The sequence below is a fragment of the Actinosynnema sp. NPDC053489 genome (assembly GCF_044544865.1).
In the GTDB taxonomy this organism is placed as follows: domain Bacteria; phylum Actinomycetota; class Actinomycetes; order Mycobacteriales; family Pseudonocardiaceae; genus Actinosynnema.
In genome coordinates this window covers 113676-171346 of sequence record NZ_JBITXT010000006.1, presented here as the reverse complement: position 1 = coordinate 171346, position 57671 = coordinate 113676, and the positions used below count along the sequence as shown (strand labels likewise).

Below are 57671 nucleotides of genomic sequence, written 5' to 3'. Positions count from 1 at the left end.
CGACTTAGGACACCCCTGGTTCGCTCACAGGCGGCCCGAAGTGAACGACGATGGGTGCCGACGGCCGTTCACGGGGTTGAAATGGGCTGATGAGCGCTCACCGCGCCACAGGATCGCCGCTGCGGCCCTGACGTCCCTCATCCATAGGTGTCACGTGGTCCGCGGCCCGGGACGTGCCTGGGGCCGTAACGCCAGCTCGGGGCCGCCGGACCCTGCACCTTCAGGCTCTTGACCACGCCGTCGCCGACGCCCGCCGCGATGCGCTTGAGCAGGTCGCGCTGGAGCAGGCGCAGCTGCGTGGCCCACGCCGTGGAGTCGGCCTGGACCGTCAGCTCGCCGTCGGCGAACGCCACCGGCTGCGCGTGCTCGGCGACCTCCTCGCCGACCAGCTTCGGCCAGCGCGCGAACACCTGGCCACCGGCCAGCCGCTCCACCCAGCCGCGGTCGGCGGCGATGCGGGCGGCGAGCCTGCCCAGCGGCTGCGGGTCGCGGTCGTCCGGGCCGGGACCGGACCACCGGCGCCGCCGCCTGCCGACGGCACCGGTCGCGCCGCGGCGCACGCCCCGCGCCCCGCGCTCCTTGGCGGAGGCGCGGGCGGCTTCGAGCGCGGCGCGGGCGAGGTCGGCACCCCGCAATCCACCCACAGGTGTGACTCCAGCTGTGGATATGTCCGGTTCTGGCGACGAGTTATCCACACCATCCACAGGGTTGTCCCCAGATGTGTGTCCACTCACACCCGTTCGGCGCAATTCGTCAGACACGCCGCACCTCCCCGTGGCGGACGTCGAACCGCAACCCGTCCAACTCCTCGGGCACGTCCTCCGCGACCGCCGCCGTGATCAGCACCTGCTCCGCGCCGGCCGCCACCTTCGCCAACTGGCGCCGCCGGCCGCGGTCCAGCTCGGCGAACACGTCGTCCAGCACGAGGACCGGCTCGGCGCCCTCGGCGCGCAGCAGCTCGTACCCGCCCAGCCGCAGCGCCAGCGCGAACGACCACGACTCGCCGTGGCTCGCGTAGCCCTTCGCGGGCAGGTCGCCCAGCGCCAGGTCCAAATCGTCGCGGTGCGGGCCGACCAGGCACACGCCCCGCTCGACCTCCTGCCCGCGCAGCCGCTGCAGCTCGGCGAGCAGCGCCTCCTCCAACGCGCCCCGGTCGTGCGTGCCGGGGAACGCCTCCCCCAGGCTCGACCGGTACGCGACCCGGGCCGGCCGCGACTCCGGCGCGACCTCCGCGTACGCCGCGGCCACGTGCGGCGCGATGTCCGCGACCAGGTCCAGCCGCGCGGCCAGCAGCTCCGCGCCGTGCCGGGCCAGGTGCCCGTCCCACACGTCGAGCGTGCCGACGTCGGCGTTGCGCGCCGCGCGCACGCTCTTGAGCAACGCGCCGCGCTGCTTGAGCACGCGCTCGTAGTCGCCCCGCACCCCGGCGTAGCGCGGGGCGCGGGTGGTCAGCAGCTCGTCCAGGAACCGCCGCCGCTCGCCGGGGTCACCGCGCACCAGCGCCAGGTCCTCCGGCGCGAACAGCACCGTGCGCAGGATGCCCAGCACGTCGCGCGGGCGGGGCACCGGGCCGCGGTTGATCCGCGCCCGGTTCGCCTTGCCCGCCGTGATCTCCAGCTCGACCAGCAGCTCGCGCCCCTCGTTGACCACCGCCGCGCGGACCACCGCCCGGGGCGCGCCGTGCCGGATCAGCGGCGCGTCCGCGGCCACCCGGTGCGAACCCAGGGTGGCCACGTAGCCCAGCGCCTCGACCAGGTTGGTCTTGCCCTGGCCGTTGCGCCCGACCAGCACGCTCACGCCCGGCTCGAACGCCAGGTCCGCGTGCTCCCACGACCTGAAGTCGGTGACCTGCAGGTGCCGGACGTACAACTCGGGTCAGCTCTGGGTCGAACCGGAACCGGAGGAAGGGCCCGCGGCCTGCACGGCGTGCCCGCCGAACTGGTTGCGCAGGGCCGCGACGGCGCGCATGGCGGGCGAGTCGTCCTGCCGCGAGGCGAACCGGGCGAACAGCGCCGCGGAGATCACCGGCGCGGGCACCGCGTGCTTGATCGCCTCCTCGACGGTCCACCGGCCCTCGCCGGAGTCCTCGACGTGGCCGCGCAGGTCGTCCAGCTCCGGGTCCGACTCCAGCGCGCGGACCAGCAGGTCCAGCAGCCACGAGCGGACCACGGTGCCGCGCTGCCACGCCTTGATGGTGGCGGGCACGTCGTCGACCAGCTCGGACGCCTCAAGCAGCTCGAAGCCCTCGGCGTAGGCCTGCATCAGGCCGTACTCGATGCCGTTGTGCACCATCTTGGCGAAGTGGCCGGCGCCGACGGAGCCCGCGTGCGCGAAGCCCTCCGCGCGCGGGCCCTCCGGGCGCAGCGCGTCGAAGATCGGCATGGCGCGCTCGACGTGCTCGGCGTCGCCGCCGACCATCAGGCCGTAGCCGTTCTCCAGGCCCCACACGCCGCCGGACACGCCGCAGTCCAGGTAGCCGACGCCCTTCTCGCCCAGCGCCTTGGCGTTCACCTCGTCGTCGGTGAAGCGCGAGTTGCCGCCGTCGATGACCAGGTCGCCCGGCTCCAGCAGCTCGCCGAGGTCGGCGATCGTGTTCCGGGTGATGTCACCGGCGGGCACCATGACCCACACCACGCGGGGTGCGGAGAGCCTGCCGACCATGTCGGCGAGCGAGTCGGTGTCCGAGACTTCCGGGTTGCGGTCGTAACCGACCACTTCGTGCCCCGCGCGGCGGATGCGCTCGCGCATGTTGAAGCCCATCTTGCCGAGGCCGACGAGTCCGAGCTGCACGGTCGTTCCTCTTCCCTACGTCTGTGGTCGTCGATCTTTGTCGATCAGCCGGGCAGGCGCACGGGCATCAGCAGGTAGAGGTAGCCCGGCGCCACGTTCCCATCCTCGTCCACCGGCTTGAGGAGCGCGGGTCGGCTGGGTGTGGTGAAGGACAAGTGCGCCCTCGGCGTGCGGACGGCCTGCAGGCCCTCCAGCAGGTAGGTGGGGTTGAACGCGATGGTCACCGGGTCGCCGGTGTACTCGACCGGCAGCTCCTCCTCGGCGCTGCCCTCGTCGTCACCGCCCGCGGACAGGCGCAGGCCGCCGTCCACGAACTCCAGCCGGACCTGCGTGCCGCGCTCGGCGACCAGCGACACGCGCTTGATCGCCTGCACCAGCGCGTCGACCTCGATGATCGCGGCGGCCGAGTGCTCGGTGGGCAGCAGCTGGCGGTACTTGGGGAAGTCGGCGTCGAGCAGGCGGGTGGTCGTGCGGCGGCCGGTGCCGGACAGGCCGAGCAGGCCGTCGTTCGCGGCGAGGGACAGCTCGATCCTCGCGCCGGACGCGCCGAGCGTCTTCGCCGAGTCGTTGAGCGTCTTGGCCGGGACGAGCACGGCGACCTCGCCGAGGGACTCGTTCGGCTCCCACGGGAACTCGCGCATGGCCAGCCGGAAGCGGTCGGTGGCCACCAGGGTCACCTTGCCCTCGCCGATCTCCAGCCGGACGCCGGTCAGCATCGGCAGCGTGTCGTCCTTGCCCGCCGCGACGGCGACCTGGGCGACGGCCTCGCCGAAGACCTCGCCCGGCAGCTCGCCGGCGAGCTGCGGCATGGTCGGCAGCTGCGGGTAGTCCTCCACCGGCATGGTCGGCAGGCTGAAGCGGGCGCTGCCGCAGGAGATCGTCATCCGGGAGCCGTCGACCGCGATCTCGACCGGGTGGTTGGGCAGGGCCTTGGTGATGTCGGCCAGCAGCCGCCCGCTCACCAGCGCCTTGCCGCCGTCGGCGATCGTGGCCGGGACACCGCACTGCGCGGACACCTCGTAGTCGAACCCGGACACGGTCAGCGCCTCGCCCGAACCGTCCTCCGCCCCGGCGTCGAGCAGGATCCCGCCGAGCACCGCGACGGGCGGCCTGGACGGCAGGCTGCGGGCGACCCAGGCGACGGCGTCGGCCAGGCCGTCGCGCTCGACGCGGATCTTCATGAGGCGTCCTTCCTCAAGTCGGCATGACCGACAACAGCATGCGTTGCGGTGGGGTTGGGGAGCCGCGGCCCTCGCCGGATCTTGCGACCCTCGGCGCGGAGGCTCCCCACCGTAGAGCGTCGGGGCGGAGTTCGTCACCTCGGGGCGGCACCCGGGGTCGGGCCCGACCGGGCGTCCGTCCCCGGGGGCGACCGCCGCCTGTTTTTTCTTTGTTCATCTCTTCAAGGGAAGACAACAGCAACAGCAGTAAGGGCTGTGGATTGTGTGGACAACCGTCGTTCTCGCAGGTCGCCCCGCGCCTGGAGGTGTGGACGGACACGGGGTGTCACCCGGGGACAAGTCGGCGCACCCGGGGAGAACTGCCGGGCTCCTCCGTTCGGTCCACAGGAAGGCCGAGTTGTCCCCGGGTTAATCCCCGGGTGTGGGCCGAGTTGTACCCGGGTGCTGCACAGGGTGATGGTGGCCCGAATCTCCCCCGACGGGGCACTCCCGGAGGGCTGTGGACAACTCGCGGCCCGCCGTTCACCAGCGCCGTCGAGGGGGCCGGGTCGTCGGGCGACCTCGGGAAACGCCCTGGACCCGGCCCCGGTGGGGCGGGGGTACCTCACACGGGTGACCCGAAACGACCCCCGCTGGTCCATACCCCCGCGCCCGGGTGTTCACGCCTGTGCGTCGCGGGTCGGCGGGGTGCGGCGGAGTGGGGGCGGGTGCGGCACCCGGGTGCCGGGGGCGGATCGGGACGGCACCCGGGTGCGGCGCGGGTCGTCCCCGGGTGCGACGGCGGCACCCGGGTGCGGACGGGGTGCCGGCGCGGCCGGGCGCGAGACGGCGCAGAGGGGCGGCGCAGAGGGGCGGCGCAGAGGGGCGGCGCAGAGGGGCGGCGCAGAGGGGCGGCCGGGCAGGGGTAGCCGGGAGAGGGCGGGTCAGGCAGGGGTGGCAGGGCAGAGGGCGGGTCGGCCAGAGAGCGGGTCGGCCAGAGGGGCGGTCGAGCAGAGGGCGGGCCGCGAGCGGGTACGGCGGTGAGCGGGCGCGGCGGTGAGCGAGTGGGTCGCGAGCGAGCGAGCGAGCGGGCGGACGGTCGGTCGGTCGGCGACGGCGGCCGGGGCCATGGCCGGGCGCCGGTGGGCTCGGGGCGGGTGCCCGGCCCGCCGTCGCGGCCGACCCGGTGGACCGGGTCGCGAGGACGACCGGTGGACGGCGAAGGCCGCTGTCGGGTGCGGTCCGCGTTGGTGCGCAGGAGCGCGGCGGGGCGACAAGAGGTGCGGGCAGCGGGTGGGACCGGCGCGGGGGTGCCGTCGGCCGGGGTGTTCGGCCGGCGCGGCGGGTCGGATGTGCGCGCGGGGGTCGGCAAGGGTGACCGAGAGCGCCTCAATCACCCGGAAGTGGGAGGCGCAAGCGTTTGCGCGATCAGGGGGTGTGGCGGGCCCGCTGCTTGATGCGCGAGGTCAGCTCCTGGACCTGCTCGTAGACGCGGCGGCGTTCGGCCATCTCCTTGCGGATCTTCTTGTCCGCGTGCATGACCGTCGTGTGGTCCCGGCCGCCGAACGTCTGGCCGATCTTCGGCAGCGACAGGTCGGTCAGCTCCCGGCACAGGTACATGGAGATCTGCCTCGCCTGCGCCAGCACCTTGGTCTTGCCCGGCCCGCACAGGTCGTCTATCGACACCGAGAAGAACTCCGCGGTGACCGCCATGATCGTCGGCGCGGTGATCTCCGGCGCGTGCGAGTCCGGGATGAGGTCGCGCAGCACTATCTCCGCCAGCTGCACGTCGACCGGCTGCCGGTTCAGCGAGGCGAACGCCGTCACCCGGATCAGCGCGCCCTCCAGCTCCCGGATGTTCCGCTCGATCCGCGCCGCGATGAACTCCAGCACCTCGGCGGGCGCGGCGAGGCGGTCCTGGGCGGCCTTCTTGCGCAGGATCGCGATCCGGGTCTCCAGCTCCGGCGGCTGGATGTCGGTGATCAGGCCCCACTCGAACCGCGTCCGCAGCCGGTCCTCCAGGGTCTCCAGCCGCTTGGGCGGCCGGTCGGAGGACACCACGATCTGCTTGTTCGCGTTGTGCAGGGTGTTGAAGGTGTGGAAGAACTCCTCCTGCGTGCCTTCCTTGCCCTCCAGGAACTGGATGTCGTCGACGAGCAGCACGTCGATGTCCCGGTAGCGGCGCTGGAAGGCGACCTTGCGGTCGTCGCGCAGGGAGTTGATGAAGTCGTTGGTGAACTCCTCCGTCGACACGTACCGCACGCGCATGCCGGGGAACAGCCGCTGCGCGTAGTGGCCGACGGCGTGCAGCAGGTGCGTCTTGCCGAGCCCGGACTCGCCCCAGATGAACAGGGGGTTGTACGCGCGGGCGGGCGCTTCGGCCACGGCCACGGCGGCGGCGTGGGCGAAGCGGTTCGACGCACCGATGACGAAGGTGTCGAAGTTGTACTTCTCGTTCAGCCGGGTCTGCGAGGACGCGGGGTTGGCCGGCCGGGTGTACGGCGTGCCGCTCGGCGCGGCGTGGCCGCCGCTGAACGTCGGCCAGATCTCGGTGACGGCGGCGAGCGCCTCGCCCTCCTCGTCGACCTCCTCGCCCTCGCCCTCGGCGTCACCGCCCTCGGTGTCGGCCTCCACGACCAGGCTGCCGTTGACCGGCACGACACCGGCGGGCACGCCCACGGGCACGGGCACCGGACCCGGCAGGGGCGGCGCGGCTCCGAGGACGGGCATCGGGGCGGTGCCGGGATCGGGCGAGTCGACCTTCACGGCCAGCGAGACGGCCCGGCCCAGCCGGCGGGACAGGGCGGCGGTGATCGGTTCGCGCAGCGCGCGCTCGATCGCCTCCTTGGCGAAGTCGCTCGGCGCGGCGAGCAGCGCGGTCCCGTCGAGCAGCCCGATGGGTCGGGTCACGCGCATCCACGCGCGCTGTTGCGGGGACAACGTGCTGGCGGCGAGCTCCTGCACGACCTGCTCCCACACGAGACCCAGATCGGCCTGGTGGTCGGACACCTCCGCGCTCCCCTCCCCTCGTGACGGCTCCGCGGTCAGTCCCCCGGGAACTTCCACGACGTGGACACGGAGAATAGAGGCATCCACAGAGTTATCCACAACTGTGCACGAACGGGGCCCGGAGCGCAGCGGATCCCCCGTTGCTCCCGAGCACCCGCGACCGGCGTGGCGGCGGCTGTCGTCCCTCGTGGGCCCGGCCCGATCCGCCCGCTTCCACCCGCGAAGGCAGCACGCTAACAAGGTGCGGGCCCTGCCACAAGGCGTGCGGTCGCGCAAGTGGTTTCCGCGCGCCGGGCGGGTGGTCGACCCGCCTCCCGCGCCCGGGGGCGACCCCGATTTGAACCGCGCCCCCGGGGCTGCGTACCCTCGTAACCGTCTCCCGCTTGCGTGGGGTGCTTTTCGCGCGCCTAAGGCTAGTTCGCTGGGGACAACCACAGACCTGCTTGGCAGTTAAGCACCGGGAGTCCGACCGTGAGCAAGGGTAAGCGCACCTTCCAGCCCAACAACCGCCGCCGTGCCAAGACGCACGGTTTCCGGCTGCGCATGCGCACCCGCGCCGGTCGCGCCATCCTGGCCGCGCGCCGTGGCAAGGGCCGCAAGCAGCTGTCCGCCTGATCGCCGCAGCGCCGTGCTGCCCGCGGCCAACCGGCTGACCCGGAGCCAGGACTTCGGCCTGGTGGTCCGCCGAGGCCGCCGGGCCGGCCGGTCCCGGCTGGTGGTGCACGTCCTGACGTCGGCGCAGCCCACCTTGGACCCGTCCAAGGTGGGCTTCGTCGTGAGCAAGGCCGTGGGCAACTCCGTGGTCCGGCACCGGGTGAGCCGCAGGCTCCGGCACCTGGTGCGGGACCGGATCGGGGGGTTGCCGCCCGGAACTTCGCTCGTCGTGCGCGCGTTGGCACCGTCAGCCGATGCGGACAGCGCCGAGCTCGGCCGAGACCTCGACGCGGCGCTGCGCAAGGTGCTGCGATGACGACGACCACCCGGGTGAGCCCCGTAGTCCGGGCGCTGCTGCTGCCGGTGCGCTTCTACCGGAAGTTCATCTCACCGGCGCTGCCCCCGACCTGCCGTTTCCACCCGAGTTGCAGTGCGTACGCGGTGGAGGCGTTGACCGTCCACGGTGCGCTGCGCGGTTCCTGGCTGACCCTGCGCCGGCTGGGCCGCTGCGGACCCTGGCACCCTGGTGGCCTGGACCCGGTTCCGCCGAGGCGAAACGCGGTCCCCGACCTTCCTGCCGAGGAGTAGCTAGTGCTCAACTTCATCTACTACCCGGTGTCCTTCATCCTGTGGTGTTGGCACTGGGTGTTCGGCCACATCTTCGGCGAGTCGAGCGGGTTCGCGTGGGCCCTGTCGGTGGTGTTCCTCGTCTTCACCCTGCGCGCGCTGCTGTTCAAGCCGTTCGTCGGCCAGGTCCGCTCGATGCGCAAGATGCAGGAGTTCGCGCCCGAGCTGCAGAAGATCAAGAAGAAGTACGCGAACGACAAGCAGCGCCAGGCCCAGGAGATGCAGAAGCTCCAGGCCGAGCACGGCGTGAACCCGCTCGGCGGCTGCCTGCCGATGCTGGTGCAGATCCCGGTGTTCATCGGCCTGTTCCACGTGCTGCGGTCGTTCAAGCCCGGCTGGGGCGAGGTCTACTTCTTCGACGCCAAGGGCGTGGAGTCGTTCGTCAACGCCAAGCTGTTCGGCGCGAACCTGTCGACGTTCATCACGATGCCGTACGACAACCCGGGCCAGCCGTCGCTGACGGACTTCGGGACCGAGCGCAGCTCGGTGCTGCTCGTCGCCATCCCGTTGATGATCATCGCGTCGATCGCGACCCACTTCACCGCGCGCCACTCGGTGGCCCGGCAGACGCAGGCGGCGACGGACAACCCGCAGACCGCGATCATGAACAAGCTGACGCTGTACATCTTCCCGCTGGGCGTGCTCGTCGGTGGCCTCTTCTTCCCCATCGCGATCCTGCTCTACTGGCTGAGCAACAACGCGTGGACGCTGGGTCAGCAGTACGTCGTCTACCACCGCATCGACCGCGAGGAAGAGGCGAAGAAGGTCGAGGCGACGGCGCAGCGGTCCGCGCTCGCCCCGAAGCCGGGCGTGAAGCCCGTGACGAAGCCGAAGCCCGGCCAGAAGCCGCAGACCGCCCGCAAGCCGGCGGGTGCCGCCGGCGCCGCGTCGGCGGGCGCGCAGCAGTCGACCACCCAGTCCGTCGACGGCACGGCCACGTCGGCGGCGACGGACGGCGACGGGTCCGCGTCGACCGCGAAGCCGTCCACCGAGGTTCCCGGTCTGAGCCCAGACCGATCCCCAGGCAAGAAGCAGGGCAACAAGAAGCGTCGTTGACCCTGGAGAGGAGACATCGTGTCGGAGACGTTGCAGGCGGCCGACGTGGACGCACCGGGGGCCGACGACGCCCCGCCGGCGCGGTCGGGGAGTTCGGAGGACCTGCTCGTCCAGGAGGGCGACATCGCCGGGGACTACCTGGAGCGACTGTTGGACCTGCTCGACTACGACGGCGACATCGACCTCGACGTCGAGGCGGGTCGGGCGATCGTGAGCATCGACGGCGGTGACGACCTGGAGAAGCTGGTCGGTCCCCGCGGCACGGTCCTGGAGTCGTTGCAGGAGCTGACCCGGCTCGCCGTGCAGCAGGAGACGGGCGTGCGCAGCCGCCTCATGCTGGACATCGCCGGCTGGCGCGCCGGGCGGCGCGCCGAGCTCGCCGACCTCGGCCGGACGACGGCGGAGAAGGTGCTGGCGACGGGCGAGAAGGTGCGGCTGCACCCGATGACGCCGTTCGAGCGGAAGGTCGTGCACGACGCCGTCGCCGCCGTGGCGGGCGTGCACAGCGAGAGCGAGGGCGAGGAGCCGCAGCGCCGCGTGGTGGTGCTGCCGAAGCCCTGATCGGTCCTCACCGGTTCGTGCCGACGACCCCGGTCCCCTGGTGGGGCCGGGGTCGTTTCACGTCCGGGGTCGGCGTCCTCTTTCCTTCGTCGTGTTTCACGTGAAACGGTCGTGGCATGAGTGGGAACATCCGCAACCTCCGCGTCGCCGCCTACGCCGTCATCATCGAGGACGGGCGGATGCTGCTGTCCCGGTGGCTCGGGCCGGACCGGCCGCGCTGGATCCTGCCCGGCGGTGGGCTCGACCACGGTGAGGACCCGTACGACGCCGTCGTGCGCGAGGTGTTCGAGGAGACCGGGTACCGGGCGGAGGTGGACCGGTTGCTCGGCATCCAGAACGTATACGGGCCGATGGTGCGGGACGGGATGGAGGTGGACTACCACCGCATCCGGATCATGTACGAGGCGCACGTGGTCGGCGGCGAGTTGACGTACGAGGTCGGCGGCAGCACGGACCAGGCGGCGTGGTTCCCGGTGGACGAGGTGCCGGGGTTGGATCACGTCGAGTCGGTCGACTACGCCTTGGAACTCCTCCGCGTGCAGCCGAAGGACGGTCGGATCACAAGTTTCACGTGAAACGCGCCGACATGGCGCTCGGATTTGGCGTGTCGGCGGGGTGATCCGTCATAGTGGGGACTGGCACATCTCGCGGGGCTCATCGCCTCCTCGGCGAGACGCCCAACCCCATCGCCCACGCTCGGTCGCCCCGGTGTCCGGTGTGGTTTCACGTGAAACGTCCCGGACGGAGACATGGCCGCAGAGGTGGAAGACCGCGCGAAGAAGGTCTTCGGTGACCACTACGACAAGGCGGTCGCCTTCACGGCACTGCTCACCGAGCACGGCGTCGAGCGCGGGCTCATCGGCCCGCGCGAGGTCGACCGCCTCTGGGAGCGGCACGTCCTGAACTCGGCCGTCGTGGCGGAGCTGTTCCCCGAAGGCGCACGGGTGGTCGACGTCGGCTCGGGGGCGGGGCTGCCGGGCATCCCGCTGGCCATCGCGCGTCCGGACCTCGACCTCACGCTGCTGGAGCCGATGGCCCGGCGGGTGGCGTGGTTGACCGAGTGCGTCGACGCGCTCGGGCTGGAGGTCACCGTCGTGCGCGGGCGGGCCGAGGAAGGGCCGGTGCGGGAGCGGCTGTCGGACAGCGACGTCGTGACGGCTCGCGCGGTGGCCCCGCTGGAGCGGTTGACGCGGTGGTGCCTGCCGCTGCTCCGGCCCGGCGGGCGCCTGGTGGCACTCAAGGGCGAGAGCGCCGCGGAAGAACTGGAACGCGATGCCGAGGCGGTGCGGCGAGCCGGGGGCGTCCGGCCGCGCGTCACCACCTGCGGTGGCGAGGTGCTCGACCCGCCGACGACGGTCGTGCTCGTGGAGCGCGACGAGCAGGCGAGCCGCCGTGACGGCACGCGTCGCAAGAGGAAGGATCGGTGAACGTGTACCCCGACCCCCTGCAACCTGTGTTCCAAGAGGCCGGTGTTCCACGTGAAACCGAGCCCGAAGGTGTGGTGGGCGGTGGCCGAGCGCCCCGCCCGACGGCTGACCCCAACTTGGCAAACAACGTGGAACCGGCAGGAGACACCAGCACCGTGTGGACCCCGATCGCGGAAGAAGCGGCACGCGCCACCCGCGTCCTGCACCCCGACTCCCTCCAACTCCCCCGTCCCGACCGCCGCCGGGTCATGGTGGTCGCCAACCAGAAGGGTGGCGTCGGCAAGACCACCAGCACGGTGAACCTGGCCGCGGCGCTGGCCATCCACGGGCTGAAGGTGCTCGTGATCGACCTCGACCCGCAGGGCAACGCCAGCACGGCGCTCGCGGTCGACCACCGCTCCGGCACGCCGTCGGTGTACGAGGTGCTGATCGGTGAGCTGTCCGTGGCGGAGGCCGCCCAGGTCAGCAACCAGTCCCCCAACCTCTACTGCGTGCCGGCCACGATCGACCTGGCGGGCGCGGAGATCGAGCTGGTGTCGATGGTCGCCCGCGAGTCGCGGCTGAAGGAGGCGCTGAGCCCGGAGGCGCTCGACCCGATCAAGCCGGACTACGTGTTCATCGACTGCCCGCCCTCGCTCGGCCTGCTGACCGTCAACGCGATGGTCGCCGCCCAGGAGGTGCTCATCCCCATCCAGTGCGAGTACTACGCGCTGGAAGGACTGGGCCAGCTCCTGCGCAACATCGAGCTGGTGCAGGCGCACCTGAACCCGACGCTGAACGTGTCCACGATCCTGCTGACGATGTACGACGGTCGCACGAAGCTCGCCGACCAGGTGACCAGCGAGGTGCGCGGCCACTTCGGCGACACGGTTCTCCGGACGGTGATCCCGCGGAGCGTGAAGGTCTCGGAGGCTCCGGGATACGGTCAGACGGTGCTCACCTACGATCCCGGCTCACGGGGCGCGATGAGCTACCTGGACGCGGCGCGGGAGATCGCCGAGTTCGGCGCGGAGATGAGGTCGGCATGACGGAACAGCGCAAGGGCGGCCTCGGTCGCGGGCTCGCGGCCCTGATCCCGAGCGGTCCGCCCTCCGGCACGCCGGCTCCCCCGCCGGTGCGGACCGCGGCCGGTGGGCCGGCCAACGGGTCAGCCGCCCCTGCGCCCGCGCCCGCCGCACCGACCGGTGAGGTGGCCGGCGCGGTGTACCAGGAGTTGCCGGTCACCTCGATCCGGACCAACCCGAAGCAGCCCCGGCAGGTGTTCGACGACGAGGCGCTGCGGGAGCTGGAGCACTCCATCCGCGAGTTCGGGCTGATGCAGCCGATCGTGGTGCGGGCGACCGGTGCGGACACCTACGAGCTCGTCATGGGCGAGCGGCGGTGGCGGGCCACCCAGCTCGCGGGGTTGAAGACCATCCCGGCCATCGTGCGGCAGACGGCCGACGACGTGATGCTGCGGGACGCGCTGCTGGAGAACATCCACCGCGTGCAGCTCAACCCGCTGGAAGAGGCGTCGGCCTACCAGCAGCTGCTGGAGGAGTTCGGCGTCACGCACGAGGAGCTGGCCGACCGGATCGGCCGCAGCCGGCCGGTCGTGACCAACACGATCCGGTTGCTGAAGCTGCCCCTGCCCGTGCAGCGCCGGGTCGCGGCCGGGGTGCTGTCGGCCGGGCACGCGCGGGCGCTGCTCGGGGTCGAGGACCCCGGGGTGCAGGAGGAGCTGGCCGCCCGGATCGTCGCCGAGGGGATGTCGGTCCGGGCCACCGAGGAAGCGGTGACGCTCGCCAAGGGCGCCGAGCCCGCCAAGGCCAAGGCCGCTCGCCGCAAGCCCGTCCAGGCACCCGGGTTGCAGGAGTTGGCGGAGCGGTTGTCCGACAACTTCGACACCCGGGTGAAGGTGGAGCTGGGGCAGCGGAAGGGGCGGATCGTGGTGGAGTTCGGGTCGGTGGACGACTTGGAGCGGATCATCCAGTTGATGTCGCCGGAGGCGGCGCAGCGGGTGCGCTCGGGGCCCGGTTCCGCGTAGCCGGGTGCCGGCGGGGCGGTGCTGCCGTCCGGCTCGGTTTGGCGTGGGGCACCCGAACCTGTGTCAAACCGGGCCGCCGCGGGCGGTTGCGGCGGTCATGGACGGGTTTGGGTGCCGTTCTCGCGGCGAGGTCGAGAAACGGACAAAAGGGATTCGTTCGAGGTGCAAGGGATCACCAAGGGGCCTTTTGTCACGGTGATGATTGCGGCCCGTGTCCTTGTGGACACGGGCCGTGGTGGGTGAGGGGTGGTCAGCGGGTGACGGCTCGCTCGACCAAGGCCGCGTAGATGTCCCCCAGTGACTGGCCGGCCGCTTCGACGGCCATCGGCAGGAGGGACGTCTCGGTGAGGCCTGGGGAGACGTTGACCTCCAGGAAGTGGACCGTGCCGTCCGGGGCGACGACGGCGTCCGTGCGGGAGACGTCGCGCAGGCCCAGGAGGCGGTGGGCGGCCACGGCGAGTTCGCCGACGGCCTGGGCGGCCTTCTCGTCCAGCCGGGCCGGGGCGTGGAAGTCCGTCAGGCCGGCGGTGTACCGGGCGGTGTAGTCGTAGATCCCGCTCTCCGGGACGATCTCCACCGCGGGGAGCGCGTAGGGACCGTCCGGGCCGTCGACGACGGACACGGCGACCTCGACGCCCTCCACGAAGCGCTCGGCCAGGACCGTGTCGCCGTAGGCCAGGCAGCCCACCATGGCGGCCGGCAGTTCGGCCGCGTCGCGCACCACCCGGGCGCCCAGGGCCGAGCCGCCCTGGTCCGGCTTCAGCATCAGCGGCAGGCCGAGGCGGTCGAGCATGGCGTCCAGGACCGGTTGCGCGCCCAGTTCCCGGAAGGACGCGTGCGGGAGGACGGCCCACTCCGGGGTGGCCAGGCCGGCCCGGGCCAGTTCCGCCTTGGCGGTCGGCTTGTCCCAGGCACGGCGGCAGGCCCGCGAGTCCGTGCCGACGAACGGCACGTCCAGCAGTTCCAGGATGGTCTGCACGGAGCCGTTCTCGCCCTCGCCGCCGTGGAGGGCGACCACGACGGCGTCCGGGCGGTGCTCCTTCAGGCGGGTGAGCAGGGTGCCGTCGGCGTCCCACTCCTCCACGACCAGGCCGGCCGAGCGGAGCGCGGCGGACAGCCTGCGACCGGATCGCAAGGACACCTCCCGCTCGTGCGAAAGGCCCCCGGACAGGACTGCGACCCAGCGGTTGGACAACGTCTACTCCTGATCAAGCGGTGTCGGGCGAGGGGTTGTGCGGGCCCGAGACGGCGCGGCCCACGGTCGGGCCGAACGTCTCGTGCAGCTCGATCTCGTCCTTGATGACGTTCGCGAGCCGGCGCACGCCCTCGCGGATGCGTTCCGGCGTCGGGTAGCAGTACGAGATGCGCAGTTGGCGGCTGCCCAGGCCGTCGGCGTAGAAGCCGGTGCCCGAGGCGTACGCCACGCGCTGGGTGATGGCGCGGGGCAGCATCGCCTTCGTGTCGATGCCCTCCGGCACGGTCACCCAGACGTAGAAGCCGCCGTTCGGCTTGTTCCACGTGGAACCAACCGGCATGTGCTGCTCGAGGGACGAGATCGCCGCGTCACGGCGCTCCCGGTACGCCTCGCGGTAGGTCTTGATCTGGCCCTTCCAGTCGTGCGTGGCCAGGTAGCGCGACACGATCAGCTGGTTCAGCGTCGGCGGGCACAGGGTGGCCGACTCCGCGGCCAGCACCAGCTTCTCCCGCACGGCGTGCGGGGCCAGGACCCAGCCCACGCGCAGGCCCGCGGCGAAGGTCTTGGAGAACGAGCCCAGGTAGACGACGTTGTCCGGGTCGGTCGAGCGCAGCGCCGGGTAGGTGACGCCGTCGAAGCCCAGCAGCCCGTACGGGTTGTCCTCCACCACGAGGATGCCGTGCGCGCGGCAGATGTCGAGCACCTCGGCGCGGCGCTGGACGGCCAGGGTGACGCCGGCGGGGTTGTGGAAGTTCGGGATCGTGTAGAGGAACTTCACCCGCCTGCCGGACCGCTCGACGGCGGCGACGGCCTCGCGCAGCGCCTCCGGCACGAGGCCGTCGGCGTCCATGCCCACGTGCACGACCTGGGCCTGGTAGGCGGCGAACGAGCCGAGCGCGCCGACGTACGACGGGCCCTCGGCCAGCACGACGTCACCGGGGTCGCAGAAGATCCGGGTGACCATGTCCAGGCCCATCTGGGAGCCGACGGTCACCACGACGTCGTCCGGGTGGGCGTTGATGCCCTCCAGCGCCATCACGTCGCAGATCTGCTCGCGCAGCTCGGGCACGCCCTGGGCGCTGCCGTACTGGAGCGCGACCAGGCCCTCCGTGGCGACGACGTCCGCCACCTCCGCGCTGAGGGACTCCAGCGGCAGCGCTGCCAGGTGGGGCATCCCTCCCGCCAGGGACACCACCTCAGGCCTGCTCGCCACCGCGAAGAGCGCCCGGATCTCCGACGCCGTCATGCCCGCCGTGCGCGCGGCGTACCGGCGCAGGTGGGGGTCGAGGCTTCTGGCTCCCTGCCTGGGAGGCTGTCCGGGTAGGTTCACGGGAAACTCCGTAGGTGGCTGTTACCGGCGGGTCGGTTCCCGCCCGAGTGTAACGGCCGTCCCGTTCGGGGTATCCGCCTTCCGGGCGGGGGTCCACTCCGCTTATCCTCGTGGGGGGATGCTTTCGGGGGCTTGGAGGTCGGGGTGTCGCGTCGTGTCGTGGGCGTCACCTTGGACAACCTGGAGCACCTCTCCAAGCACAGCCGGACGTGTGTGTTCTGGGAGCTCGCGCCGCACCTGAAGGAGCAGGCCGAGGAGTTCGGGGACACCGAGTTCGAGAAGGAGGCCTGGGTCTCCAGCGTGCTGCTGGAGTGGGGCTCCTGCGGCCGCATCATCTACCTGGACGGGATCCCCGCCGGTTCGGTGTTCTACGCGCCCCCCGCGGCCGTGCCGAGGTCGTTGGCCTTCCCCACCTCCCCCGCCAGCCCCGACGCGGTGCTGATGACCGGGCTGGAGGTGCTGCCGGAGTTCCGCGGCGGCGGTCTCGGGCGGGTGCTCGTGCAGACGGTCGCCAAGGACCTCACCCGTCGTGGCGTGAAGGCGATCGAGGCGTTCGGCGACAACCGGCCGGACGCGGACGGGCCCGGCTGCGTGACGCCCGCCGACTTCCTGCTCCAGGTCGGCTTCAAGACGGTCCGCCCGCACCCCCGGTGGCCGCGGTTGCGGCTGGAGCTGCGCAGCGCGTCCTCGTGGAAGGAAGACGTCGAGGCGGCGCTGGAGCGGCTGCTCGGCTCGGTGACGGTGTCGACCGCGGCGGAGCCCAGCTTCAAGCCCGTGTGAGGGCCGTCAGAAGCGGTCGACCTCGCAGTTCTCCAGCGTGCCGCCCTGGAGCAGGTCCAGCGCCTGCTCGCTCACCACGAGCTGCCCCTGGTCGGTGACGCCCAGGTCGTCCACGCCCGCCTGGCCGGTCACCTCCAGCCAGTGGAACGTGGGCAGCTCCTTGCCCTCCAGCATCTCCTGGGCCTCTTCGGAGAGCGTCACGGTGGCCCGGCGCACGCGGAAGGCGTCCAGGCCGCTGTCGACCAGCGTGTCGGCCAGGTCGTCGGTCACCAGGTAGACCGGGAACGCCTCCACCAGGTCGTCCCCGGCCCAGTCGGTGATCTCGTAGTGCACGGCTTCGATGCGCGGCGGCTGCGCCCCGAGGTCGATCACGGTGCCCTCGCCCAGCGCACCGGCGACCTCGGCTTCGAGGCGGTAGAACTCCATCGTGCTCCTCACCGGCAGCGTGGAGGGGTGGTGGTGGCCGCGGCTAGCGGAGCTTGCCCGTGGCCACCTCGTGCCGCAGCAGGTCGTCCATGGTGAACGTGCCGGTCGGCTGGTCGTCCTTGCCGAGCAGGTACAGGCGCTTGACCGCGACCAGGATGCCCTCGGCCACCACGTCGCGGAACGACGGGTTCGCCAGCCGCTGCCGGTCGCCCGGGTTGGTCAGGTAGCCCACCTCGACGCGGACGGCCGTGCAGCGGGTCATCCGGAGCATGTCCCAGGTCTTCGGGTGCGTGCGGCAGTCCAGCAGGCCCGTCCGGGCGACGATCTCGCGCTGGATGAACCCGGCCAGCGCCTCGCCGACCGTGGACGACGTGCCGTTGCCCGTGCCGAAGTGGAACGTCGCCACGCCCGCCGCCAGCGGCGAGGCGTTGCGGTCGGCGTGCAGCGACAGGATCAGGTCGGCGCCCGCCTCGTTGGCGAACCGCGCCCGCTCCCCCTCGTCCGGGTTGTGGTTCGGCCCGCGGGTGAGCAGGGCCTCCATGCCGGTCGCGGCCATCTTGCCCTCGAGCAGGCGGGCCAGGTCCAGCATCACGTCGGCCTCGGACACGCCGTCGACCACGACACCGCGGTCCTCGCCGCCGTGACCCGGGTCGATGATGATCCGCTTGCCCGACAGGCGCGGACCGGCCCGCCGGACGCGCTCCTGCTCGCGCAGGAACACCGGCCGGCCGCCGCGCACCTTGGGCTGGAGCTGGCGCAGCGCGCGGACCGTGTCCGGGCCGCACATGCCGTCCACGATGAGCCCGTAGTCGCGCTGGAAGCTCCGCAGCGCCTGCTCGGTCTGCTGGCCGAACTCGCCGTTGGGCCGCCCGGCGTCGTAGCCCAGCTCCAGCAGGCGCTCCTGGAGCGCGAACACGTCGTCTCCGGTGACCGGCTGCGCCATGAGGAACGCGAGCGGCCGGTCGCCGAGGCGGTAGGTGGCGTCGCGCAGCGCCCGGTAGGTGGCGGGGCCGACGACGCCGTCGGTGATGAGGCCCCGCTGCTGCTGGAACGCGCGCACCGCGTGCTCGACCGGCAGGTCGAACACCTGGGACGGTTGCGGGTCGGACAGCAGGCCGAGCTTCGTCAGCGTTGCCCTGACCTCGGCGACGTCCGGACCGAAGTCCCCGCGGCGGAGTAGCAGCATGCACCCCTCGCTCACTAAGGCGTCGACATCCATCGACGCGAACTTGACGCCCTATTGTGCCTTGCTCGCGCCGATGCCACGGATGGGGCTACTACGAGTGGTTACAGCTCCACAAAAGGGTGACCCGTCCGTCTTCGGTGGAGACGGACGGGTCACCCGGGAGGCTGAGCTCAGAGCACGTCGGACAGGTCCTTGAGCAGCGCGGCCTTCGGCTTGGCGCCGACGATCTGCTTCACCGGCCTGCCGCCCTGGAACAGGATCATGGTCGGCACCGACATGATCTGGTAGTCCCGCGCGATCGACGGGTTGGCGTCGATGTCGAGCTTCGCGATCGTGATCTTGTCGGGGTGCTCGGCGGCGATCTCCTCGAGCACCGGGGCGACCATCTTGCACGGGCCGCACCAGGTCGCCCAGAAGTCGACCAGGACCGGCTTGTCGCTGGTCAGCACGTCGTCGGTGAAGGTCTGGGCGGACGTGACCACGGGGGTGCCTGCCATGTCGTTTCTCTCCCTCTGCGAAAGGTGGTTCAGCTGGTGGTGACGGGCTCGCCGTAGCCGCCGCCCACGTGCTCGGCGGTGACGGCGGCCTCCGTGGTCCCGTGCTCGGCCAGCCAGCGCTCCGCGTCGATCGCGGCGGCGCAGCCCGAGCCCGCGGCGGTGATCGCCTGGCGGTAGGTGTGGTCGACGAGGTCGCCCGCGGCGAACACCCCGTCGACGTTCGTGTGGGTCGTGCGGCCGACCACCTGGACGTAACCCTCGCCGTCCAGCTCGACCTGGCCCTTGACCAGCTCGCTGCGCGGGTCGTGGCCGATGGCGACGAAGAAGCCGGTGAACGGGTGCTCGGTCACCTCGCCCGTGCGGGTGTCGCGGGTCCGGACGCCGGTCACGGTGCCGCCGCCCTGGCCCAGCACCTCGACGACCTCGGCGTTGAGCAGCCACTTGATCTTCTCGTTGGCCCGCGCGCGCTCCAGCATGATCTTGGAGGCGCGGAACTCCTCGCGGCGGTGGATGATCGTGACCGACCGGGCGAACTTCGTCAGGAAGGTCGCCTCCTCCATCGCCGAGTCGCCGCCGCCGATCACCGCGATGTCCTGGTCGCGGAAGAAGAAGCCGTCGCAGGTGGCGCAGGCCGACACGCCGCGGCCGAGCAGCTCCTGCTCACCGGGGACGTGCAGGTAGCGGGCCGCCGCGCCCATGGCGAGGATCACCGCGCGGGCGGCGTACCGCTTGCCGTGCGCGGTGACGTACTTGACCGGGCCGTCGAGCTCCACCGAGTCGACGTCCTCCGCGCGCAGCTCGGCGCCGAAGCGCTTGGCCTGCTCCCGCATCTGCGCCATGAGGTCGGGGCCCATGATGCCGTCGCGGAAACCGGGGTAGTTCTCGACTTCGGTCGTGGTCATCAGCGCGCCGCCGTACTGCGAGCCCTCGAACACCAGTGGATCGAGCTGGGCACGCGCCGCGTAGACCGCCGCGGTGTACCCGGCGGGCCCCGATCCCACGACGATCAGGTTCCGAACGTCCGACACCCTCGACCTCCGTTAGTCGCTCCCGGACCTGGATCACCCGGCCCGGCTCTTCGCTCAACGGATCGTAGGGTGCGGTAATTCCGCCCCTTCTCGGTGAGTTGGGCTACGCCCCCGGCTACGGCTGGATCGTGCTGTTCGCCAGTACGCCGTCCGGGTTGTCCGGCCCGCAGGTGCGCGGGTCCACCACCACGATCCGGTACGAGCCCGGGGTACCCCCGGGGAGGATCGCCATCACGGCCGGTTTGTCGTCCAGCGTGATCGGGCTCACCCCGAGGGGCTTGCCGGCGGTGATGTTCGCGCCGCGCAGGCAGTCGGCGAGCTGCTCCTGGTTCTCCAGCGGGCCGTAGTTCTGCGCCTTGAGCACGTCGCCGAACACCGGGCCGAAGTTCCGGCCGCGCACGGCGGGCATCCGGTCGCCACCGGGCGGGGCGGAGCTGCCGGTCACCGGCGTGGTGGAGGGGTCCGGCTGGGCGATGCCGCCGTCGCCCGCGGTGTTGTCGCGCGGGATGGCCACCACGGCGACGCCGACGGCGACCGCGGCCGCCGCGAGCAGCCCCGCGCCCCAGCCGAGGCGCTTGGCGCGACGGGCGCGAGCCCGGTCGAGGTCGACCACCGGTGCGGTGGGCCGGGCCTCCTCGGCCAGGGCCGCGTCGATCCGGTCGGCCACGTGGCGCGGCATGGGGATCGGCGGCAGGTCGCGCAGGTCCGCGAGCGTCGCGTCGAGCGCGGCGAGGATCTCGCGCGCCTCCGGGTCGTTCTCGACCAGCGGCCGCAGCTCGGCCTCGGTCTTGGGGTCCAGGGCGCCGGCGTGCAGGTCGGCCAGCAGGTCGACGGACCACGGCGGCCCTGAACGCCGCGCATTGCCGGTCATCGTTCCTCCAACTGACGTCCCTGTTGCACCTGCACATCGTTCACTGGGACGTTCGCATCTGCACCCTGGTTCCGGAGGTGCCCCAGAACTTTGGCGAGCTTGGCCCGCCCGCGGGCGCACCTCGACTTCACGGTGCCCTCCGCGATGCCCAGCAGCTGGGCCGTCTCGGCCACGGAGTAGCCCTCGACGTCCACCAGCACGATCGGGGCGCGCTGCTCCTCGGGCAGCTCGTTGAGGGCCGCCTGGACCACCAGGCGGGTCTCGCGCTCGGCCATCGCGTCGCGCGGCGACACCGGCTCGCCGGGGCCCGCCTCGGGCAGCGGCACGGTCGGCCTGGTTTGTCGCCTGCGCATCCGGTCCAGGCAGGCGTTGACGACTATTCGGTGCAGCCAGGTCGTGACCTGGGACTCCGCCCGGAAGCCGGCCGCCGCCCGGAAGGCCGAGATGAACGCCTCCTGCAACGCGTCCGCGGCCTCGTCGGGGTCGCGCAGCGTGCGCAGCGCGACGGCCCACATGCGATCTCGGTGCCTGCGCACGAGCTCGGAGAAGGCATGGGGGTCACCCGCGGCGTGCGCCGCGATGAGGTCTGCGTCCGAGCTGGCTGCGGCGGTCACGCGCGGGAGCCTATCCGGCCGCGGCAACCCGGCGGCCCACCGCCCGCGACTACCGCCCGCGGCTACTGCGCGCGGGTGTAGACCAGCTCCGCGATCTCCGAGCGGTTGTTCTTGCCGCTGCCCGCCAGCTTGGTGATCCACACCAGCACGTGCTGGGTCGGCTCGTGGTCGGCCAGCTGGACCTGGGTCTGCCCGGCCGACAGGGTCGCGGTCGCGATGACCTTCGTCTCCTGCAGCGGCACGCCGGGCGCGCTCGCGACGCGGATCTCCACCACCGTGCCCTCGCTGGGCGAGGTGATCGTCACCGACGACAGCTTCACCGGCTCGGCGAAGCCCGCCATCAGCCCGATGCCCGGCTTGAGCGCCGGGAACGGCTGGAAGTAGTTCTCCGTCTGCCACACCGTGGTCGGGTTGCCGTCGACCGCGCGGTTGGCCCGGTTGGCGTTGTCCGGCTGGTTGGTCACGTCGTACACGCCGACGGACGCGGGCTGCACGGGGCCGGCCGGCTGGGGCGCGGGCGGCGCGGGCTGGCCGCTCTGCCCGGCCGGGGTGGACTGGCCGATCACGACCGTCGGACCGCCGCCGCCGGTCGGCTCGTCGCTGAAGAAGCTGACGATCTGCACGCCGAGCCAGGTGATCACGGCCAGCGTCGCGACCGCGAGCACGGCCACGCTGATCATCAGCTTGCGCTTGTGCTCCTTGTCGCGGACCGGGCGCTGCGTGGTCCACACCGCGCCGTCGTCCGCCGCGTCGTCGGGCACCGGCCGGATCAGCGCCGTCTGCGCCTCGGACTGGGAGATCTGGTCGAGCACCTGGAGGATCGCCGCGCTGGTGCGGATGCCGCCGACGCTGGTGTCCTCCAGGCTGCGCACCGCCACCGACGACAGCTCGTGCGGCACGTACGGGTGCAGCACGCTCGGCGCCAGCACCGCGCCGTCCGGGCCGGTGGGCGCGACGGGCACGCCGTCCGGACCGTCGGGCAGCGCCCACTTCCCGGTCAGCAGCAGGTAGAGGATCGCGCCGAGGCCCTTGACGTCGTCGCGGGCGATCGCGTCCGGCCGGGGGCCGGGGAACGCCAGCCGCAGCCTGCCGTCGGTCGTCACGCGGATGCGCTGCGGGTGGTCCGCGCCGAGCACCAGGCCCGCGTGGTGGGCGCCCTCGATCGCCGCGCCCAGCGGTTCGAGCAGCCGCGTCGCGGCGCCGGCGGGCAGCGGGCCCTCGGTGACGAGGTCGAGCAGGTCGGTGCCCTGGGTCCACTCCGCGACGATCACCGCGAGGATGCCCTCGTCGAGCCGGATGCCCGCGCCGGGGGTCAGGACGTCGATCACCCGCGAAACACCCGGGTGGGTGAAGCTGGAGGCGTGCATCGCGCGTTCGGCGGTCCGCTTCGCGCGCGCCGCCGCGGCCTGGTCGGCCGGGTTGCCCACCAGCACGGTCAGCGCCACGTCGCGGTTGAGCTGCCCGTCCCGGGCCCGCCACAGGTGCGCGTCGCACCTGCGGTCCACCCCTGACCTGGCCAGCAGCCGGTAGCGGCCGTCGCCGATCACCCCGCCGGGCACCAGCGAGGTGTTCTGGATCGGACCGCTGCTCACGGGGCCGAGGGTACGGGACCGGGCCGGGTCGCAGGTGTCAACGGCGACCCACCAAACGACTGATCTTGGCCACGGCGGGTCGCACCTCGGGCACCCGGAACAGGGCCAGCAGCAGGAAGCTCAGCGGCAACCCGACCACCGCCTCGATCACCACCTCCACCCAGGCCGCCACGACCCGGGACTCGATTCCCACGAGGTGGACGGCGAGCCACGCGAGCCCGGTCGCCGCGCCGAACGCGATCGCGGACGCCACGACCGTGAGGCAGATCGTCCAGGCGGTGTAACCGGTGCGCAGGCGGCCCAGCCGCAGCCGCAGCCAGACCTGCCCGACGAGCGCGCCGACGACGAAGCTCAGCGACATCGCGATCGAGACGCCGACGGCCAGCTTGTCCTGCGGCACGATCGCCAGGAACCCGTACAGCAGGCCGACCCGCACCACGACGATGATCCCCTGGATGATCGTCGGCGTGCGGGCGTCCTTCATCGCGTAGAACACGCGCAGCTGCAGCAGCGTGATCGCGTACGGCACCAGGCCGAACGCCGACAGCGCGAGCGCCGTGCCGATCGCCTCGCCGCCGCCGACGCCGGACCGGCCGAACGAGAACAGCGCCAGGCCGATCGACACACCCGACACCGTCATCAGCGCGCTGAACGGCATCAGCAGGATCGACGACATCCGGTTGCCCAGCGCCAGGTCGCCGACCAGCCCGTCGGTGTCGTGGGCCGCCGCCGCGCGGCTCATCTTCGGCATCAGCGCCGTCAGCAGGGACACGCCGAGCACCCCGTACGGCACCTGGGCGATCAGCCACTGCATGTTGTAGACGGTGATCGCGCCCCGGTCGTGGGTGGCGACGTTGGTCAGCACGACCATGCTGACGAAGCCGAGCGCCACGTACAGCAGCACCCAGAACGCCAGGCCGCCGAACTCCGACAGCCGCCGGTCCCAGCCCCACCGCCAGCGGAACCGGAAGCCGGTCCGGCGCAGCGCCGGCACCAGCACGGACGCCTGCAGCGCCACGCCCAGCATCGTGCCCAGGCCCAGGACCAGCAGCTTCGGCTGGCCCATCCGCACCGGGTCGAGGGAGATCTCACCGGGCATCAGCCAGTAGACGACCAGCGTGGCGATCACCACGACGTTGTTCAGCACCGGCGCCCACGTGGGCAGGCCGAACACGTGCCGGGTGTTGAGGACCGCGCTCAGCAGCGCCGACAGCCCGTAGAAGACGATGCCCGGCAGCACCAGGTAGGCGAACGCCGTGACCAGCGCCGGGTTGGCGTTGGAGGAGTTGATGAACAGCGCCGTCAGCAGCGGCGCGCACGCGATGGCGATGACCGTGCCGATGCCCAGGACGACCGCCGACATGGTGATCATCCACTGCGCGTAGGACTCGCCGCCGTCGCCGTCCTCCTTCTCGGCGCGCACCAGCAGCGGGATGGCCACGCTGGTCAGCACGCCGCCGAGCAGCAGCTCGTTGATCATCGTGGGCAGCGTGGTGGCGACCTGGTAGGAGTCGTTGAGCACGTCCACGCCCACGACCGTGATCAGCAGCAGCTTGGACAGCAGCCCGGAGGCCCGGCTGACGATCGTGGCGACGGCCATCGAGCCGCTGGCGCGTGCCAGCGACGGGCCCTGCTGCTGCTCCTGCTGCTCCTGCGTCACCGTGCTCGTTCCGCTCAACTCGTGCTCGACCTCTCCGGCGGTTTGACCCCACGCGCGTCGTCCGGCACCTGCGCCGAGGCCGCCCGCGCGGCGCGCACCCGACGGTAGATGCGCCGCGCGGACAGCAGCACCAGCGCGGCGCCCGCCAGGCAGGTGATGACCACGGTGATCGTCCCGTACGCCGAGGACGACACCTCCAGCCGGGCCCGTTCGCCCAGCTCGACACCACTGGTGGTGACGAGGCGGACGTGCACCGGGAACCGCCCGGACCGCTGCACCTCCACCGGTACCCGCACGAGGCGGTCGCCACGCGCGGGCAGCTCGACGTCCGCCAGCTCCTTGGCCACGATGCCCGGTGTGTCCTCGATCACGATCCGGACCGTGATCCGGACGTCGAGCCGGTTCTTGATCGACAGCGGGATGGGGCTGTCGCCGGAGCCGAGCAGGATCGGGCTGTTCGGCTCGGTCACCGTGACCTGCGACTGCAACCCGTCGATCTGCTCCCGGCCGACCGACAGCGCGGCGCGCGCCCCGTCGTCGTCGTTGCGCCACGCGCCGGAGACCGCGCGCAGCAGCGTCAACCGGAGCGGGCCGATCAGCTCCCCCGGCTCGGCGGAGGCCGCGTCCGGCTGGCTCATCGACTCCGCGAGCCGGTGCAGCCGGCCCCACGACTCGGCGACCGCGGCGGTCACCGAGGGCGGCACCTCGCGGGCGCCCGCCTCGACCGGGTAGCTCAGCGCGGCGGTCCGCCCGGGCGGCGGCGCGAGCAGCGCCTCCATCCCGACCGGGGTGGCGAACCCGCCCGCGACCAGGGACTTCACCGTGCGCAGCAGCGTGTCGACCTCGCCCGTCGGCGCGTTCCACCGGCGCGGCGGCGCGAGCACCACGTTCTGGCCCGTGCTCTGGAACCCGGCCCGGAACGTGAGCGCGGCCAGCGCGTTCTGCACCGAGACGGGCCTGGTCTCGCTCGGCGTGGTCACGCCCGCGACCGGCCGCGCCGTCGCCGCGCCGTGCAGCGCGTCGGACACCATGCCGTCGACGCGCACGGCGGTGACCGGCTTCCCGGCCGCGTCGAGCCGCACGGGCTCGGTGCCGGGGGTGCCCGCGACGGCCGACTGGTCCACCACCAGGGACGTGACGCCCCGGGCGGTCAGGTTCGCCAGCGCCTGCTGGTCGACCACGCCGTCCTCGGGCCAGGCCAGGCCCTGCGTCGGCTGCACGCCCAGGACCGCGCGGACCACGTCCGCGCCGGCCAGGGACAGGTCGACCATGCCGGTCAGCTCGGCGCGGGACAGCGCGACGACGTCCGCGTCGGCGTCGGGCAGCGCGATCACGCACCGGCCCGCGGCCAGCAGGCGCAGCCGGTCCAGCCACAGCCCGGCGGCGCTCCTGCCCTTGCCCGCGCCCTGGCCGCGCACCTCGTAGCCCTGGGTCATCGCGTTGACCGTGCGCAGCAGGTCGGGGTCGACGGCCAGGCACACGCCGGTGGCCAGCGGGCCGGCCAGCGCCGACTCGTAGGCCATGAGCAGGCCGTACAGGCGCCCGCCCATGGCCAGGGAGCCGGCCAGCTCGTCGTCGGTGAGCACGAGGGGGCTCGCGGTGACCACGCGCGGCCGGTCGGCCAGCGGCCACAGCACGGTGAGCTTGGCGGGGTTCGCGGGCGGGGTCGGCGCCTGCCCGCCGGGCATCGCGAGCACCGGCAGCAGCGTGCTCAGCGCGGCCAGCCGGGCGCGACCGCCGTAGTCGGGGACGCCGTTGATGTTGGCCAGGATCGGGTAGATGCCCGGTTCGGTGATGCGCAGGGACGTCGGGTCCGCGCCCCGCAGCGGCACGGTCAGCCGGAACGGCTTGGACTCGTCCTGCTCGAGCCGGTCGGTGACCGGGGTGAAGCTCGGCTGGACGGACTCCGCGTCGGTCGGCTCGCGCAGCGCCTTGCGGACGTCCTCCTCGCTCGTCAGCGGCTTGCCGCGTTCCAGGCGCAGCTCGATGTCCTCCAGCGCCCGGTCGCCGACGTTGACCACCTTGCCGGAGATGGTGATCGAGTCCGGCCCGTCCGCGGTGATCACCCGCGGGGTCATCTCCTCGACGTCCAGGCGCAGCCAGACCTGCGACTGCTGGCCCGGTTGGCTCGACAGCGCCCTGGTCGCCCACACCTGCGTCGCGGGCGCCGGCCGGATGGGCAGCCGCCCGCCGTCCGCGGGCGCCGCCGGCGCGGCGGACGCCGTCGTCACGAGGAGGACCCCCGCCGCCGCCAGTGCGGACAGCAGCCGTTTCACGCCGACTCCGCTCCGTCCGTCTGGTACTCGGAGAGCAGTTCGGCGGCGCGGCGCACCAGCCGGCGCTCGTCCGCGTAGGCGAGCCGGTCGTCCAGCTCGCCAAGGGGCACCCACGCCACCTCGGTGACCTCCACGTCTTCATCGGACAGCTCGCCGCCCAGCGCTTCCAGCAGGAAGTGGTGGACGGTCTTGTGCACCCGCCGGTCCTCGGCGACGAACCAGTAGTCGATCGAGCCGAGCGGGCGCAGGACCCTGCTATGAATACCGGTCTCCTCGGCGACCTCGCGCACCGCGGTCTGCTCCGCCGTCTCGCCGGCCTCGATGTGGCCCTTCGGCAGCGACCACAGCAGCCGCCCGCGCCGGTCCAGCCGCCCGATGATCGCGGCGCGGTGCTGCTCGAAGTCCAGCACCAGCCCGCCCGCCGAGGTCTCGTCGACGGTCTTCAGCCGGCGACCGCGACGCCGGTTCCGGCGCCTCGGCTTGGGACCGCCGGAGCGACCGGACGACTGGGGCATGCCCTGATGGTAGTGGCGGCCGGCATTGACCGGGCGTGACTGCCAGGTGGCCGGCGGTGATCGACGGCGCCGCGAGCCGTTCGGACCCGCCGCCGCCGACCAGTAGGCTGGCTCCTCGTGTCCGGACCCATCGCCCCGACCGCGACTTCCCCCGAGCAGGACAATGCCGTGGTGCAACCGCTGAGCGCCCTGCCCGTCGCCGACGAACTGGCCGCCCGCTTCGCCGCGGCCGGCCACCGGCTGTACCTGGTCGGCGGCAGCGTGCGGGACGCCCTGCTCGGGCGGGTGCCCGGCGACCTCGACTTCACCACCGACGCCCGGCCGGCGCGGATCCTGGAGCTGCTCAAGGGCTGGGCCGACGCGACCTGGGACACCGGCATCGCGTTCGGCACGGTCGGCGCGACCAGGCGCGGCCGGACCGTCGAGATCACCACGTTCCGGGCCGACAGCTACGACGGCGTGACCCGCAACCCCGAGGTGACCTTCGGCGACAGCATCGAGGGCGACCTGGTCCGCCGCGACTTCACCGTCAACGCGATGGCCTACGACCTGCTCGACCGGCGGCTGGTCGACCCGACCGGCGGGCGCGAGGCGCTGGCCGCGCGGGTGCTGGACACGCCGGCGACCCCGCAGGAGTCCTTCAACGACGACCCGCTGCGGATGCTGCGCGCGGCCCGGTTCACCTCCCAGCTCGGCTTCGCCGCCGCGCCGCGGGTGCGGGAGGCGATGGCGGCGATGGCGGGCGAGCTGGGCCGCATCACCGCCGAGCGGGTGCAGGCCGAGCTGGCCAAGCTGCTCACCGGCGCGCACCCGCGGGCGGGCGTGGAGCTGATGGTCGAGACCGGGCTGGCCGACGTGGTGCTGCCCGAGCTGCCCGCGATGAAGCTGGAGATCGACGAGCACCACCAGCATAAGGACGTGTTCCACCACTCGCTGGTCGTGCTGGAGCAGGCGATCGACCTGGAGGACGGTCCGGAGCCGGACCTGGTGCTGCGCCTGGCCGCGCTGCTGCACGACATCGGCAAGCCGGACACCCGGCGGTTCGAGGACGGCGGCGGCGTGTCGTTCCACCACCACGAGGTGGTCGGCGCGAAGATGGTCCGCAAGCGCTTGCGCGCCCTGAAGTTCTCGAAGGAGGTCGTCGAGGACGTCGCCCAGCTCGTGTACCTCCACCTGCGGTTCCACGGCTACGGCGGCGGTGAGTGGACCGACTCGGCGGTCCGCCGCTACGTCACCGACGCGGGCCACCTGCTGCCCCGGCTGCACAAGCTGGTCCGGGCCGACTGCACCACCCGCAACCGGCGCAAGGCCAACGCGCTCCAGCGCACGTACGACGACCTGGAGCGCCGCATCGAGCGGCTCGCCGCCGAGGAGGACCTCAAGCGGGTCCGGCCGGACCTCGACGGCAACGAGATCATGCGGCTGCTGGGCCTGCCCCCGGGCCCGCTGGTGGGCCGGGCGTGGAAGTTCCTCAAGGAGCTGCGCCTGGACCGCGGCCCGCTCGACCACGACGAGGCGGTCGCCGAGCTGCTGGAGTGGGCCCGCGCGGAGGGTGTCCAGCCCCCGGTCGACTGATGTGACGTGACCAACGCCAAGTGAACCGACCCGGCGTTCGGGTTGGCCAGTAACACGCCGTTGCGGGACCATGACTGTGTGCGTCGAACGCGCACTGGGGGTGGTGTCGCATGAACGCTTGGGGATTGTCCGAGGGGGGCGCCCGGGCACAGGGGTTGGCCGAGCTGACCGACCGGCAGCGGGCCGTGCTCCGCTGCCTGGCCAGGGGGCTCGCCGACCACGAGATCGCGCGGGTGCTGGCGCTGAGCCAGCACCAGGTCGGGGCGGTGGTGACCGAGATCCTGCGCGCGCTGGACCTCCGCGACCGGATGGCGGCGGTGGTCTACGCGCACGAGACGGGCATCATCCGCCTGCCGCTACCGCGGTGAGCCGCCGCGCGAGCGCTTGACCAGCAGCAGGTAGCCGAGCAGACCGAGCAGGTAGGCCGTCGCCGCGGCGAGCAGCAGGCCGGGCGACCTGCCGTCCGGCGGGACGACGGTCGCCGCCGCGGTGACGGCCGCCACCTGCGTGACGTTGAACAGCGTGTCGTACAGGGCGAACACCCGGCCGCGGACCTCGTCGCCGACGTCGCCCTGCACGGCCGCGTCCACGCACAGCTTGACCACCTGGCCCGCGAACGTGAGCAGGAACGACGCGGCCAGGGTGGTCGGCAGCAGCATGGGCAGGCCCAGGCCGAGCTGGGTGGTCGCGGCCAGCAGCAGCGCGCAGCACACCGTGCCGCGCCGGCCGAGCAGGTCCACCGCGCGGTCGGTCACCAGGCCCGCCAGCAGGATGCCCGCCCCGCCCGCCACGGCGACCTCGCCGAGCCCGGGCAGGCCCGCGCGGAACGGGCCGTAGTCGGTGAACGCGTTGCGCATCAGCAGCAGCGTCAGCAGCAGCGACGCGCCGAACGCCAGCCGGTGCGCGAGCAGCGCCAGCAGCACCGCGGCCACGCTCGGGGCGCGCCAGACGGCCCGGGCGCCGTCCAGGAGGCCCAGGGCGACCGCGGTGACCGTCCGCCGCGGTTCGTCCACCCGGTCGGGGCCCAGCGCGCCACGCGCGAAGCGGGAGGCCAGGAAGGCCGCCCCCAGCGACCCCGCGACGGCGACCACCGTGGTCCACGCCGAGCCGTCGTCACCGGAGCCGAACACCGCCCGCAACCCGACCGCGCAGCCCGCGCCGAGCACCGCCGTCAACGCGCCCAGCGTGGTGACGAACGCGTTCGCCTCCACCAGGTGGTCCTGCTCGACCACGTGCGGCAGGGACGCCGACAGGCCCGACCCGACGAACCGGCTCACGCCGGTGACGACCAGCGCCGAGGCGTACAGCGGCACGCCGTCGAGCCCGAGGCCCACAGCCGCCGCGGTGAGCAGCACGAAAACAGCCCGCGTGAGGTTCGCCACCACCAGCACCCGGCGGCGGTCCCACCGGTCCAGCAGGGCGCCCGCGAACGGGCCGACCACCGAGTACGGGAGCAGCAGCACGGCGAACCCGGCCGCCACGGCCAGCGGGTCGGCGTGCCGCTCGGGGTTGAACAGCACCGCACCGGCGAGGCCCGCCTGGAACAGGCCGTCACCCCACTGGGCGGCCAGCCGGGAGGCCAGCAGCCTGCGGAAGTCCGCCAACGCCAGGAGTTTCCGGACCCCGAGGTGGTGCTTCGCCGCGGTGGTTCCGGCAGTGGTCACGGTGGTGAGCCTATGCCCGCGGACCCCGTGACCACGAAGGCCGGACCCGCGTGGGGTCCGGCCTCCCTGGCGCCAGGCGCCCGGTCGCCTCTCGGCGGGTGGCACTACGCGGCTCCAGCCGGACGGTATTCCGCGTAGGCGTTCAAGTGGGCCCGGGGGACTCGATGGCGCCTGACGGTCCTTGCAACGAACACCGTAACCCGGATGTTCCCGACCGCGTCGGGTCGCCGCGTCGCCCGGGCCGCTCGCCCCGTCTGGGATCATGCGTGGTGTGCGCCCTGATGCCGAGGTCGAACCGGGTTCCCTGCTGGTCGCGGCACCGAGCCTGACCGACTCGAACTTCCGCCGGACGGTGGTCTACGTCATCGACCACCGGGACGAGGGCAGCCTCGGCGTGGTGCTGAACCGCCCGAGCGAGGTCGCCGTCCACGACGTGCTGCCCGCGTGGGGCCCGCACGTGAGCCGACCGCAGGCCGTCTACATCGGCGGTCCGGTGGAGCAGAAGACGGCGCTGTGCCTGGCCGCGCTGCGCACCGGGGAGGACCTCGCGTCGCTGGACGGGGTGGTCGGCGTGCACGGCCCGGTGGCGCTGGTCGACCTCGACGCGGACCCGGACGTGCTGGTGGCGAAGGTGCGCGGGATGCGCGTGTTCGCCGGCTACTCGGGGTGGGGCGAGGGCCAGCTCGGCGGCGAGATCGCCCGCGGCGACTGGATCGTGGTGAAGGGCCTGCCCGACGACGTGCTCACGCCGCCGAACGTCGACCTGTGGGGCCGCGTGCTGCGCCGCCAGGGCATGCCGACGGCGCTGCTGGCCACGTTCCCGACGGACATCCGCCGGAACTGAACCGGGTGAGCGGGGGTCAGGCGCGGGTCAGCACGCCGCAGCCGCCGCCCGAGCCGGAGCACGCGCAGCCGCCGCACCCGGCGGGCGCCGGCGCGGGCATCGCCTCGGCGGCCCGGTGGCCCAGCACGCCGCCCGCGCCCGCGACGACCACGCTGCCCACCAGCCCGACCAGGCCGACGACCAGCGCCAACGCCGGGTTCACCACCGCCGCGACGGCCGCGACCAGCGCGATCGCGCCCGCGGCCAGGTTCGGCACGCCCGCGATCCTGTTGGCCAGCGCGAACGCCTCGTCGTCGCGCAGCGTGGCCTTGGTGCGCACGCCGAAGAAGCGGTTGCGGCGCAGCCCGCCCCGCACGCCGAGGAAGCCGATGGTCGCGAACGCGACACCGATCAGGCCCAGCACCACTGGCAGCACGATGTTCACGGGTCGAGGGTAGGCCGATCCTTCGATCTTGGTCGAACCAGCCCCGGCTTCACCCGGACGTGTCGGCCCGCCGCCCGCGCGGGAGCCGGGGGCCTCACCCGCTTCACCTCGCTCGCGCTGCGCTGATACCTTGGACCCATGAGCACGGCCCGCCTGCTCCTTAACTAGCCGCGCAGACCACGCAACCCGGTCCGCGCGGCAACCCCTCACGCCCTTCTCGGCTGGGGGGTTTCGTCATGTCAGGGGCAGGTACCGATGGAGAGGGACATCCCGATGAGCACGGACGCGGCGGACGCGACGCCCGCCTACCGCTACACCGCCGAGCTGGCGGGCGAGATCGAGCGGCGCTGGCAGCGGCACTGGGAGGAGCGGGGCACCTTCCACGCCCCGAACCCGGTCGGGCCGCTGGAGGGCGACGTGCCCGCCGACAAGCTGTTCGTGCAGGACATGTTCCCGTACCCGTCGGGCGCGGGCCTGCACGTCGGGCACCCCTTGGGCTTCATCGGCACCGACGTGTTCGCCCGGTACCACCGGATGAACGGCCGCAACGTGCTGCACACGATGGGCTTCGACGCGTTCGGCCTGCCCGCCGAGCAGTACGCGGTGCAGACCGGGCAGCACCCGCGCGAGACCACCGAGGCCAACATCCGGACCTACCTGCGGCAGATCCGCAGGCTGGGCCTGGGCCACGACGAGCGCCGCCGGATCTCCACCATCGACCCGGCGTACTACAAGTGGACCCAGTGGATCTTCCTGCAGATCTTCAACTCCTGGTACGACCCGATCGCCCGCAAGGCCCGGCCCATCGCCGAGCTGGAGGCGCAGTTCGCCTCCGGCGAGCGCCCCACGCCGGACAAGCCCTGGGCGGAGCTGTCCCGCGCCGAGCGGGAGAAGCTGCTGGGGCGGCACCGCCTGGTGTACCTGTCCGAGGCGCCGGTGAACTGGTGCCCCGGCCTGGGCACCGTGCTGGCGAACGAGGAGGTCACCGCGGACGGCCGCAGCGAGCGCGGCAACTTCCCGGTGTTCCGCCGCTCGCTGCGCCAGTGGATGATGCGGATCACCGCCTACTCCGACCGGCTGATCGACGACCTGGACCGGCTGGACTGGCCGGACAAGATCAAGGCGATGCAGCGCAACTGGATCGGGCGCTCGCACGGCGCCCGGGTCAAGTTCGCCGTGGCCGGGCACGACGGCGTGGACGTCGAGGTGTTCACCACCCGGCCCGACACCCTGTTCGGGGCCACCTACCTGGTCCTGGCGCCCGAGCACCCGCTGGTGGACGTCGTCGCCTCCCCCGAGCGGGCCGACGCGATCGCCGCCTACCGCGCCGAGGTCGCGCGCAAGTCCGAGCTGGACCGGCAGGAGAACAAGGAGAAGACCGGCGTCTTCACCGGCGCGCACGCGGTCAACCCGGTCAACGGCGCGCGCATCCCGGTGTACGTGGCGGACTACGTGCTGATGGGCTACGGCACCGGCGCGATCATGGCGGTGCCCGGCCAGGACCAGCGCGACTGGGACTTCGCCACGGCGTTCGACCTGCCGATCGTCCGGACCGTGCAGCCGCCGGAGGACTTCGACGGCGAGGCGTACACCGGCCCCGGCCCGGCGGTGAACTCCAGCCACGAGGGCAGCGTCAGCCTGGACGGGCTGGACGTGGACGAGGCCAAGAAGAAGGTCGTCGCCTGGCTGGAGGAGCAGGGCCGCGGCGAGGGCACGGTGCAGTTCAAGCTGCGCGACTGGCTGTTCTCCCGGCAGCGGTACTGGGGCGAGCCGTTCCCGATCGTGTACGACGAGGACGGCACGCCGATCGCGGTGCCGGAGTCGATGCTGCCGATCGAGCTGCCCGACGTGGACGACTACTCGCCGCGCACGTTCGACCCGGAGGACGCGGCGTCCGAGCCGTCGCCGCCGCTGTCGCGCGCCGAGGACTGGGTGACCGTCGAGCTGGACCTGGGCGACGGGCCGAAGCGGTACCGCCGCGAGACCAACACCATGCCGAACTGGGCCGGTTCGTGCTGGTACCAGCTGCGGTACGTGGACCCGACGGACCCCGACCGGTTCGTCGACGAGGAGAACGAGCGGTACTGGCTGGGGCCGCGCCCGGCCGAGCACGGCCCGTCCGACCCCGGTGGCGTCGACCTGTACATCGGCGGCGTGGAGCACGCCGTGCTGCACCTGCTGTACGCCCGGTTCTGGCAGAAGGTGCTGTTCGACCTGGGCCACGTGTCCGGTGACGAGCCGTACCGGCGGCTGTTCAACCAGGGCTACATCGAGGCCTACGCCTACACCGACTCGCGCGGCGCCTACGTGCCCGCCGAGCGGGTCGAGGAGCGCGACGGGAAGTTCTTCTTCGAGGGCGAGGAGGTCCGCCGCGAGTACGGCAAGATGGGCAAGAGCCTGAAGAACGTCGTCACGCCGGACGAGATGTGCGAGAAGTACGGCGCGGACACGTTCCGGCTGTACGAGATGTCGATGGGCCCGATGGACGTCTCGCGGCCGTGGGCGACCAAGGACGTCGTCGGCGCGCAGCGGTTCCTGCAGCGGGTGTGGCGCAACCTGGTCGACGAGGCCACGGGCGCGTCGCGGGTCACCGACGAGGAGCCGGGCGAGGACGCGCTGCGGCTGCTGCACAAGACGATCGCGGGCGTGCACGACGACTTCGCGAACCTGCGCTACAACACCGCGGGCGCGAAGCTGATCGAGCTGAACAACCACGTCACCAAGCACTTCCCGGGCGGGGCGCCGCGCGCGCTGGCCGAGCCGCTGGTGCTGATGCTGGCCCCGTTGAGCCCGCACGTCGCGGAGGAGCTGTGGGCGAAGCTGGGCCACGCCGACTCGCTGGCGCACGGCCCGTTCCCGACCGCGGACGAGCGCTACCTGGTCGAGGACACCGCGGAGTACCCGATCCAGGTCAACGGCAAGGTCAAGGCGCGGGTCGTCGTGCCCGCGTCGGCGTCGGCGGACGAGGTGCGGGAGGCGGCGCTGGCCGAGGAGAAGGTGGCCGAGCTGCTGGGCGGGGGCTCGCCGCGCAAGGTGATCGTCGTGCCGGGACGGCTGGTCAACGTGGTGCTGTAGCGGGTCGGGGCACGGCCCTCACGGACGGGGCAACTGGGCGGCCACCTCGGTCATCGCGTCGAGCAGGTCCGGCTCGACGTGCCCGGTCGCCGGTTCGGACTCGGCGATGGTGATCGTCGTGTCCTTGATCTCCGACCAGTAGTGCGCGGCGGTGAACCGCACGTCCGGCAGGCCGACGACACCGCCGCTCAGCGGCACCACGTCGCCGGAGCCCGCCACGTCGACCACCCGGTCGAACTGGCGGGCCTGGTTGCGGCCGGGGAAGGTCACCCAGACCACGGACACCACGGCCGCGTTGCCCGCCTGGTCGCCGACGGCGAGCAGGAGCCGGTCCAGGGCGGTGCAGGGCGTGCGGGCGAAGAAGTCGCGCACCTGGCCGAACGAGTTGCCCTGGCAGTCGAGCTCCTGCTTGACCGCCTGCTTGCTGATGCCGACGCCGAGGTGGCCCATCGCACCGGCCGCGTCACCGCCGCGGGCCGCGCGCTTGGCGTCCCACTTGCGCACGCCGATGCTCTGGACCGGCGCGGCACCGCCGCCACCGCTCGCCCCGGAGTTCAGCGCCGCGCCACCGGCCCCGCCCGCGCCCGCGAGGACGACGAGCACCGCGGCCACCAACGCCACGCCGCCGGATCCCTTGTCGGAACTCTTCCCCGCCACCATCCCCCCCGGCCCGAGACGTTCTCGCCGTGCGGCACACCCATGCAACCGGCCGGGACGCCGGTGGTTGCGGTGCGATCCCGAAAAGCCCTCGAACGGACCAGCAGGTGTGCCCGGAAGGCGCACCTCACCGTTGCGGAGGGAAACCCATCCCGCCCAGGATCTGCGCCAGCATCGAGTCGAACAAGGGCTCGGGGTTGGAGACCGCGAACGGGAAGCGGCCGAAGACCTCCAGGGCGACGTGGCCGTAGATGCGGACCCACGACTGGGTGATGTGGTAGACCGCGCCGAGGGGCATCGCCTCCTCGGTCACGTCCACGCCCCGGCCGTTGACGGTGGCCAGCAGCACCGTGCGGAACGCCGCCAGGTCGGCGTGCAGCTCCCGCGGCACGTCGTCGCCGCCGAGGCCCTCGGGCAGCGGGTGGCCCGCGATCAGCCTGCCCGCGACCTGGAGGAAGACCCGGCCGAACTGGTCGCCGACCCGGTCGCGGTCGCCGGGCGACGCGCCGAGGGCGCCCTCGGTGGAGGCGAAGACCAGGGTGAACTCCTGCGGGTGCGCGAGCGCCCAGCGGCGGAAGCCCCGGCACACCGCGTACACCTGCGCGCTGACGTCGTGCTCCTCGATGCCGGTCAGCTCGGCGTCGAGCTCGGCGGCCAGGTCCGTGCAGACGTCCTCGGCGAGCCTGCGCAGCAGGTCCTCGCGCGAGTCGTAGTACCGGTACAGCGCCGGGGCGGTGATGCCGACCTCCCGCGCGATGGCACGCAGGGTGACCGCATCTCGGCCGTGCTCCACGAGCAGGGCGCGGGCCTGTCGCCGGATGTCCCGCTCGGTCTCCACGCGTAGCCGTTCGCGGCGAGTGGCTTCGGTCATATGTCACCCAATCAGGTTGTCCACGCTGTTCACCCGGGTATACCTTCGGGTGGTCTAGTGAACGGTGTTTACGTAGTTGACGCCATTCACCCAACGGTAACCCACCTGCCTGGGAGGACGCGTGTTCGCGAAGTGGGGATCGGTGGCGTACCACCGCAGGTGGGTGGTGCTGATCGCCACGGTGGTCCTGGCGGTGGTCGGCGGCATCTGGGGCCTCGGCGTCTTCGACCGGCTCAGCCAGGGCGGCTACGAAGCCCCCACGAGCGAGGCCGCGCGGGCCAACGAGGTGGCGCAGGACGCGTTCGGCCGGCAGGGCGGTGACGTCCTCGTCGTCTACGGCACCACCGACCCGGCGCGGCTGGAGCGGATCGGCGGCGAGCTGGCCGACCTGCCCCCGGACGCCGTCCTCAAGGTGTCCCCGCCGCTGCCCTCCCCCGAGGGCGGCAAGTCGCTCGTGGTGATCACGCTGCGCTCCGGCGACTCGAACACCCAGCTCAAGCAGTACGAGCAGATCGCCGACCGGCTCCGGGTCGACGGGGTGGACGCGCAGGTCGGCGGCCTCGTGCCGACCCAGAAGGCGATCAGCGACATGTCCGCCACCGACCTCACCAAGGCCGAGGCCGTGTCGCTGCCGATCGTGCTGCTCCTGCTGGTGGTCATCTTCGGCGGGCTGGTCGCCGCGTCGCTGCCGGTGCTCGTCGGCGGCCTGGCCATCGCGGGCTCGCTCGGCGTGCTGCACGCCGTGTCGCTCGTCGCCGACGTCAACTCCTTCGCCGTCAACGTGGCCAGCCTCCTGGGCCTCGGCATGGCCATCGACTACGGGCTGTTCATGGTCGGCCGGTTCCGCGAGGAGCTGGCCGCCGGCCGCGCCACGCCCGACGCCGTCCGCCGCACCGTCATGTCGGCGGGCCGCACCGTCCTGTTCTCCGCGACGCTGCTGGTGATCGCGCTGGCCGGGTTGCTGCTGTTCCCGCAGGGCTTCCTGAAGTCCCTCAGCTACGGCGGCATGTCCGCGGTGGCGATCGCGGCCGTCGTGTCGCTGACCCTGCTGCCCGCGCTGCTCGCCGTGCTCGGCCACCGCGTGGACAAGCTCGCCGTGCCGTGGCGCAAGCGCAAGGCGCCGTCCGAGGCGGGCTGGCGCGGGCTCGCCGGCCGCGTGATGAAGCGCCCGGTGCTGTTCGCGCTGCCGATCGTCGTGGTGCTGGTCGCGCTCGGCTCCCCGTTCCTCGGCGTGAAGTTCGGCGAGGTCACCGAGAAGGTGCTGCCCGAGGGCAACCCGGCGCGCGTCGCCGCCGAGACGATCAACACCGAGTTCGCCGCGCTGTCCAACTCCGGCTTCAAGATCGTCGTCACGGGCGACCCGTCACCCGCCGACGTGCAGCGGTTCGCCGGCGAGGTCGGCGCCGTGGCCGGCGTCGGCGAGGCCCGGGTGGCGGCGGAACCCGCGAACGGCGTGTGGCTGATCAACGCCGGGCTGGAGCACGACCCGCTCAGCGACGAGTCCAAGCAGGCGCTGCGCGACGTGCGGGCGCTCGACGGCCCCGGCGACGAGGTGCTGGTCGGCGGCAGCACCGCGATGGTGTCCGACAGCCTCGACGCCATCGCCGACAAGCTGCCGCTGATGGTGGCCCTGCTGGTCGGCGCGACGTTCGTGCTGATGTTCCTGGCCTTCGGGTCCGTGCTGCTGCCGGTCAAGGCCGTGGTGATGAGCGCGCTGAGCCTGTCCGCCACGTTCGGCGTGCTGGTGTGGGTGTTCCAGGACGGGCACGGCGCGTCGCTGCTCGGCGTGACGCCCGCGCCGCTGGAGTCCGGCATCGTCGTGCTCATGGCGGCCGTGGTGTTCGGCCTGTCCACGGACTACGAGGTGTTCCTGCTGTCCCGCATGGTCGAGGCGCGCGGTCGCGGTGCGTCGACCGAGGAGGCGGTGACGGCGGGCCTGGCCAAGACCGGCCGGGTGATCACGGCGGCGGCGCTGCTGCTGATCGTGGTGACCGGCGCGTTCGCGTTCTCGCAGATCACCATGATGCGGTTCGTCGGCGTCGGCATGATCCTGGCGCTCGCGCTGGACGCCACCGTGGTCCGGATGCTGCTCGTGCCGGCGGTGCTGAAGCTGCTCGGTGACGCCGCCTGGTGGGCACCCGGTCCGCTGCGGCGCATCCAGGAGCGCATGGCGATCCACGAGGAAGCGCCCGCCGAGGACGAGAAGCAGCCCCAGCCCGCCTAGGACGACGGGTCGAACGGCTCGAACGCGATGGCCGTGGTGGCGACACCGCGGCCGTCGTCCTGCAGGCCGCTGAGCTGGTACGTGGTCAGCACCCGGTTGTCGGCGCTGTCCAGCACGGTCGCCGTCTTGCCGGTGGACAGGAACACCCGGCGGTCGCCGGGCGCGATGGCCAGGGTCTTCGCCCTGAGCCGCAACGCCTTCGCGACGTGCGTGGTGGTGTCGACCACGGCGACGCGGCGGTTCAGCGCGACGTACACCCGCCGCCCGTCGGGGGTGACCGCGATGCTGCCCGCGCCCCTGCCGACCGGCGTGGACCAGCGCACCACGTCCGCGTGCGGGTCGATCATCGACACCGTGCCGGCGCCCCCGGCCGCGTCGACCGAGCTGACGTAGACCGCGTCGCCGTCCGGGCCGACCGCGACGTGCTGCGGCATGCCGCCGACGTCGATCGTGGTCTTCGGGGTCGCGGACGCGGTGTCCAGCACGCTCACCGTGCCGTCCTGGGAGTTGGCCACGTACAGCCGGCGGCCGTCCGGCGTGATCGCGATCCCCTGCGGCTGCGCTCCGGCCTTGATCGCCGCGACCAGCCGGAACGACACCGGGTCCACCACGGCCACCGCCCCGCCGCCGGTGACGTAGAGGCGTTGGCCGTCGGGGCGCAGCACGGCCTGCGCGAGCTGCGCGCGGGTCTCGATGCGGCCGGTCACCTCGCCCGCCACCGGGTCGACCGCCGTGATGACGCCGGCCCACCCGTTGACCACGTACACGCGCCTGCCGCTCGGCCCGACCGCCGCGCCCGTCGTCCACGCGCCGGTGTTGGCGCTCGCCACGACCTGGCCGTCCTTCGTGTCGAGCACCTGCACGCGGCCGTCGTGCGACACCACGTACGCGCGCGGCACGGACCGGCCGGCGGCGGTGACGACGTGCGACCGCTCCTGGCCGGCGGCGGAGAGGGCGGCCGCGGCGAGGACCGCGGCGATGCCCAGGGCTGCGGTGCGTCGACGTCGCCACATGGCTGGATGGGAACACCGCCGCGCGACCGGTTCCACCGCGGTCCCACCGACGAGCGCCTTTTGTGCCGGACCGGGTGACGGGACCGGGGCGTTGCGCCCGGCGCCGGTCGCTCGGGGGGCGAAACGACCGACGCCGGACCCCTGCCGGTGCCGGAGCACCGGTGGTCGAACCCCGACGACGTAGACCTCTACACCAGGTTGACGCAGCCCGGGCCGTTTTGGATCCCGAGGGCTACGAATCAACCGAAATTCGCCGCGTTGCCACCAACTTGGCGTAACGCGTGCCGGCCGTGAGCAGGACGAGGCCCGCGCCGATGAACGCCAGCACGCGCGCGATCCCGTCCAGCGCGGCCAGGTCGAACAGCAGCAGCTTCGCCACCGCCGCGCCGACCAGCACCAACCCGGCCACCCGCAGGGGTTTCCGGTCGATGCCGCGCACCAGCAGCACCAGTGCGGCGACCGTCCACGACACCGTCACGATCGAGTGACCGAAGAGGAATCCCGTCACGTCCTGCGACACCAGCAGCGCGGCGCACAGCACGACGCCCGCCGCCGCGTACAGCAGGACGACACCCGTGACGACCCACGGGAACGGGTGCCTGCCCAGGACGCCCAGGCTCGCCGCGACCCACGGCAGCAGGACCGCGAGGACACCCAGCACCGAGGCCGTCAGCACGCCCGACACCAGGAACCCGGTCGGGTCGGGGACCCGGGGCTCGTCCAGCAGCAGCCGCGGCGGCACGGCGTCGGCCAGGGTCAGCAGGGAACCGACCACGCCGAACGCGAACGACCCGAGCAGCGGGCCGCGCGAGGCGAGGACCTTCGCCACCGCCGCCAGCACCACCGCCTCCGCCAGCACCACCGCCGCCCGCGTGCCGCCGTCGAGGGCCAGCGCCGTCGCCTGGAACGCCGCGAACACGCCGACCGCGCCCACCGCCGCGGCGAACTCGCGCGGCAGCGACCGCCGCCCGACCGCCCACAGCGCGAGCATCACGACCGCGACCGCGCCGGCGACACCCGCCCCGAGGGGCCGGTCGAGGACGGCGGTGGTCAGCAGGGCGGGCAGCGGCGAGCCGGCGGCCAGGGCCAGGGCGGTGCGGTCGCCGGGCCGGGCGCGGACCGACAGGACGGCCGCGGCCACGCCGACCACGGCGGCGAGCAGGGAGGTGCCGGCCAGCGCCCACCCGTCCGCGCGGCCGATCACCAGGACGGAGGCGAGCAGCGGCGGGACCCCGGCGGTGACCGCGAGCCACGGCCAGTCGCGCTTGAGGTGCACCGGGCTCGCCGCGATCTTGAGGATCAGGAGGAACGCCACGAGCAGCGGCGTGAAGCCCTCGGTGAGGACGGGCGCGCACAGGGCGCAGGCGGCGACCACGCCGATGGCGAGGGCGGGCGAGTCCCAGCGCAGCGCGAGCAGCAACCCGCCGCCCGCGATGAGGAGCCCGACGGCCAGGCCGCCGCCCCCGGGCAGGTAGGCGTAGATCGAGGTCGCCGCGATGACGTCCAGGTAGAGCACCGCGATGCCGGTGGCGGCGAGGGCGAGCGCGCCCGTGCGGCCGGCCGGCGTGCGGTGCAGCCGGAGGCCGAGGCCGACCAGCGCGCCACCGAGCCCCGCGCCGCCCAGGACGCGGGGCAGGGGGCCGAGGTAGCCGCGCTGGACGGCCAGGACGAGGAGCAGGACGACGCCGAGCAGCGTCACCGCGCCACCGACCCAGGCGAGCAACCTGCTCCCCGCGCCGTCCCTGGCGAGGCGGTCGAAGAGGGTCGGGGCGGGAGGCGGCGGAGGGGCGGGCGCCCAGTACGGGACGGGCGCGGCCCACCCGGCGTTCTGCGGGGCCGGGGGGTGGGCGGCGGGCCCGGGGACCTGCGGGGCGGGGCTCGCGGGGTGGCCCGGCTGGGACCCCTGCGCCGCCACTCGGGCCGCCGCCGCTTGGGCTGCCGCCGCTTGGGCTGCCGCCGCTTGGGCTGCCGCCGACTGGGACGCGGCTGAGGGCGACCCGGTCGGCTGGAACGAGGGCTGGAACGAGGGCTGGTGCGCGGCCGGTTGAGGCCCTGCCGGCCGGGGTGCTGCCGGTTGGGGTGCAGCCGGCTGGGGTCCGGCCTGGGTGGTCGGCTGGGAGGTGGCCGGTGCGGTCGGGGGCGCGGTGGTCGGGGCGGCCGGGGGCGGGGTGGTCGCCGCCCGGGCCGTGGTCGGTTCCGGCCGGTCGGCGGTGGTGGCCCGCGCGGCCGGTGCCGTCGGTGCGGTCGGGGTGCCGACGCGGTGCAGTTCGCGGCCCACCTCCTCCAGGCGGCGGCCCAGGTGGCCGAGTTCGTCTGCCAGCCGCGTCAAGGCGTCCTGCCCGGTACCGGTCATGCGACCAGGATCGCCCGCGCCCCCGGTGCCCGGAATCCGTACCACTACTCAACCCGCCACCGGACCGATCACGCCAGGACGTGGCAGAGTTGCGCACCGTGACTGTTCTCGTGCTCGGCTCGGCCAACGCGGACCTCGTCGTCGCGGTGCCCCGCCGCCCGGCCGGCGGTGAGACGGTGCTCGGCGGCGACACCGTCGTCCTGCCCGGCGGCAAGGGGGCGAACACCGCCGTGGCCGCCGCACGGCTCGGCGCGTCGGTGGCGCTCGTCGGCGCGGTCGGCGCGGACCAGTACGGGGAGTTGCTGCTGGACTCCCTGTCGTCCTCGGGCGTGCGCACCGACTTCGTCCGCACCTCGTCCCGGCCGACGGGCCTGGCCTACATCACCGTCACGCCGGACGGCGAGAACTCGATCGTGGTCGCCCCCGGCGCGAACTCCGACGTCGGCCCGTCCGATGTGGACGCCCTGACCTGGGACGACGTGTCGGTCCTGGTGTGCTCGCTGGAGGTGCCCGTGCCGACGGTGGCCCACGCGGTCCGGGAGGCGGCGGCACGCGGGGTGCGGCCGGTGCTGAACCTGTCGCCGGTGGTGGAGGTGCCCGCGGCGGCGCTGGAGCTGCTCGACCCGCTCGTCGTCAACGAGCACGAGGCCGCGTCGCTGGCCCCGACGCACGAAGCGCTGCTGGAGCTGGGTCCGAAGTCGGCCGTGGTCACGCTGGGCGCACGCGGCGCGGCGGTCGTCACCCCCTCCGGCGTGGTCGGGGTGACCGCCCCGGAGGTGTCCGTTGTGGACACGACGGGAGCGGGCGACGCGTTCGCGGGCGCGTTGGCGACCGGCCTGGCGTCCGGCTCGTCGCTGGTCGAGGCGGCCCGCTTCGCCGCGCGGGTGGCCGCGGTCTCGGTGACCGGACGCGGTGCCCAGCCGTCGTACCCGACGGCGGAACAGGTGCGGGCGGCCGGATAGCGCGGTGTCGGCCGGTCCTTCACGTCCCGTCGACCCGGGGAGTATGGTCTAGACCATGGCGAGCGCACGGCTGAGCGGTGTCGGGGTCAGTTCCGGGCGGGCTTCCGGCCCGGTGGTCCGGGTGGCCGAACCCCTGGGCGAACCGCCCGCCACACCCGCGCCGACCGACCCCGCCGCCGAGGCCGCGCGGATCGCACCCGCCGCCGAGGTCGTCGCGGCCCGGCTGCTCGAACGGGCCGCCGCCGCCGAGGGCGAGGCGAAGGACGTGCTGGAGACGACCGCCGCGATGGCGGCCGACCCCGCGCTGCTCGCCCAGGCCGAGAAGCTCGTGACGGCCGACGCCCTGCCCGCGGCACGGGGCGTGCACCAGGCCGCCGCCGGGTTCATCGCCGCCCTCGAAGCGGCGGGCGGCTACATGGCCGAACGCGCCCGCGACGTCCGCGACGTGCGGGACCGGTTGGTCGCCGAACTGCTCGGCGTGCCCGCCCCCGGCGTGCCGCCGCTGCCCGCGCCGTCGGTCCTGGTGGCCCGAGACCTGGCACCCGCCGACACCGCGGGCCTGGACCCGGCCAAGGTGCTCGCCCTGGTCACCGAGGAGGGCGGCCCCACCTCGCACACCGCGATCCTGGCCCGGTCCCTCGGCATCCCGGCCGTGGTCGCGTGCCGCGGCGTGCTGGACCTCGACGTGCCCGCCCTGCTCGTGGACGGCGACACCGGCGTGGTCGAGGCGTCCGACGGCACGGTCCGCTCGGCGCACGTCGCCGGCCGGGCGGAGTGGAACGGCGTCGGCGCGCTGGCCGACGGCCACCGGGTGAAGGTGCTCGGCAACGTCGGCTCCCCCGCCGACGCGGTCGCCGCCGCGGCCGGCGGCGCGGAGGGCGTCGGCCTGTTCCGCACCGAGTTCTGCTTCCTGTCCGCGACCGCCGAGCCGTCGGTGGACGAGCAGCGCGAGGCGTACGCGGCGGTGCTCGCGCCGTTCGCGGGCAAGCCCGTCGTCGTCCGCACGCTCGACGCCGGCGCGGACAAGCCGCTGCCGTTCCTGGCGCCCGAGCCGGAGCCGAACCCGGCGCTGGGCGTGCGCGGCCTTCGGGTCGCCTTCGACCGCCCGGACGTGCTGGAGCGCCAGCTCCGGGCGATCGCCCTGGCCGCCGCCGACACCGGCGCCGACGTCTCGGTGATGGCGCCGATGGTCGCCACCGCCGCCGAGGCCGCCTGGTTCGTGGAACGCGCGCGGGCCGCCGGCATCGCCCGCGCGGGCGTGATGATCGAGATCCCGGCGGCGGCCCTGGCCGCCCGCGAGGTGCTGGCCGCGGTCGACTTCGTCTCGCTGGGCACGAACGACCTGGCCCAGTACCTGTTCGCGGCCGACCGGCAGGTCGGGGCGGTGGCCGCGCTGAACGACCCGTGGCAGCCCGCCCTGCTGCGGTTGATCGAGCTGGTTTGCGCCGCGGGCACGGCCCTGGGCAAGCCCGTGGGCGTCTGCGGCGAGGCCGCCGCCGACCCGCTGCTGGCCTGCGTGCTGACCGGGCTGGGCGTGACGAGCCTGTCGATGAACCACACGGCGCTGGCCGGCGTCGGCGCGAAGCTCGCCTCCACGACGTTCGACCTGTGCCAGCTGGCGGCCCGCGGCGCGGTCGCGGCGGCCGACCCGGCTTCGGCCAGGTTGACCGCCCGCGCGCCTCACTGACGCACGGCGTCCAGCAGGGCGTCGCGGACCAGCCGGATCAGCGGGTGGTCCTCGCTGCCCCGGCGCACGGCCGCCACCACCCGGCGCATCGGCGCGGTGCCGCGGACCGGGACGCCGCGCACGGCGTTGCGCGGGACCAGGGCGACCCCCGCGCCGGCGTGGACGAGCGCGCCGATGGCCCGGAAGTCGTCGGACGTGTGCGTGATCCGCGGCGCGAAGCCGGCGTGCTCGCAGGCCAGCTGCACGACGTCGCGCACCGGGTTGCCGGGCAGCGGCACGGCCCAGTCGTCGTCGGCGAGGTCGGCCAGGTCGACCTCCGCGCGCCCGGCCAGCGGGTGCGCCGGCGGCAGCACCACGTCGAACGGCTCGGTGTAGAGCGGGAACCTGGTCAGCCGGCGGTCGTCGGTGCGCAGCCGGTACTCCTCGGTGATCGCCAGGTCGACCTCGCCGTCGAGCAGCAGCGGCACGCTGGCGTGCCCCTCGACGTCGCGCACCCGCAGCGTCACGGCCGGCGCGGACACCCGCAGCGCGGCCAGCGCCGGCGCGACCACCTGCGTGATCGCCGACGCGAAGCTGCCCACGTCGACCCGGCCCGTCGTGCCGGCGGTGAACGCGGCCAGCGTCGCCTGCGCCCGCTCCAGCTCGGCGGCCACCGCGTTGGCGTGCCGGACCAGCAGCTCGCCCGCCGCCGTCAACGACACCCGCCTGCCCCGCCGCCGCAGCAGCTCCTGCCCCACCTCCGACTCCAGGGCGGCCAGCTGCTGCGACACCGCGGACGGCGTGAGGTGCAGCGCCTGCGCCGCCGCCGTCACGGTGCCGTGGTCGGCGAGCGCGCGCAGCACCCGCAGCCGGCGCGGGTCGATCACCGCGACGCACCCCTCCGGTGCGCGACCGGCACCGGTGGGGTACCAAGTGGCATGCGCTCCGACGGCACCCCCGGCCTGGTCATCGCGGGACTCGGCCTGCTCGTCCTGGTCGTGTTCGGCTTCATCGTGCCCAGTGTCCGGGCCGGCGGGTTCGCGGTGGACGGCACGGTGGTGGTGCTGTCGCTCGTCGTGCCCGCGGTCCTGCTGGTGCTCGTCGGGATGCGCAAGCGCTAGCTCACATGCGGTCGCGGGCCGCCACGAACGCGTCGACCGCGCGGTTGACGTCGTCGGTGGAGTGCGCGGCCGACATCTGCGTCCGGATGCGGGCCTTGCCGTGCGGCACGACCGGGTAGGAGAAGCCGATCACGTAGATGCCCTGCTCCAGCAGCAGGTCGGCCATCCGGGACGCCCGCGCCGCGTCGCCGATCATCACCGGGATGATCGGGTGCTCGCCGGGCAGCAGGTCGAAGCCCGCCTCGGTCATCCGCGACCGGAACAGCGCCGTGTTCTCGCGCAGCCTGGTCAGCAGCTCGCCCGAGGAGCTGAGCAGGTCCAGCGCGGCGATCGCGGCGGCGGTGATCGACGGCGCGAGGGAGTTGGAGAACAGGTACGGCCGCGACCGCTGCCGCAGCATCTCCACGATCTCGGCCCGCCCGGAGGTGTAGCCGCCGGACGCGCCGCCCAGCGCCTTGCCCAGCGTGCCGGTGACGACGTCCACCCGGTCCTGCACGCCGAACAGCTCCGGCGTGCCGCGGCCGTTGGGGCCGGTGAAGCCGACCGCGTGCGAGTCGTCCACCATGACCAGCGCGTCGTACCGCTCGGCCAGGTCGCAGATCTCGTCCAGCGGCGCGAGGTAGCCGTCCATGGAGAACACGCCGTCGGTGGCGATGAGCCGGTAGCGGGCGTCGGAGGCGTCCTTGAGCTGCCGCTCCAGGTCCTCCATGTCCCGGTTGCGGTACCGGAGGCGGCGGGCCTTGGACAGCCGCACGCCGTCGATGATCGACGCGTGGTTGAGCTCGTCGGAGATGATCGCGTCCTCCGCGCCGAGCAGCGTCTCGAACAGGCCGCCGTTGGCGTCGAAGCACGAGCTGTAGAGGATCGTGTCGTCGGTGCCCAGGAACTCCGACAGCCGCCGCTCCAGCTCCTTGTGCGGCTCCTGCGTGCCGCAGATGAACCGCACCGACGCCATGCCGAAGCCCCACCGGTCCAGCGCCTCGTGCGCGGCCCGGACCAGCCGCGGGTGGTCGGCCAGGCCCAGGTAGTTGTTCGCGCAGAAGTTCAGCACCTCGGCGCCGGAGCCGACCCGGACCGCGGCGTTCTGCGGCGTGCCGATCACCCGCTCGGCCTTGTAGAGCCCGGCCGCGCGGATCTCGTCCAGGCCGGTCCGCAGGTCCTCGCGCATCGCGCCGTACATCAGTGAGCTCCCGTCCAGTCGAGGATGACCTTGCCGCACACGCCCCCGCGCGCCGTCGCGAACGCCTCCTCGAAGGCCGTGTAGTCGAACCGGTGGGTGATCACCGGCGACAGGTCGAGGCCGCCCTGCAGCAGCACGGACATCGAGTACCAGGTCTCGAACATCTCCCGGCCGTAGATGCCCTTGACGTGCAGCATCTTCAGCACGACGCTGCTCCAGTCCACAGCGAAGTCCTCGGTGGGCAGCCCCAGCACGGCGATCCGGCCGCCGTGCGCCATGTTGCCGATCATCTCCTGCAGCGCGACCGGCTTGCCCGACATCTCCATGCCGACGTCGAAGCCCTCGGTCATGCCCAGCTCGGACTGCGCCTCGGAGACGGTGCGCTCGGCGACGTTGAGCGCCAGGTCGACGCCGACCTCGCGGGCCAGCGCGAGCCGGTGCTCGCTGACGTCGGTGATGACGACGTTGCGCGCGCCCGCGTGCTTGGCCACGGCCGCCGCCATGATCCCGATCGGGCCCGCGCCCGTGATCAGCACGTCCTCGCCGATGACCGGGAACGACAGCGCGGTGTGCACGGCGTTGCCGAAGGGGTCGAAGATCGCCGCCACGTCCAGGTCGACGGGCGTGCGGTGCACCCACGCGTTCTCCTCGGGCAGCACCACGTACTGGGCGAACGCGCCGTCGCTGTGCACGCCCAGGCCGCGGGTGTGGGCGCACAGGTGCCGCCGGCCCGCCTTGCAGTTGCGGCACGAGCCGCAGACCAGGTGGCCCTCGCCGCTGACCAGGTCGCCGACCTCCACCCCGGTCACGGCGGGGCCGGTCTCCACCACCTCGCCGACGAACTCGTGCCCGAGCACGAGCGGGGCGTGGACGTTGTGCGCGGCCCACTCGTCCCACGAGTCGATGTGCAGGTCGGTGCCGCAGATGCCGGTCCGCAGCACGCGGACCACGACGTCACCCGGCCCGGGGGCGGGGTCCGGGACGTCGGTCAACGACAACCCCGGCCCGGCGGTCGTCTTGACCAGTGCCTTCATGCGGGCGAGTGTGCCCCCGGCCCGTTGTGCAGTCCATCAGGACTTTCTGAATTCACTCGTAAGTTCCGCTTCACAGGCGATGTTGCGCGCCATGCCGCCGAACACAATCCCGTGGAACGGCCACACCACCCACCAGTACACGTGCCCGGCCAGCCCGCGCGGCACGAACACCGCGCGCTGCCGGTAGACCGACCCGCCGCCCTCCGCCGGCGCGACCCGCAGCTCCAGCCACGCCAGGCCGGGCACCCGCATCTCCGCCCGCAACCGCAGCAGCCGGCCCCGGTCGACCTCCTCCACCCGCCAGAAGTCCAGCGCCTCGCCGACGTGCAGCCGCACCGGGTCGCGCCGGCCGCGCCGCAGCCCGACCCCGCCGACCAGCCGGTCCAGCCACCCGCGCACCGCCCAGGCCAGTGGGAACGAGTACCAGCCGTGCTCGCCGCCGATGCCCTCCACGACCTGCCACAGCCGCTGCGGCGACGCGGCGGTCCGCCGCTCCCGCACGTCCACGTACGACGAGCCGCCGGACCAGTCCGGGTCGGTCGGCAGCGGGTCGGCGGGCGCGCCCGGCACCGACGCCCCCGACCAGCGGGTCTCCACCTCCGCGTCGCGCACCTTCGCCAGCGCGAGCGCCACCGCCTGGTCGTAGCCGGTGGTGCGGCCCGGCAGCAGCACCTCGATGTCGTGCTCCCGGCACACCACCTCGTGCACCAGCGACTCGATCAGCGGCGAGGCGATGGAGCGCGGCACGGGCGTCACCAGGTTCACCCAGTGCGCCGACAGGCGGGGCGTGAGCAGCGGCACCGGCAGCACCCGTCGCCGCCGCAACCCGGCCACCCGCGCGTACCGCAGCATCATGTCCAGGTAGGTGAGCACGTCGGGCCCGCCGATGTCGAACGCCCGGTTCACGTCGTCGGGCAGCCGCACCGCCTCCACCAGGTACCGCAGCACGTCCCGCACGGCGATCGGCTGGATGCGGTTGTGCACCCACCGGGGCGTGACCATGACCGGCAGCCGCTCGGTGAGGTAGCGCAGCATCTCGAAGCTGGCCGACCCGGACCCGATGATCACCGCCGCCTGCAGCACCACCGCCGGCACGGCGCCGCTCAGGAACACGTCGCCGACCTGCTTGCGCGAGGCCAGGTGCGGCGACAGCGCCACGCCCGGCGGGTGCAGCCCGCCCAGGTAGACGATCCGCCGCACCCCCGCGGCCGCCGCGGCGCGCGCCGTGTTCTCCGCCGCGCGCCGGTCGGCGTCGGCGAAGTCCGGGTCGCTCAGCGAGTGGACCAGGTAGTGCACGACGTCGACGTCCCGCACCGCCGCGTCCAGCGACGCCGGGTCGAGCACGTCGCCGCGCACCACCTCGACCCGGTCGACCCAGGGCACGTCCCGCAGCTTGCGCGGGTCGCGCACGAGGCACCGGACCCGGTGACCCGCGGCGAGCAGCCGGGGCACGAGCCGTCCGCCGAGGTATCCGGTCGCACCGGTGACGAGGCAGAGCACCCACCGATCCTCGCCGCGGGACGGCCGTCCCGCACGACGGCGTCACGCGTGCCGGAACCAGCGGCCCTTCTTCTTGATCTCCACGTTGCCCGCGCGCACCTGGCCGTGCACCACGAAGTGCGGCCGGCCGTTCGCGCCCGAGCCGACCTTGTCCTTGAGGTTGCTCGCCGCCAGCTCGACGCCCTCGGCGTTGACCGAGGCGCCGTCGGGCAGCAGCAGCTTCACCGACCCGGCGGTCACGTCCAGCTCGATGTCCACCACCGCGTGCGGGATGGACGCCTGGCGGAAGTCCAGGTCCGTCGACCCCATCCGGCTGCGCACCACGAGCTGCCGCGGCACGGTCCAGTTGCCCTTGCGGTTGACCGCCGACATGGTGGCCTTGAGCTCCTGCCGGTCCGGCGGCACGGCGACGAGCTGCTCGTTGTGCACCATGCCGGGCAGGTCCAGCAGCACCGCGTTCAGCTCGCCGCGGGTGCGGGCGGCCAGCGCGGTGTCGGTGCGCTCGGTGAACTCGTCCAGGGTGATCAGGCCCCGGCCGATCGCCTTCTGCAGCAGGCCGACGACGTGCTCGCGCTCGGCGTCGGACACCCGGAAGTCCTTCGGTTCGGTCATGGCTCAGCCCTCCGGCTCGACGTCGAGCCCGTGCTCGATGGCGTACCGCGCCAGCTCGACGCGGTTGTGCAGTTGCAGCTTGCGCAGGGTGGACTGCACGTGGTTCTCCACCGTGCGGTGCGAGATGACCAGCCGGTTCGCGATCTGCCGCGCCGTCAGCCCCTTGGCCACCAGCCGCAGCACCTCGGTCTCCCGCTCGGTGAGCTGCGGCTTGTCGTCGTCCGGCGTGGCGGCCATCCGCCGGTACTCCCCGAGCACCAGCCCCGCCAGCCCCGCGGTGAACACGGCGTCGCCGGCCGCGGTCCGGTTCACCGCCTCCACCAGCTCCTCGGCCGACGCCGACTTCACCAGGTAGCCCGACGCGCCCGCCTTCACCGCCTCCAGCACGTCGCTGTGCTCGCCGCTGGCGGACAGCACCAGGACCCTGGTGCCCTCCAGCGACCCGGTGATCATCGTGGTCGCCTCGACCCCCGTGCCCTCGCCGAGGTTGAGGTCCATCAGCACCACGTCCGGCCGCACCGCGCGGGCGATGCGCACCGCGGACGCGGCGTCCCCGGCGGTCGCGACCACCTCGAACCCCCGCTCGGACAGGTCGCGCGCGACGCCGTCGCGCCACAGCGGGTGGTCGTCGACCACCATCACGGACACGCTCATCGGTAGACCCGCACCTCCCACTCGGCGCCCTCCCCCGGCCCCGTCTGGAGCTCAAGGGTCCCACGCAGCGCCTCGACCCGACCCCGGATCGACTTGGCCACGCCCATCCGGCCCTCCGCCTCGGCGGAGGCGAGCCTGCCCTCGGGGATGCCGGGACCGTCGTCGCGCACGCTGACCACGACCTCGTCGCCGAGGTCCTCCAGCAGCACCCACGCCCGCGCGTCCGGCCCGGCGTGCTTGTCCACGTTGGACAGCGCCTCGCGCACCACCGCGGTCAGCTCGAACGCCGTGGCCGCGGGCAGCATCACCCGGGTGGCCGGGGTGGACACCTGGAACCGGGACGTGGCCAGGAGCTGGAGCGCCGGCCGCAGGTCCGCTTCGCCATCCACAGTGGACTCGGTCGGCGCGGCGGCCACCAGCGACCGCAGCGCCACCTCCTGCTCGCCGGCCAGCGCCGCCAGCTCCGCCGCCTCGCCGCCCAGCTCCGTGCCGCGCTTGCGCACCCGGGCCAGCACCTGGAGCACCCCGTCGTGGATGGAGCGGGCGAGCCGCTCCCGCTCCGCGGTGGCCGCCTCGGTGCGCAGCGCCTGCGCCAGCCGCACCGCCGAGCGCCGGGCCGTGGACGAGGCCATGCCGACGACGAAGCCGGCACCCGCCAGGAGCACCACGTCCCGCACCAGGTCGACGCTGAGCCCGCCGCGGTTGAGGTAGGTGCTCAACCCGACCGCGAACCCGGAGGCCGCCCCCGCGACCTGCCCGCCGAGCGCGCCCGCCGCCACCGGCGGGCAGGCCGCCCAGATCGTGGTGATCAGCGGGACGTTGAACAGGAACTGCGCGTCGGTCATGATCAGCTGCGAGAGCGACATGAGGCCGCACGTGACGGCCAGGTCCGCCGCCACGACCCACGGCCGCCGCCCGCCCTCCCGCCCGTAGGCGTGGATGGTGAACACCGACCACAGCGCCATCGCGGCGATCGCCGACCACGCGAGCCACGGGCGCTCGTACTGCGAGTGGTGGACGACGACGTTGCCCAGCGCGAACAGGAACGTCACTACGCGTAGCGCCACCGTTCCCCGCCAGAGGTGCGAGACGGGGTCCTCCATGGCCGCTGTCCCCTGGTCGGGCGGCTTCGTGTGCACGCTGTGCTCCCTTCGCCCCCCAATCTTGCCGTGTCGGAGTGGCCCAGCTAACCCCCAGGTGGCCGTCTGTTCCGATACCGACACCTGTGGAAGGCTGACGGGAGTCACCGAGCGTGATCTCGTGGGGCCTGCTCGCCCCCGGGGTGGGGATCACGCCGGTGTACCGCTGTGGCGAGGGAGGGCCGAGCGTGCGCCACTGGCCAATGTGGACGCTGCGGCGCTCCGCGCTGGCCTACTGGCTGCTGGTCGACGTCCTCGGGCTGGCGGTCGTCGTCTACGCCATCGTCACGTCGCCGCAGCCCGCGCCGGGCGAGATCGGCCGGTTCGCGGCCATCGCCGGCACCGCGGGCGCGGTGGTCATCGGCAGCTCGATCCACAGCCACCGGGTCGGCGAGGCCGCCCGCAACCCGTGGGCCGCCCACCTGTGCTACCTCACCGCGGGCGTGGTCGCGCTGCCGTGCAACCTGCTGGTGCTGCTGCTGTTCGGCCCGGCGTTGCACGGCGTGCTCACCCAGCGCCCCGAGTCGCACCGCTGGGTGTTCACGCTGTCCGCGACCGCGCTGGCGGTGTTCGCCACCCGGTTCGCCATCGGCTGGGTCGAGCCCAGCGCCGACCTGGCCGTCATGGTGCTCGGCGCGACCGTGCTGCTGGTGGTGCGCGCGGGCCTGATCGCGCTCGGCCTGAAGCTGCGCAGCCCCGGCGCGCCGGGCGAGGAGGTCGTCGGCGAGCCGATCGACGTGGTGCTGGGCGTCGTCGCGGTCAGCATCGGCGGGCTGATGGGCTTCGCCGCGCTCGCCACGCCGGTGCACGCGCTGATGGCCGGACCGCCGCTGGCCCTGCTGGAACGGGCCGCGCAGCTGCCGCAGTGGCGGCGCTCGGCGCAGCGGGACGCCAAGACCGGCCTGGCCAACGCCGTGCACTGGGACGGCCGGGCCCGCTACGAGCTGTCCAAGGCGCGGGCGCGCAACCGGCCGATGGCCGTGATGCTGCTCGACCTGGACCACTTCAAGCGCGTCAACGACGAGGTCGGCCACCTGGCGGGCGACTCGGCCCTCAGCGCGGTGGCCCTGCTGCTGACCGGCACGGTCCGGCGCGGCGACCTGGTCGGGCGCTTCGGCGGCGAGGAGTTCGTCGTGCTGCTGCCCGACGCCGAACCGGCCGTCGCCCGGTCCGTGGCCCAGCGCGTCCGGCACGCGGTGGCCGACCTCGCCGTGCCGACCGTCCGCACCGACGGCCGCGAGCACCTGCTCACCGGGCTGACGGTGAGCATCGGCGTGGCCACCACCCAGCGGTTCGGCTACGAGCTGCCCGACCTGCTGGTGGCCGCGGACGCCGCGCTGCTCGCGGCCAAGGGCTACGGCCGCAACCTGGTCGAGATGGCCTGACGGCTACCGCCTGCCGCTGTGCCCCGCGTCCGGGTCCTCCCGGTCGTCGAGGTCCTCGACGCGGTCGCCGCCCGTGTCGACGGGTCCGCTCTCCTGCGGTTCCAGCACGTCGACCTGGCGCGGCTCGACGCCCCGGTCCGACTCCGACAGCAGCGACCGGATGCCGGAGTTCAGCACCGCCAGCAGCGGCACGGACAGCAGCGCGCCCGCGATGCCGCCGACGACCAACCCGGCGGTGATCGCCAGCACCACCGACAGCGGGTGCAGCTTCACCGCCCGGCCCAGCAGCAGCGGCTGGAGCACGTGGCTCTCCAGCTGCATCACGCCGATCAGCACGGCCAGGATGATCAACGCCTCCAGCGGCCCGTTCGCGACCAGCGCCACCAGCACCGCCACCGCGCCGGTGATCACCGCGCCGACGATCGGGATGAACGCGCCGAGGAACACCAGCGCGGCCAGCGGCACCACCAGCGGCACGCCCACGATCCACAGGCCGATGCCGACGCCGACCGCGTCCACCACGGCCACCAGGGCGGTCGCCCGCACGTACGACACGAGCGAGGCGAACCCCCGCCGCCCCGCCACGTCGGCCCGCGCGCGGACGTCGCGCGGCACGATCCGGACCAGGAACCGCCAGATCCCGTCGCCGTCGTGCAGGAAGAAGATGAGCGTGAACAGCGCGAGGATCAGCCCGGTCAGCAGCTCGCCGACGGTCGCCGCCGTGGTGAGCGCGCCCGAGGTGATCTCGGACTGGTTCGCCTTGACCGTCTCGACCACGCGGTCGAGGTACTGCTGCAGCTGCACGTCGCTCAGGTGCAGCGGCCCGTCCTTCAGCCAGCCCCGGATCGTGTCCAGGCTGGCGCTGACCTGCTCCTGCAACTGCGGCAGGCCCTTGGAGAACTCGGTGATGACGAACGTGAGCACGCCGCCGACGACGGCGATGCCCCCGACGAGCACCACGCCGGTGGACAGCCCGCGCGGGATGCCCGCCCGGGTCAGCTGCGACACCGCGGGCGACAGCAGCGCGGCGAGCAGCAGGGCCACCCCGGTCGGGATGACGATCGTGGCCAGGAACCCGACCACGTGGAACACCACGTAGAGCGCGGCGACCACCGCCACGAACCGCCAGCTCAACGCCGCGCTCACGCGGAGCAGCCGCGGCACCCTCTCGCTGATCTCATCACTGCCCGTCACGCCGATCACGGTAGCCCGCCGCGCGGCACCGGTGGCACCCGTCGGACAGCCGGGTCGGCATGTCGAACCCCACGTTTCGGATTCGGGCAAAAGCCGGCGCGACGCGCGGCGCGGGTGATCGGATCGGCGGCATGACCGCCGAGCAGACCGCCGAGGACGCCGTCCGGGCCGCGTTCGCCGCCGGGAGCACCGCGCGGTTCGACCCCGGCTCGCCCGCGCCGGAGCGCTCGGTCCGCGGCGAACTGCTCTCCGCGCTGCTCGCCGCCGGCGGCCCGACCTCGGCGCTGAGGCTGGCCGGCGCGCACGTCACCGGCTCGTTCGCCCTCGAAGGCGCGCGCGTCGAGCACGTGGTCGACTTCCTCGGCTGCACGTTCGAGCAGCCGCCGGACCTGCGCATGGCCCGCCTGGTCGGCCTGCGGATGCGCGGGTGCGCGGTGCCCGGGCTGTGGGGTCGCAACCTGCGCGTGGACAGCGACCTGGCGCTGGAGGCCGGGTTCACCAGCGACGGCGCGGTGGACCTGACCGACGCCTCGGTCGAGGGCACGTTCCGGCTGGCGGGCGCGGTGCTGCGCGGCGACGGCGACCACGCCCTGCTCGCCGCCCGCGTCCGGCTGTCCGGCTCGTTGCAGGCGATCGGGCTGCGCGCGGACGGCGAGGTGCGGCTGCGCGGCGCGAACGTGGGCGGCAACGTCCACCTGGGCGGCGCCCACCTGCTCAACCCGGGCCGCAACGCCCTCGACGCGACCGGCGTCGCCGTCGCGGGCACCCTGTTCTGCGGCGCGGAGGGCGGCGGGTTCACCGCCGAGGGGCGCGTCCTGCTCGACGGCGCGCGGGTCGGCGGCAGCGTCGTGTTCTCCGGCGCCCGCCTGCACGCCAGCGTGGTCGACCGGCCCGTCCTGGTGCTGCCGCGCGGCACCGCCGACGAGGCCGCCGCGCTCGTCGCCGACCGCCTGCGGGTCGAGGGCAACGTCGAGCTGGACGACGGCTTCACCTCCTCCGGCACGGTCCGCCTGCCCAACGCCGACATCGGCGGCTACCTGCGGCTGTCCGGCGCGGAGATCGGCCGCCGGGACGCGGCGCGCGACCCGGCCGACGACACCGGCGAGGTGGTCCAGCGCATCCCGGTGGCCCTGCACGCCGACGGCATCCAGGTGCGCGGCGACCTGGAGGCGCGCGGCGCGGTCAACGGCGCCGGCGAGCGCGAGGGCGCGTTCACGGCCCACGGCCAGGTGCGCCTGGTGGACGCCCACGTGCGCGGCAGCGCCTCCCTGTCGGGCGTGCGGCTGCACGGGCCCGGCATCGACGTGCTGTTCGCCGACCGGCTCCGCGTCGGCGGCACGCTGTTCCTGCGCGACCTGCGGGCGCGGGGCTCGCTGCGGCTGCAGAACGCCGAGATCGGCTCCACCCTCGACTGCTCCGGCGCGTCCCTGCTCGCGCCGCGCCGCCGCCCGGACGGCACGGTGAAGCCGTCGCTGGACGCCCGCGTCGCGAACGTGGGCAAGGACCTGCTGTGCAGCCACGGGTTCACCGCTGCGGGCGGCGTGCGCATCCGGTTGGCCGAGGTCGGGAAGATGGCCACCTTCGCGGGCGCGCGGCTGGGCGGTCCGGGCGGCGAGATCGCGCTCAACGCCTACGGGCTCACGGTGAGCCAGCTCGTGCTGCGGCTCTCGGAGGACCAGGTCCCGGTCGGCCGGGTGGTGCTGACCCGGGCCGCCGCCACGACCGTCGTGGACGGGCCCGGCCTGTGGGCCGCCACCGGCGGTGTGGACGTGGAGGACTTCACGTTCCGCTCGATCACGTCCACCCCGCACGTCGACGTGCGGACCCGGCTGCGGTGGCTGCGGGAGGTGCAGCCGGACTTCGCTCCGGGGCCCTACGAGCAGCTCGCGGCGGTGTACCGGGACGGCGGCGAGGAGGAGCTGGCGCAACTCGTGCAGCTGGAGAAGCAGCACCGGCGCTACTCCGAGCTGGGCGTCGCGGGCCGGGTGTGGGGCTCCCTCCAGCGCTGGACGGTGGGCTACGGCTACCGGCCGTGGCTCGCGATCGCCTGGCTGACCGCGTTCTGGCTGGCGGGCTCGGCGTGGTTCCTGGGCCACGAGATGCCCAAGCTCAACGACGACGAGTCGCCGTCGTGGAACGCGTGGCTGCTGGCGATGGACCTGCTGATCCCGATCGTGGACCTCGGCCAGGACGGCAAGTGGCGGTTCAGCGGCGCCTCGCAGTGGATCTCCAGCGGGTTGATCGCGGTGGGCTGGATCCTGGCCTCCACGGCCGCCGCCGGCGCGGCGCGCGTCCTCAAGCGCGTCTGACCACATTCCGCAACGACTGGAAAACGGTCCGCATTCGTCACACGATCCGGCGAACCCGCTCGCGATCGCGTGCACCGGGCCGTCGGCTGCTGGCAGTCTCTCGTCGTCGGCGCGATCACCCGGTGATCCTCCGCGTCGACCAACCCAGCGCTCCGGTGGAGGTTTCCAGCGATGTCACGCGTCGACCAGCGAGTGGGGACGGGGGCGAGCCGCGTTCGGCGGCTGCTCACCCGCACCCTGCTGGTCGTCGGCGGGACGCTGGCCGGCACCGCCGCGGCCTGGGCGCTGTCCACCTCCTCGGCGTCCGCGCAGGTCGGAGTCGACCAGGTCGCCGAGGTGGCGCACGGCACCGTGTCGGCGGGCGCGGTGGAGGGCGCGGTCGAGGCCGCGCTCACCCCGGTCCGCGAGAGCCGCGTCGGCGAGGCCGTGCGCGAGCTCGACGCGGCGCTGGGCGCACCGCGCGTCCCCGAGCCGACCGCGCCCCGCCTGCGACAGGTCGCGGAGGACATCCGCGGCGCCGTCGACGGCGTGGGCGGCTGGTTGCGGCGCGGCTCGTCCGCCCGGTCGACCGCCGACGAGGTCGGCGTCGTCGTGGCGCAGCCCGTCACCCAGACCACCCCGGTCACCACCGCCGTGCCGGTGTCCGCCGGCACCCCGGTGGTGCACGGGGTGTTCGCCAAGTTCAGCCGCACCTGGCTGGACGCGTCCCGGCAGCCCGTCGCGGCGCTGCCGGACGCCGGCGGCCGTTCCCTCCCGGGAGACCCGTCCGGACTGCCGTCGATGCCGTTCGCGCCGCTCGGCGCGCCGGCCCACTGCGCGTGCGGTGGCGACGGCTCCGGCGTTCCCGGTGGCGGCAACGGCCCCTTCACGGTCGTCTCCACCGACCGCACCGACTCCGCGGTGGCCCGGGCGCTGTTCCCCGCCACCGAGCGGAA

At 73.4% G+C, this 57671-nt stretch carries 52 protein-coding genes (1 of these 52 only partly in view); 21 read left to right on the top strand and 31 right to left on the bottom strand.

Translation table 11 applies throughout. The features are described from left to right. Positions 1-137 precede the first annotated feature (137 nt). From ACIGNX_RS15620 to dnaA, 5 genes are all read right to left on the bottom strand, one after another. Complete coding sequence (locus ACIGNX_RS15620; RefSeq protein WP_396541049.1) at positions 138-635, bottom strand: DciA family protein; 498 nt, start codon at positions 633-635, stop codon at positions 138-140. A gap of 118 nt (positions 636-753) precedes the next feature. Next, positions 754-1869 (bottom strand): DNA replication/repair protein RecF, encoded by a 1116-nt coding sequence (gene recF / locus ACIGNX_RS15615; RefSeq protein WP_396540430.1) that lies wholly within the window; start codon positions 1867-1869, stop codon positions 754-756. Positions 1870-1875: 6 nt separating this feature from the next. Next, positions 1876-2790, bottom strand: coding sequence for a phosphogluconate dehydrogenase (NAD(+)-dependent, decarboxylating) (gene gnd, locus ACIGNX_RS15610; RefSeq protein ID WP_396540428.1), 915 nt, complete (start codon positions 2788-2790; stop codon positions 1876-1878). A 44-nt stretch (positions 2791-2834) separates the two neighbouring features. After that, positions 2835-3971 carry a DNA polymerase III subunit beta gene (gene dnaN / locus ACIGNX_RS15605; RefSeq protein ID WP_396540427.1) on the bottom strand — a complete coding sequence of 379 codons (1137 nt, stop codon included), beginning with the start codon at positions 3969-3971 and terminating at the stop codon, positions 2835-2837. Positions 3972-5378: 1407 nt separating this feature from the next. Next, positions 5379-6959: a chromosomal replication initiator protein DnaA gene (gene dnaA, locus ACIGNX_RS15600; protein WP_396540425.1), complete on the bottom strand. Its 1581-nt coding sequence runs from the start codon at positions 6957-6959 to the stop codon at positions 5379-5381. Between the two features lie 471 nt (positions 6960-7430). On the opposite strand from dnaA, the gene rpmH reads away from it, so the two are divergent. The 9 genes from rpmH to ACIGNX_RS15555 all read left to right on the top strand — a co-directional run bounded on the left by rpmH (position 7431) and on the right by ACIGNX_RS15555 (position 13310). After that, positions 7431-7574 (top strand): 50S ribosomal protein L34, encoded by a 144-nt coding sequence (gene rpmH, locus ACIGNX_RS15595; protein WP_073897783.1) that lies wholly within the window; start codon positions 7431-7433, stop codon positions 7572-7574. A gap of 13 nt (positions 7575-7587) precedes the next feature. Then, complete coding sequence (rnpA, locus tag ACIGNX_RS15590) at positions 7588-7929, top strand: ribonuclease P protein component (protein ID WP_396540423.1); 342 nt, start codon at positions 7588-7590, stop codon at positions 7927-7929. Further along, positions 7926-8201: a membrane protein insertion efficiency factor YidD gene (gene yidD, locus ACIGNX_RS15585; RefSeq protein WP_396540421.1), complete on the top strand. Its 276-nt coding sequence runs from the start codon at positions 7926-7928 to the stop codon at positions 8199-8201. Before rnpA ends, yidD begins: the two co-directional genes overlap by 4 nt. Before the next feature lie 3 nt (positions 8202-8204). Further along, on the top strand, positions 8205-9296 hold the full coding sequence (gene yidC, locus ACIGNX_RS15580) for a membrane protein insertase YidC (protein WP_396540419.1): 1092 nt from the start codon (positions 8205-8207) through the stop codon (positions 9294-9296). A gap of 18 nt (positions 9297-9314) precedes the next feature. Then, the gene (locus tag ACIGNX_RS15575) at positions 9315-9857 is read left to right on the top strand and encodes a protein jag (RefSeq protein WP_396540417.1); all 543 of its coding nucleotides are present in this window, start codon (positions 9315-9317) and stop codon (positions 9855-9857) included. Positions 9858-9973: 116 nt separating this feature from the next. Next, the gene (locus ACIGNX_RS15570; RefSeq protein ID WP_396540415.1) at positions 9974-10432 is read left to right on the top strand and encodes an NUDIX hydrolase; all 459 of its coding nucleotides are present in this window, start codon (positions 9974-9976) and stop codon (positions 10430-10432) included. 174 nt (positions 10433-10606) lie between these two features. Next, positions 10607-11284: a 16S rRNA (guanine(527)-N(7))-methyltransferase RsmG gene (rsmG, locus tag ACIGNX_RS15565; protein ID WP_396540413.1), complete on the top strand. Its 678-nt coding sequence runs from the start codon at positions 10607-10609 to the stop codon at positions 11282-11284. 155 nt (positions 11285-11439) lie between these two features. Beyond that, positions 11440-12312 carry a ParA family protein gene (locus ACIGNX_RS15560; protein ID WP_396540411.1) on the top strand — a complete coding sequence of 291 codons (873 nt, stop codon included), beginning with the start codon at positions 11440-11442 and terminating at the stop codon, positions 12310-12312. Further along, on the top strand, positions 12309-13310 hold the full coding sequence (locus ACIGNX_RS15555; protein WP_396540409.1) for a ParB/RepB/Spo0J family partition protein: 1002 nt from the start codon (positions 12309-12311) through the stop codon (positions 13308-13310). Before ACIGNX_RS15560 ends, ACIGNX_RS15555 begins: the two co-directional genes overlap by 4 nt. Before the next feature lie 250 nt (positions 13311-13560). Here the strand turns inward: ACIGNX_RS15555 and ACIGNX_RS15550 are convergent, their stop codons facing one another. Both ACIGNX_RS15550 and ACIGNX_RS15545 read right to left on the bottom strand, forming a co-directional pair. Beyond that, complete coding sequence (locus ACIGNX_RS15550) at positions 13561-14505, bottom strand: D-alanine--D-alanine ligase (protein ID WP_396540407.1); 945 nt, start codon at positions 14503-14505, stop codon at positions 13561-13563. Positions 14506-14518: 13 nt separating this feature from the next. Then, positions 14519-15835 carry a PLP-dependent aminotransferase family protein gene (locus ACIGNX_RS15545; RefSeq protein ID WP_396540405.1) on the bottom strand — a complete coding sequence of 439 codons (1317 nt, stop codon included), beginning with the start codon at positions 15833-15835 and terminating at the stop codon, positions 14519-14521. Between the two features lie 144 nt (positions 15836-15979). Here ACIGNX_RS15545 and ACIGNX_RS15540 point away from each other — a divergent pair, with 144 nt between their 5' ends. Beyond that, a complete protein-coding gene (locus tag ACIGNX_RS15540) occupies positions 15980-16615 on the top strand; it encodes a GNAT family N-acetyltransferase (RefSeq protein ID WP_396540403.1) in 636 nt (211 codons plus the stop codon). Positions 16616-16621: 6 nt separating this feature from the next. Here the strand turns inward: ACIGNX_RS15540 and ACIGNX_RS15535 are convergent, their stop codons facing one another. The 10 genes from ACIGNX_RS15535 to ACIGNX_RS15490 form a co-directional block, all read right to left on the bottom strand. After that, positions 16622-17041: a hypothetical protein gene (locus tag ACIGNX_RS15535; protein WP_396540401.1), complete on the bottom strand. Its 420-nt coding sequence runs from the start codon at positions 17039-17041 to the stop codon at positions 16622-16624. Positions 17042-17084: 43 nt separating this feature from the next. Beyond that, a complete protein-coding gene (locus ACIGNX_RS15530) occupies positions 17085-18227 on the bottom strand; it encodes an N-acetylmuramoyl-L-alanine amidase (protein ID WP_396540399.1) in 1143 nt (380 codons plus the stop codon). A gap of 170 nt (positions 18228-18397) precedes the next feature. Then, positions 18398-18724 (bottom strand): thioredoxin, encoded by a 327-nt coding sequence (gene trxA / locus ACIGNX_RS15525; RefSeq protein ID WP_396540397.1) that lies wholly within the window; start codon positions 18722-18724, stop codon positions 18398-18400. A gap of 29 nt (positions 18725-18753) precedes the next feature. Then, positions 18754-19752 (bottom strand): thioredoxin-disulfide reductase, encoded by a 999-nt coding sequence (gene trxB, locus ACIGNX_RS15520; protein WP_396540395.1) that lies wholly within the window; start codon positions 19750-19752, stop codon positions 18754-18756. Positions 19753-19867: 115 nt separating this feature from the next. After that, complete coding sequence (locus tag ACIGNX_RS15515; protein ID WP_396540393.1) at positions 19868-20623, bottom strand: hypothetical protein; 756 nt, start codon at positions 20621-20623, stop codon at positions 19868-19870. After that, positions 20620-21237: an RNA polymerase sigma factor SigM gene (gene sigM / locus ACIGNX_RS15510; protein WP_396540391.1), complete on the bottom strand. Its 618-nt coding sequence runs from the start codon at positions 21235-21237 to the stop codon at positions 20620-20622. The genes ACIGNX_RS15515 and sigM overlap by 4 nt, the downstream gene beginning before the upstream one ends. Before the next feature lie 62 nt (positions 21238-21299). Further along, positions 21300-22829: a protein kinase family protein gene (locus ACIGNX_RS15505; protein WP_396540389.1), complete on the bottom strand. Its 1530-nt coding sequence runs from the start codon at positions 22827-22829 to the stop codon at positions 21300-21302. A 37-nt stretch (positions 22830-22866) separates the two neighbouring features. Next, positions 22867-24507, bottom strand: coding sequence for a murein biosynthesis integral membrane protein MurJ (gene murJ / locus ACIGNX_RS15500; protein WP_396540387.1), 1641 nt, complete (start codon positions 24505-24507; stop codon positions 22867-22869). Beyond that, positions 24504-26765, bottom strand: coding sequence for a DUF6049 family protein (locus ACIGNX_RS15495; RefSeq protein ID WP_396540385.1), 2262 nt, complete (start codon positions 26763-26765; stop codon positions 24504-24506). Before ACIGNX_RS15495 ends, murJ begins: the two co-directional genes overlap by 4 nt. Continuing rightward, complete coding sequence (locus ACIGNX_RS15490; protein ID WP_396540384.1) at positions 26762-27280, bottom strand: NUDIX hydrolase; 519 nt, start codon at positions 27278-27280, stop codon at positions 26762-26764. Before ACIGNX_RS15490 ends, ACIGNX_RS15495 begins: the two co-directional genes overlap by 4 nt. A gap of 168 nt (positions 27281-27448) precedes the next feature. Between ACIGNX_RS15490 and ACIGNX_RS15485 the strand changes: the two genes are divergently transcribed. Both ACIGNX_RS15485 and ACIGNX_RS15480 read left to right on the top strand, forming a co-directional pair. Beyond that, entirely contained in the window at positions 27449-28855 is a 1407-nt protein-coding gene (locus ACIGNX_RS15485) for a CCA tRNA nucleotidyltransferase (protein ID WP_396541047.1), read from the top strand. 110 nt (positions 28856-28965) lie between these two features. Beyond that, the gene (locus ACIGNX_RS15480) at positions 28966-29223 is read left to right on the top strand and encodes a response regulator transcription factor (RefSeq protein WP_396540382.1); all 258 of its coding nucleotides are present in this window, start codon (positions 28966-28968) and stop codon (positions 29221-29223) included. Here ACIGNX_RS15480 and ACIGNX_RS15475 read toward each other — a convergent pair. Continuing rightward, entirely contained in the window at positions 29212-30519 is a 1308-nt protein-coding gene (locus tag ACIGNX_RS15475; protein WP_396540380.1) for an MFS transporter, read from the bottom strand. The genes ACIGNX_RS15480 and ACIGNX_RS15475 overlap by 12 nt on opposite strands. 262 nt (positions 30520-30781) lie before the next feature. Here ACIGNX_RS15475 and ACIGNX_RS15470 point away from each other — a divergent pair, with 262 nt between their 5' ends. After that, positions 30782-31363, top strand: coding sequence for a YqgE/AlgH family protein (locus ACIGNX_RS15470; protein WP_396540378.1), 582 nt, complete (start codon positions 30782-30784; stop codon positions 31361-31363). A gap of 16 nt (positions 31364-31379) precedes the next feature. On the opposite strand, the gene ACIGNX_RS15465 is transcribed toward ACIGNX_RS15470, so the two are convergent. After that, the gene (locus ACIGNX_RS15465) at positions 31380-31787 is read right to left on the bottom strand and encodes an SdpI family protein (RefSeq protein WP_396540376.1); all 408 of its coding nucleotides are present in this window, start codon (positions 31785-31787) and stop codon (positions 31380-31382) included. Positions 31788-32060: 273 nt separating this feature from the next. Here ACIGNX_RS15465 and leuS point away from each other — a divergent pair, with 273 nt between their 5' ends. Then, the gene (gene leuS / locus ACIGNX_RS15460) at positions 32061-34862 is read left to right on the top strand and encodes a leucine--tRNA ligase (protein ID WP_396540374.1); all 2802 of its coding nucleotides are present in this window, start codon (positions 32061-32063) and stop codon (positions 34860-34862) included. An 18-nt stretch (positions 34863-34880) separates the two neighbouring features. Here leuS and ACIGNX_RS15455 read toward each other — a convergent pair whose 3' ends face one another. Then, entirely contained in the window at positions 34881-35483 is a 603-nt protein-coding gene (locus ACIGNX_RS15455) for a hypothetical protein (protein WP_396540372.1), read from the bottom strand. Between the two features lie 163 nt (positions 35484-35646). Beyond that, entirely contained in the window at positions 35647-36390 is a 744-nt protein-coding gene (locus tag ACIGNX_RS15450) for a TetR/AcrR family transcriptional regulator (protein ID WP_396540370.1), read from the bottom strand. A 121-nt stretch (positions 36391-36511) separates the two neighbouring features. Between ACIGNX_RS15450 and ACIGNX_RS15445 the strand changes: the two genes are divergently transcribed. Next, positions 36512-38614, top strand: a complete 2103-nt coding sequence (locus tag ACIGNX_RS15445; protein ID WP_396540368.1) for an MMPL family transporter — start codon at positions 36512-36514, stop codon at positions 38612-38614. Here the strand turns inward: ACIGNX_RS15445 and ACIGNX_RS15440 are convergent. Continuing rightward, positions 38611-39627 carry a YncE family protein gene (locus ACIGNX_RS15440; protein ID WP_396540366.1) on the bottom strand — a complete coding sequence of 339 codons (1017 nt, stop codon included), beginning with the start codon at positions 39625-39627 and terminating at the stop codon, positions 38611-38613. The genes ACIGNX_RS15445 and ACIGNX_RS15440 overlap by 4 nt on opposite strands. A 232-nt stretch (positions 39628-39859) precedes the next feature. Continuing rightward, positions 39860-41350: a DUF2339 domain-containing protein gene (locus ACIGNX_RS15435; protein ID WP_396540364.1), complete on the bottom strand. Its 1491-nt coding sequence runs from the start codon at positions 41348-41350 to the stop codon at positions 39860-39862. A gap of 728 nt (positions 41351-42078) precedes the next feature. On the opposite strand from ACIGNX_RS15435, the gene ACIGNX_RS15430 reads away from it, so the two are divergent. Together ACIGNX_RS15430 and ACIGNX_RS15425 are read left to right on the top strand one after the other, a co-directional pair. Then, on the top strand, positions 42079-42942 hold the full coding sequence (locus tag ACIGNX_RS15430) for a ribokinase (protein WP_396540362.1): 864 nt from the start codon (positions 42079-42081) through the stop codon (positions 42940-42942). A gap of 55 nt (positions 42943-42997) precedes the next feature. After that, positions 42998-44629, top strand: coding sequence for a putative PEP-binding protein (locus ACIGNX_RS15425; RefSeq protein WP_396540360.1), 1632 nt, complete (start codon positions 42998-43000; stop codon positions 44627-44629). On the opposite strand, the gene ACIGNX_RS15420 is transcribed toward ACIGNX_RS15425, so the two are convergent. Beyond that, positions 44623-45495 carry a LysR family transcriptional regulator gene (locus ACIGNX_RS15420; RefSeq protein ID WP_396540358.1) on the bottom strand — a complete coding sequence of 291 codons (873 nt, stop codon included), beginning with the start codon at positions 45493-45495 and terminating at the stop codon, positions 44623-44625. The two genes, ACIGNX_RS15425 and ACIGNX_RS15420, sit on opposite strands and share 7 nt — an antisense overlap. Positions 45496-45546: 51 nt before the next feature. Between ACIGNX_RS15420 and ACIGNX_RS15415 the strand changes: the two genes are divergently transcribed. Beyond that, positions 45547-45729, top strand: a complete 183-nt coding sequence (locus tag ACIGNX_RS15415) for a hypothetical protein (protein WP_396540356.1) — start codon at positions 45547-45549, stop codon at positions 45727-45729. 1 nt (position 45730) lies between these two features. On the opposite strand, the gene ACIGNX_RS15410 is transcribed toward ACIGNX_RS15415, so the two are convergent. The 6 genes from ACIGNX_RS15410 to macS are packed head-to-tail and all read right to left on the bottom strand — an operon-like array spanning position 45731 to position 51812. Beyond that, positions 45731-46909, bottom strand: a complete 1179-nt coding sequence (locus ACIGNX_RS15410) for a glycine C-acetyltransferase (RefSeq protein WP_396540354.1) — start codon at positions 46907-46909, stop codon at positions 45731-45733. After that, a complete protein-coding gene (tdh, locus tag ACIGNX_RS15405; RefSeq protein WP_396540352.1) occupies positions 46909-47943 on the bottom strand; it encodes an L-threonine 3-dehydrogenase in 1035 nt (344 codons plus the stop codon). Before tdh ends, ACIGNX_RS15410 begins: the two co-directional genes overlap by 1 nt. Before the next feature lie 36 nt (positions 47944-47979). After that, a complete protein-coding gene (locus tag ACIGNX_RS15400) occupies positions 47980-49443 on the bottom strand; it encodes an SDR family oxidoreductase (protein ID WP_396540350.1) in 1464 nt (487 codons plus the stop codon). Positions 49444-49485: 42 nt separating this feature from the next. Further along, the gene (locus ACIGNX_RS15395; RefSeq protein ID WP_396540348.1) at positions 49486-50055 is read right to left on the bottom strand and encodes a DUF1707 domain-containing protein; all 570 of its coding nucleotides are present in this window, start codon (positions 50053-50055) and stop codon (positions 49486-49488) included. 3 nt (positions 50056-50058) lie between these two features. After that, positions 50059-50709 carry a response regulator gene (locus tag ACIGNX_RS15390; RefSeq protein ID WP_396540346.1) on the bottom strand — a complete coding sequence of 217 codons (651 nt, stop codon included), beginning with the start codon at positions 50707-50709 and terminating at the stop codon, positions 50059-50061. Further along, complete coding sequence (macS, locus tag ACIGNX_RS15385) at positions 50706-51812, bottom strand: MacS family sensor histidine kinase (RefSeq protein WP_396541045.1); 1107 nt, start codon at positions 51810-51812, stop codon at positions 50706-50708. Before macS ends, ACIGNX_RS15390 begins: the two co-directional genes overlap by 4 nt. A gap of 224 nt (positions 51813-52036) precedes the next feature. Here macS and ACIGNX_RS15380 point away from each other — a divergent pair, with 224 nt between their 5' ends. Continuing rightward, positions 52037-53233, top strand: coding sequence for a GGDEF domain-containing protein (locus ACIGNX_RS15380; RefSeq protein WP_396540344.1), 1197 nt, complete (start codon positions 52037-52039; stop codon positions 53231-53233). Between the two features lie 3 nt (positions 53234-53236). Here the strand turns inward: ACIGNX_RS15380 and ACIGNX_RS15375 are convergent, their stop codons facing one another. Continuing rightward, a complete protein-coding gene (locus tag ACIGNX_RS15375) occupies positions 53237-54427 on the bottom strand; it encodes an AI-2E family transporter (protein WP_396540342.1) in 1191 nt (396 codons plus the stop codon). A gap of 131 nt (positions 54428-54558) precedes the next feature. On the opposite strand from ACIGNX_RS15375, the gene ACIGNX_RS15370 reads away from it, so the two are divergent. Then, positions 54559-56736 carry a hypothetical protein gene (locus ACIGNX_RS15370; RefSeq protein WP_396540340.1) on the top strand — a complete coding sequence of 726 codons (2178 nt, stop codon included), beginning with the start codon at positions 54559-54561 and terminating at the stop codon, positions 56734-56736. Positions 56737-56907: 171 nt separating this feature from the next. Continuing rightward, a protein-coding gene (locus ACIGNX_RS15365; protein WP_396540339.1) for a hypothetical protein crosses the window boundary here: on the top strand, positions 56908-57671 show its 5' portion. It continues 43 nt past the right edge of the window; the window shows 764 of its 807 coding nt (coding positions 1-764); the start codon lies at positions 56908-56910; the stop codon falls past the right edge of the window.

Coding starts and splice junctions, on each gene's coding strand:
- dnaN (WP_396540427.1), bottom strand. CDS start 3,971: ATGAAGATCCGCGTCGAGCGCGACGGCCTGGCCGACGCCGTCGCCTGG.
- yidD (WP_396540421.1), top strand. CDS start 7,926: ATGACGACGACCACCCGGGTGAGCCCCGTAGTCCGGGCGCTGCTGCTG.
- ACIGNX_RS15570 (WP_396540415.1), top strand. CDS start 9,974: ATGAGTGGGAACATCCGCAACCTCCGCGTCGCCGCCTACGCCGTCATC.
- rsmG (WP_396540413.1), top strand. CDS start 10,607: ATGGCCGCAGAGGTGGAAGACCGCGCGAAGAAGGTCTTCGGTGACCAC.
- ACIGNX_RS15555 (WP_396540409.1), top strand. CDS start 12,309: ATGACGGAACAGCGCAAGGGCGGCCTCGGTCGCGGGCTCGCGGCCCTG.
- ACIGNX_RS15535 (WP_396540401.1), bottom strand. CDS start 17,041: ATGGAGTTCTACCGCCTCGAAGCCGAGGTCGCCGGTGCGCTGGGCGAG.
- ACIGNX_RS15530 (WP_396540399.1), bottom strand. CDS start 18,227: ATGCTGCTACTCCGCCGCGGGGACTTCGGTCCGGACGTCGCCGAGGTC.
- trxA (WP_396540397.1), bottom strand. CDS start 18,724: ATGGCAGGCACCCCCGTGGTCACGTCCGCCCAGACCTTCACCGACGAC.
- ACIGNX_RS15515 (WP_396540393.1), bottom strand. CDS start 20,623: ATGACCGGCAATGCGCGGCGTTCAGGGCCGCCGTGGTCCGTCGACCTG.
- ACIGNX_RS15490 (WP_396540384.1), bottom strand. CDS start 27,280: ATGCCCCAGTCGTCCGGTCGCTCCGGCGGTCCCAAGCCGAGGCGCCGG.
- ACIGNX_RS15480 (WP_396540382.1), top strand. CDS start 28,966: ATGAACGCTTGGGGATTGTCCGAGGGGGGCGCCCGGGCACAGGGGTTG.
- ACIGNX_RS15470 (WP_396540378.1), top strand. CDS start 30,782: ATGCGTGGTGTGCGCCCTGATGCCGAGGTCGAACCGGGTTCCCTGCTG.
- leuS (WP_396540374.1), top strand. CDS start 32,061: ATGAGCACGGACGCGGCGGACGCGACGCCCGCCTACCGCTACACCGCC.
- ACIGNX_RS15450 (WP_396540370.1), bottom strand. CDS start 36,390: ATGACCGAAGCCACTCGCCGCGAACGGCTACGCGTGGAGACCGAGCGG.
- ACIGNX_RS15440 (WP_396540366.1), bottom strand. CDS start 39,627: ATGTGGCGACGTCGACGCACCGCAGCCCTGGGCATCGCCGCGGTCCTC.
- ACIGNX_RS15425 (WP_396540360.1), top strand. CDS start 42,998: ATGGCGAGCGCACGGCTGAGCGGTGTCGGGGTCAGTTCCGGGCGGGCT.
- ACIGNX_RS15415 (WP_396540356.1), top strand. CDS start 45,547: ATGCGCTCCGACGGCACCCCCGGCCTGGTCATCGCGGGACTCGGCCTG.
- ACIGNX_RS15410 (WP_396540354.1), bottom strand. CDS start 46,909: ATGTACGGCGCGATGCGCGAGGACCTGCGGACCGGCCTGGACGAGATC.
- tdh (WP_396540352.1), bottom strand. CDS start 47,943: ATGAAGGCACTGGTCAAGACGACCGCCGGGCCGGGGTTGTCGTTGACC.
- ACIGNX_RS15395 (WP_396540348.1), bottom strand. CDS start 50,055: ATGACCGAACCGAAGGACTTCCGGGTGTCCGACGCCGAGCGCGAGCAC.
- ACIGNX_RS15390 (WP_396540346.1), bottom strand. CDS start 50,709: ATGAGCGTGTCCGTGATGGTGGTCGACGACCACCCGCTGTGGCGCGAC.
- macS (WP_396541045.1), bottom strand. CDS start 51,812: ATGGAGGACCCCGTCTCGCACCTCTGGCGGGGAACGGTGGCGCTACGC.
- ACIGNX_RS15370 (WP_396540340.1), top strand. CDS start 54,559: ATGACCGCCGAGCAGACCGCCGAGGACGCCGTCCGGGCCGCGTTCGCC.